The sequence below is a fragment of the Ideonella margarita genome (genome assembly GCF_038066635.1).
Lineage (GTDB): Bacteria > Pseudomonadota > Gammaproteobacteria > Burkholderiales > Burkholderiaceae_C > Ideonella > Ideonella margarita.
This window is the reverse complement of the sequence record NZ_JBBUTI010000004.1, coordinates 57,076-113,953: the sequence shown is the minus strand read 5'-3', so window position 1 is coordinate 113,953 and position 56,878 is coordinate 57,076. Positions and strand designations below refer to the sequence as shown.

Genomic DNA, 56,878 nt, shown 5'->3' with positions numbered 1-56,878 from the left:
TCAAGTGCCTGAATGCCGTGGGTGCCCTCGTGGATCATGTTCAGGCGGTTGTCGCGCCAGTACTGCTCGACCGGGAAGTCTCGGGTGTAGCCGTAGCCACCGTGCACCTGGATGGCCAGGCTGTTGGCCTCCAGGCACCACTCGCTCGGCCAGCTCTTGGCGATCGGCGTCAGCACTTCCAGCAGCAGGCTCGCCTCGGCGGCGGCCTCGGGCGTGCCGGTATGGGCTTCGTCCACCAAGCGGGCGCAATACAGCTCCAGCGCCAGCGCGCCTTCGCAATACGACTTCTGCGCCAGCAGCATGCGCTTCACGTCGGCGTGCTCGATGATCGGCACCTGCGGGCGAGCTGCGTCCTTGGTCACCTTCGGTCCGCTCTCTGCCTGCGCGCCCGCCCCGGCAATCGGCCGGCCCTGCGGGCGCTGGCGGGCATAGGCCAGCGACGCTTCATAACCCGCCATGCCCAGCATGGTGGCCGCGATGCCGACGCCGATGCGGGCCTCGTTCATCATGTGGAACATGTACTTCAGGCCCTGGCCCGGCTCACCCACCAGGTAGCCAATGGCGCCGCCCTGCCCTTGCGGCTTGAACTTGCCTTCGCCGAAGTTCAGCAGCGTGTTGGTGGTGCCGCGCCAGCCGCATTTGTGGTTCAGGCCGGCCAGCACCACGTCGTTGCGTTCGCCCGTCAGCGCGCCGTCGGTGCCCACCATGTGCTTGGGCACGATGAACAGGGAAATGCCCTTGACGCCGGGCACCAGCTTGCCGTCCTCACCCGGAATCTTTGCCAGCACCAGGTGGATGATGTTCTCAGTGAGCTCATGCTCGCCGGCCGAGATCCACATCTTGTTGCCGACCAGACGGAAGCGGGCCCCGAGCGGGTCCTGCTCGAAGCCAGCGCCGTCCGGCGTGGCGCGGGTGGCCACATCCGACAGGCTGGAGCCGGCCTGCGGCTCCGACAGACACATCGTGCCCGAGAAGCGGCCGCTGAACTCGTTCAGCGCAAACACCTGCTGCTGCAGCGGCGAGCCGTGGGCCATCAGCAGGTTCGCATTGCCGGTGGTCAGCATGCCCGCGCCGATGCTCACCGAGGCCTTGCCGAAGAAGCCATTCGCCGCCGCCTCGACCACATACGGCAATTGCATGCCGCCGATGTCGTAATCCTGGGCGGCGCTCAGCATGCCGGACTCGGCATAGGCCTTCCACGCGTCGTGCGTGGCCTGCGGCAGCGTCACCTTCTCGCCGTCGAAGTGCGGCTCCTGGGTGTCCACCAGCCGGTTGAACGGGGCGTATTTCTCGCGGGCGATGCGTTCGCAGGTGTCCAGCACCTGGGCAAAGGTCTCGGCGCCGTGATCGGCAAAACGGGCACGCTCGGTGAGCGAGGTCACGTTCAGCCAGTCATTCAGGAGGAAGTCAACGATCGGGCGCATGGCAACCGCTTTCGTGCAAATGTGAATGTTCGAACAGGGCGGCGGCAGCGTTACCGGCCACCCGCCCGGAGACGGCTATCTGACGTTCAGGCTGACTGCGCCACCATGGCCATCGTGGCTGACGCCTTCATCACCAGGGTGCGCTGCCCCGTGGCGTCCACCGACCAGACCATGGCCTCGGTGAAGCTCAAGCTGCGGCCGGGCTTGAGCACCACGGCTTCGCAGATCAGCTCCGGCCCGCGGGCCGGACGCAGCAGGCTGGTCTTGAGCTCGGCCGTCACCACCCACAGGCCCTCGGGTGCCATGGTTTGCGCTGCCGCGCCCATGCTGTGGTCAGCCAGCGTGGCCAGCACGCCGGCATGGGCCTGGCCGGTGTGCTGCAAATGCCGCGGCTGCAGCACCAGGCGGCTTTGAACCTCCCCCGGCGCCACACCCACGGCCTCCACGCCCAGGTCAACCAGGAACGGCGCCAGCGAGAAGAAGTGCCGCAAGGTATCGAGATCGATCTGCATGGCGGCGCTCCTTCAGGCGGCTCAGTCGGGTGTCACAGCACTTCGAAGACGCCCGCAGCGCCCATGCCGCCACCGATGCACATCGTCACGCAGACGCGCTTGGCGCCGCGGCGCTTGCCTTCGATCAGCGCATGGCCGGTCAGGCGCTGGCCCGACACGCCGTAGGGGTGGCCCACGGCAATCGCGCCGCCGTTCACGTTCAGGCGATCCATCGGAATGCCCAGCGTGTCGGCGCAGTACAGCACCTGCACGGCGAACGCTTCGTTCAGCTCCCACAGGTCGATGTCGTCCACCGTCAGGCCCAGGCGCTTGAGCACCTTGGGCACGGCGAACACCGGGCCGATGCCCATTTCGTCAGGCTCGCAACCAGCCACGGCAAAGCCCAGGAAGCGGCCCAGCGGGGTCAGGCCCTTCTGCTGCGCATAGGTGTCGCTGACCAGCACGCAGGCACCGCCGCCATCGCTGAACTGGCTGGCGTTGCCGGCGCTCACCACACCACCCGGCATGGCCGTGCGGATGCCGCGCACGGCTTCCACCGTGGTGCCTTCACGCAGGCCTTCGTCGGCCGTCACGGTGACTTCCTTGGTGCGCAGGCCCAGCACCTTGTCGGCCACACCGGCCGTCACGGTGATCGGCACCATCTCGGCGTCGAACAGGCCGGCAGCCTGGGCCGCGCAGGCCTTCTGCTGGCTGGCGGCGCCGTACTCGTCCATGCGGTCCTTCGAGATGTTGTAGCGCTTGGCCACGTTCTCGGCGGTCTGCAGCATCGACCAGTAGATCTCCGGCTTGTTGGCCTTCAGCCAGCTCTCCTGCAGCATGTGGGTGTTCATTTCCTGCTGCACGCAGGAGATGCTTTCCACGCCACCGGCGACATAGGCGTCGCCCTCGCCGGCGATGATGCGCTGGGCCGCCATCGCGATGGTTTGCAGGCCGCTGGAGCAGAAGCGGTTCACCGTGACGCCGCTGGCCGTGACCGGCAAGCCGGCGCGCAGGGCCACCTGGCGGGCGATGTTGGCGCCGGTCGCGCCTTCCGGCGTGGCGCAGCCCATCAGCACGTCTTCGATGACGGCCGGGTCAATCCCGGCGCGCTCGACGGCGGCCTTGACGACGTGGCCACCCAGCGTGGCGCCGTGGGTCATGTTGAAGGCGCCCTTCCAGCTCTTGGCCAGAGGCGTGCGTGCGGTCGAAACAATGACGGCGTTGGTCATGACTATTCCTGGATTCGGGTGTTGCGAGGTGCGGCGATCAGCTGAAGGACTTGCCTTCGGCGACCAGCTTGGCCAGCAGGGGCGCGGGCTGCCAGAACTCGGCGTCGTCATGCGGGTTGGCCGCAAAACGATGCATGGTCTGCACCACGTTGTAGAGGCCCACGGTGTCGGCGTAGCACATCGGGCCGCCACGGTGCAGCGGGAAGCCGTAACCCGTCAGGTACACCATGTCGACGTCGGAGGCGCGCTGGGCGATGCCCTCTTCCAGCAGGCGCGCGGCTTCGTTCACCAGCGCATAGACCAGGCGGTGCACGATCTCGTCATCGCTGATCTTGCGCGGCGTGATGCCCACTTCCTTGCGGTAGTCGGCAATCATCTGGTCGACCACCGGTGAAGGAATGGCGTCGCGCTTGCCGACGGCGTAGTCGTACCAGCCGGCCTGCGTCTTCTGGCCGAAGCGGCCCATCTCGCAGAGCAGGTCCGCGGTCTTGCTGTAACGCAGATCCGGCTTTTCCACATAGCGGCGCTTGCGGATGTACCAGCCCACGTCATTGCCGGCCAGGTCACCCATGCGGAACGGGCCCATCGCGAAGCCGAACTTCTCGACCGCCTTGTCGACCTGTGCCGGCGTGCAGCCTTCTTCCAGCAGGAAACCGGCCTGGCGGCTGTACTGCTCGATCATGCGGTTGCCGATGAAGCCGTCGCACACGCCCGAAACCACGCAGGTCTTCTTGATCTTCTTGCCCAGCTGCATCACCGTGGCCAGCACGTCCTTGGCGGTGGCCGCGCCACGCACCACTTCCAGCAGCTTCATCACGTTGGCGGGGCTGAAGAAGTGCATGCCCACCACGTCCTGCGGACGCTTGGTGAACGAGGCGATCTTGTTCACGTCGAGCGTGGAGGTGTTGGAGGCCAGGATGGCACCCGGCTTCATCACGCGGTCGAGTTCGGTGAACACGGCCTGCTTCACGCCGATGTCCTCGAACACGGCTTCGATCACCAGATCAGCGTCGCCGATGGTGTCGTAGCTCAGCGTGGTGGTCAGCAGGGCCATGCGCTGTTCGTACTTGTCCGCCTTCAGCTTGCCCTTCTTGACCTGGGATTCGTAGTTCTTGCGGATCGTGGCCACGCCGCGGTCCAGCGCTTCCTGCTTCATCTCCAGCATCACCACGGGCGTGCCGGCGTTCAGGAAGTTCATGGCGATGCCGCCACCCATCGTGCCGGCGCCGATCACGGCCACCTTGTTGATGGGGCGCACCGGCGTGTCGTCCGGCACATCGCCGATCTTGCTGGCGGCGCGCTCGGCGAAGAAGGCGTGGCGCAGGGCCTTGCACTCTGGCGTGGTCATCAGGGCGAGGAACAACTCGCGCTCCACCGCCATGCCGTCGTCGAACGACTTCTTGACCGACGCTTCCACGGCGTCCACGCACTTGGCTGGCGCGGGGAAGTTGCGGGCCATCGCCTTCACGGTGTTGCGGGCGAACTGGAAGTAGCCGTCGGCATTGGCGTGGCGAGCCTTGATGTCGCGCACCAGCGGCAGCGGACGCACGGCCGCCACCTCCAGCGCGAAGGCGAGGGCGCCTTCCATCAGGTCGCCGTCGATCATGCGGTCGAACAGCTTCTGGCCCGGCAGGCCGGCCAGCACCTCGCTCTTCACGGCGTCACCGCTGACGATCATGTTCAGCGCGGTTTCAACGCCCAGCACGCGCGGCAGGCGCTGCGTGCCACCGGCGCCCGGCAGCAGGCCGATCTTCACTTCCGGCAACGCAATCTGCGCACCCGGCAGGGCGACGCGGTAATGGCAGCCCAGCGCCAGCTCCAGGCCACCACCCATGGCCACGCTGTGCACGGCGGCGATCACGGGCTTGGTGCACAGCTCCAGCAGGCGGATCAGCGACAGCAGGTTGGGCTCGGCCAGCGCCTTGGGCGAGCCAAACTCACGGATGTCAGCGCCACCCGAAAAGGCCTTGCCGGCACCGGTGATGATGATCGCCTGAACCGCGGCGTCAGCCTGCGCCTGCGCCACGCCCTGGGCCACGGCCAGGCGGGTGGCATGCCCCAGACCATTGACGGGCGGGTTGTTCAGCGTGATGACGGCCACCGGGCCGCGGGTCTCGTAGCTGGCACTCATGTTGGGATGTCCTTTGGGTGAGGCGGGGTTCAAAAAAGAACGACCGTTCGATTCTAGAAAGCTTTCCCCGGCGATTGATGTCTCAGCGGCGACAACACAGGGTCAGGGAAAACACGGTACTGCTGCACTTGATGCTGAAAAAAATGGGGCGGCCGACCAACGGCACGCCCCTTGCAAACCAGCTTGCCGGAAAAGGCCTCAGACCTCCAGCCATTCCTTGCGCACATAGGCGTCCGCCCGCAGTGCGGTGGGCGTGCCTTCAAACACGATGCGGCCGTGGCCCATCACCAGGCAGCGCTCCGACACTTCAAGCGCGATCGTCAGTTTCTGCTCCACCAGCAGCACCGAAATGCCGCGGCGCTTGAGCTCACGCAGGTACTCGCCCACCAGCTCGACGATCTTCGGCGCCAGGCCTTCGGTGGGCTCGTCGATCATGATCAGATCCGGGTCGCCCATCAAGGTGCGGCACAGCGTCAGCATCTGCTGCTCGCCGCCCGACAGCACGCCTGCCTCGGTGTGCTGGCGCTCCTTCAGGCGCGGGAACATGGTGTACATGTCGTCGAAATCCCAGCGGCCCTTGCGCGCCCCGCTCTTCTGCCCCAGCAGCAGGTTCTGGTGCACCGTCAGCTTGGGGAAGATGTCGCGGTTCTCGGGCACGTAGCCCACGCCGCGGTGGGCAATCTCGAAGGCCTTACGACCCACCAGCTCCTGGCCCTTGAAGCTCACCGAGCCGGTGGCATCGACCAGGCCCATGATGGCTTTCACCGTGGTGGAACGGCCCGAGCCATTGCGGCCCAGCAGGCTGACGATCTCGCCCTCGCCCACACTCATCGACACGCCGTGCAGCACATGACTCTTGCCGTAGTAGGCATGCACATTGGCCAGTTTCAGCAATTCGGTGCTCATGCGTGCGCTCCTTCGGCCGCCTGGGTGTCGGCCAGCACGGAGCCCAGATAGGCCTCCTGCACACGCGGGTTGGCGCGCACGGCCTCCGGCGTGTCAAAGGCGATCACCTCGCCATACACCAGCACCGCGATGCGGTCTGCCAGACCAAACACCACGCCCATGTCGTGCTCCACGGTCAGCAGAGTCTTGCCCTCGGTCACCTCGCGGATGAGCTGGATGAAGCGCTTGGTTTCGCTCTTGCTCATGCCGGCGGTGGGCTCGTCGAGCAGGATGACGCTGGAGCCCCCGGCGATGGTGATGCCGATCTCCAGCGCACGCTGCTCGGCGTAGGTCAGGTTCATCGCCAGCTGGTCGCGGCGCTTGTCCAGGCGGATCATTTCCAGCACCTCTTCGGCGCGGTCATTCACCGCATGCTGGTCAGCCAGGAAGCGCCAGAAGGCGTACTTCTGGCCCATCGACCACAGCACGGCGCAGCGCAGGTTCTCGAATACCGACAGACGGGTGAACAGGTTGCTGACCTGGAAGCTGCGCGACAGGCCGCGGCGATTGATCTCGTAGGGCTTGAGGCCGTCGATGCGCTCGCCGTGCAGGCGGATCTCGCCGCTGCTCAGGCCGAAGCGGCCGGAGATCAGGTTGAACAGCGTGGACTTGCCGGCGCCGTTGGGGCCGATGATGGCCACGCGCTCACCGGGTTTGACCTGCAGCTGGGCCCCCCGAATGATCTGTGTCTTGCCGAATGACTTGTGGGCGCCCAGCAATTCGAGCGCGTAGGGTGAAGACGAAGTCATGGTCACAGGGTCTCCCGGCGCTTGATTTCTTTTTCAATCTCTTCCTGCACATCGCCCCATTCATGGGCGAAGTGACGTCGTGACAGCTCGAACATGCCCACGCCCGTGAGCAGCACAAGGGCAGCACCGGTCCAGCTGTCAGCACCTTGTGCATTCAGCGTGGCGCCGAGGTAGCTCATCTCAGGCCCCAAGGCTGCGTTGAGCTGCAGGTGATAGAGCATCTCGATCATCGCGGAGCCGCCCAGCAGGGCCACCAGGCCCGAGCCGCCCAGGGCCAGGTAAGCCGTCCAGAGCTTGCGCAGCTTGCCGAACATGGCCACCCGCAGGTTCATCATGATCAGGCTGGCGAAACCGCCGGGCGCGAACATCACCATGAACAGGAAGATCAGGCCCAGGTACAGCAGCCAGGCCTTGGTCAGCTCGGACAGCAGCACCAGCGCCACCACCATCAGCACGGCGCCGATGATCGGGCCGAAGAAGAAGGTGGCGCCGCCGAGGAAGACGAACAGCAGGTAAGCGCCCGAGCGCGCAGCCCCCACCACCTCGGCGGTGACGATCTCGAAGTTCAGGGCACTCAAGCCACCGGCGATGCCGGCGAAGAAGCCCGACAGCATGAAGGCGAAGTAGCGCACATGCTGGGTGGAGTAGCCGATGAACTCGACCCGCTCCGGGTTGTCGCGCACGGCATTCAGCATGCGGCCGAGCGGGGTGCGCGTCAGCGCGTACATCGCAACAGTGCTGATGAAGCAGTAGATCGCGATCAGGTAGTACACCTGGATCTGCGGGCCGAAGCTGATGCCCAGCACCTTGTCGCCAAACACCCGGTTGCCCGAAATGCCGCCCTCACCACCGAAGAACTCCGGCAGCATCAGCGACATTGACCACACCAGCTCACCGATGCCCAAGGTGATCATGGCGAAGGTCGTGCCCGACTTCTTGGTCGTCACATAGCCCAGCAGCGCCGCAAACAGCAGGCCACCCAAGCCACCGGCCACAGGCACCAGGCTGACGGGAATGGGCAGCGCGCCGGAAGACGCCAGGTTCAGCGTGTGGATGGCCAGAAAGCCACCCAGCCCGCTGTACACCGCGTGGCCGAAGCTCAGCATGCCGCCCTGCCCCAGCAACATGTTGTAGGCCAGGCAGGCAATGATGGCGATGCCGATCTGGCACAGCATGGTCTGCGCAAAGCTGCTGGTCCAAAGCAGCGGCGCCACCACCAACACCAGGGCAAACAGGCCCCAGATCAGGAAGCGGCCCACGTTCCACGGCTTGAAGTGGAAATGGGGGCGGGTCTCACGCGTGTGTCGCATTGATTTCATGGGTTCATTCCTCCCGCGTGCCCAGCAGGCCCTTGGGGCGGAAGATGAGGATCAGCACCAGCAGGAGGTAAGGCAGGATCGGAGCCGCCTGGGCCAGCGTGATGCGCAGCACGGGCCAGCCGGGCGTGCCCGCACCCACTTGCCCGCCAAATCGGTTGATCAGGTCAGCGAGCGATGCATCAACGGTCAGCGGCAGCGTCTGCAGCAGGCCGATGACGATGGAGCCGACGAAGGCACCCGCCAGTGAGCCCATGCCGCCCACCACCACCACCACGAAGATGATGGAACCGACCACCGCCGCCATGGCGGGCTCAGTGACGAAGGTGATGCCGCCGATCACGCCGGCCAGGCCAGCCAGCGCGCAGCCACTGCCAAACACCAGCATGAAGACACGCGGTACGTTGTGGCCCAGCGCCTCGGCCATGTCAGGGTGGGTCAGCGCGGCCTGGATGACCAGACCGATGCGGGTGCGGGTCAGCAGCAGCCACAAGGCCACCAGCATGCCCAGCGCCACCACCATCATGAAGGCCCGGGTCATCGGGAAGCGCGAGCATTGCGCCGCTGCCTCGCCGGCCACCTGGCACATCTCGGGCGGCGCCATGCCGGCCACGATCGACAAGCCGTCGCGCGCCGACTGCACCACCGTGAAGGCAGAGCCCTGCAGCCATTCCGGCGGCGTGAAATTCAAAGGGGTGCGGCCCCACACCAGTTGCACCACTTCGAGCACCACATACGACAGGCCGAAGGTGATCAACAACTCAGGCACGTGGCCATATTTGTGCACGCGGCGCAGCGCCGTGCGTTCGAACAGGGCACCGAGGGCGCCGACCGCCAAGGGCGCCACGAACAGCGCGGCGGTGAAGCCGATCACGCCGGTCAGCGCATATGCGATGTAGGCGCCAATCATGTAGAAGCTGGCGTGGGCGAAATTCAGCACGCCCATCATGCTGAAAATCAGCGTCAGCCCGGAGCTGAGCATGAACAGCAGCAAGCCGGAGCTGAGGCCGTTCAGAAGGTTGATCAGGATCTGGTCCACAGGCGTGTCTGGCTTGGATGAAAAAAGGGCCCGTCGGAGGGAGCTCCGGCGGGCCCCGTGGGTACAGACAGGTAGGCCATCAAGGGCCCGCCCGCGCCACTCACGGCCGCTTCATCTGGCAGGACGTCGGCGTGCTCGACACATACGAGTCGTAGGCCTTCACTTCCGCGAAGGTGTAGCCGGTGTTCTCGACGCTGTACTTGTTCTTCGCGTCGGTCTTCTGCCAGACCGAGATGTACAGCGGCTGCTGCATCTGGTGGTCGGTCTTGCGCATTTCAACTTCGCCGTTGAAGCTCTTGACGCGCAGGCCTTCCAGGGCTGCAGCCACCTTCACCGGGTCGGTCGACTTGGCCTTGGCCATCGCCTCGCCCAGCATCGCGTAGATGTGATACGTCGAGCCGGTGTACCAGTCGTCGTTGAACTTGGCCTTGTAGTCGTCAGCCACCTTGCGCGCCACACCCGTCATGTTCGAGTGGTTGTAAGCCACCTGATAGACACGGCCGGCAGCTGCCGCGCCCATGGCGGTCGGCGTGCCGCTCACGCCGGCGTAGTAGGTGTAGAACTTGACGTTCAGGCCGGCGTCGTTCGCCGCCTTGATCAGCAGCGTCAGGTCAGAGCCCCAGTTGCCGGTGATGACCGAATCGGCACCTGCCGCCTTGATCTTGGCGATGTACGGTGCGAAGTCACGCACCTGCGCCAGCGGGTGCAGGTCTTCACCGACGATCTGCACGTCCGGGCGCTTGCGGGCCAGGTTTTCCTTGGCGTACTTGGCCACTTGCTGCCCGTGCGCGTAGTTCTGGTTCAGCAGGTAAACCTTCTGGATGTCCTTCTGGTCCTTCATGAAGGTCGTCAGGGCTTCCATCTTCATGGACGTGTCAGCGTCCAGACGGAAGTGCCAGTAGTTGCACTTGCTGTTGGTCAGGTCGGGGTCCACGGCAGAGTGGTTGAGGTACAGCACCTCCTTGCCCGGGTTGCGCTCGTTGTGCTTGGCCACGGCGTCGATCAGCGCGGCTGCCGCGCCCGAACCATTGCCCTGCGTGACGTAACGAACGCCCTGGTCAATCGCCGACTTCAGCGCATTCAGGGTTTCGGCCGGGCTCAGCTTGTTGTCGATCGGGATGATCTCGAACTTCACGCCGGCCGGGTTGTTCTTGCTGAACTGCTCAGCCAGGAACTGGAAGCTCTTGACCTGGTTCTGGCCCACCGGCGCCATCAGGCCGGTCAACGGGTCGATCCAGGCGATCTTGACCGTCTCGCCCTTCTGGGCGAAGGCCGCACCAGCCGACAGGGCCAGCATGGCGCCGATCGTCAGGGAAGAGAACTTGCGCGTGAAAGTCATCGTTTGTCTCCTGTTGGTATGTCGAGGCGGTGAAACCGACCGAAGCCAACGGTAGCGGATTGGATTGCTCCCCGGTTTGAGGGAATACCTGCAATCCTTGTCGCCAGTGAGACAAAGGCCCCAAGATGCACGGCATCAATGGGGCCTTCGGACGCGAGCTCAGGCAGCCGGCAGCTGGTGATCCTTGAACTGCTCCCGCAGCTTCAGCTTCTGGATCTTGCCGGTGGCGGTGTGCGGAATGTCGGCGGTGAACACCACGTCATCCGGAATCTGCCATTTGGCAATGCGCCCGTCGAAGAAACCAAGGATGTCTTCACGCGTGGCGCTGGCGCCCGGCTTGAGCACCACCACCAGCATCGGCCGCTCGTCCCACTTCGGGTGCTTGCAGGCGATGGCCGCGGCCTCATGAACGGCCGGGTGGGCCATGGCGATGTTCTCGAGGTCGATGGAGCTGATCCATTCGCCGCCCGACTTGATCACGTCCTTGCTGCGGTCGGTGATCTGCATGAAGCCGTCAGGGTCGATGCTGGCCACGTCGCCGGTGGGGAACCAGCCCGGGTCGCCGTCGACGCTGATCAGTGGTGATTCAGCGCGGCCGAAATAGCTGCTGATGACCCAACCGCCCTTGACCACCAGGTTGCCGGTGGCCTGGCCGTCCCAGGGCAAGGCATGGCCGTCGTCGTCGGTGATGGCCATGTCGATGCCGTAAATGACGCGGCCCTGCTTTTCCAGCAAGCGCTGCTGGGCGTCCTTGTCGAGCGTGTCGTGCTTGGACATCAGCTTCGACAGCGTGCCCAGCGGCGAGAGCTCGGTCATGCCCCAGGCATGGATGACCTCGACGCCGAAGTCGTCCTGCAGGGTCTTCATCATCGCTGGTGGGCAGGCGGCACCGCCGATCACCGTGCGCTTGAACGAGCTGAACTTGAGCTGGTTGGCCTTCATGTAGGTCAGCAGACCCAGCCACACGGTGGGCACGCCGGCGGAGAAGGTCACCTTCTCGTTCTCGAACAACTCGAACAGCGACTTGCCGTCCAGGTGCGGCCCTGGGAACACCAGCTTGCAGCCCACCAGCGCCGCCGAATACGGCAGGCCCCAAGCGTTGACATGGAACATCGGCACCACCGGCAGGATCACGTCACGGGTGGAGCAGTTCATCGCGTCCGGCAAGGCCGATGCGTAGGCATGCAGCAGGCTGGAGCGGTGGCTGTAAACGGCGCCCTTCGGGTGGCCCGTCGTGCCCGAGGTGTAGCAGATGCTCGACGCGGTGTTCTCGTCGAACTGCGGCCAGCGGTAGTCGCCGTTTTCAGCTTCCACCAATTCTTCGTAGCACAGCAAGTTGGGCAGCGTGCTGGCGGCCGGCATGTGAGCCCGGTCGGTCATCAGAACGAAATGCTTCACCGTCTTCAGCTCCGGGGCGATCTTCTCGATCAGCGGCAGGAAGTTCAGATCGAACATCAGCACCGTGTCGGCCGCGTCGTTGGCGATCCAGACGATCTGCTCCGGGAACAGGCGCGGGTTGATGGTGTGGCAGACGCGGCCCGAACCGGAGGCGCCGTAATAGATCTCGAGGTGGCGGTAGCCGTTCCAGGCCAGCGTGCCGATGCGGTCACCGGCTGCGCAGCCGAGGCGATCAAAGGCCTGTGCCAGCTGGCGCGAGCGGCGCTCAACCCCCGCCCAGGTGGTGCGGTGAATATCGCCCTCCACGCGCTTGGACACGATCTCCGTGTCGCCCGAGTGGCGGGCAGCGTGCTGCACCAGCGAAGAAATGAGCAGCGGCATCTGCATCATCTGGCCCATCAAGGCGCTCATGTGTGTCTCCTGTGATCGTGAAGGTGTTGCCGTTGATCATAGGGGCGGGCAGCCGCCAAGCAGGCCGGTGTTGCCCTAATGTCCCTGCGTCGCCCGCGTGACACAGCCCTTGCCTACACTCGTGGCATGTCCGCATTGCCTGCAACGCCTGCCACTGCCGCCCCGGCCCATCCGAAGGACCGGGCCTGGCCCAACCGATTCGCCACGCTCGGCCCGGCGTTTTTCACCGAATTGCCCGGCGCCGGCCTGCCCGACCCGCATTGGGTGGCGCGCAGTGACAGCTGCGCTGAGCTGCTGGGCTGGCCGGAGAACTGGTGGCAGCAACACGACGCGCTGCCCGTACTGAGTGGCAACCAAGCCTGGCCCGGCATGCAGCCGCTGGCCAGTGTTTACAGCGGCCACCAGTTTGGCCACTGGGCGGGGCAGCTGGGTGATGGCCGCGCGCTGCTGCTGGGCGAAATCGACAGCTCCGCCGGACCGATGGAAGTGCAACTCAAGGGCGCCGGGCGCACGCCGTACTCGCGCATGGGCGACGGCCGCGCCGTGCTGCGCTCATCCATCCGCGAGTTCCTGTGCTCGGAAGCGATGCACCATCTTGGCGCTCCCACCAGCCGCGCCCTGTGCCTGACCGGCTCTGCCCTGCCGGTGCGGCGAGAGCGTGTGGAAACCGCCGCCGTGGTCACCCGCGTAGCCCCCAGCTTCATCCGCTTCGGCCATTTTGAGCACTTCAGTCAACCGGGCCGAACGGCCGAGTTGCGACAGCTCGCCGACTTCGTCATCAAGCACCATTACCCGGAGTGCGCAGCGGCGCCGCAGCCCGTGCTGGCCCTGCTCGAAGCCGTGACCCGCCGCACCGCCACGATGCTGGCGCACTGGCAGTCGCTGGGGTTTTGCCACGGCGTGATGAACACCGACAACATGTCCATCCTCGGCCTGACGATCGATTACGGACCGTTCGGCTTTCTCGATGTTTTCGACCCGCAGCACATCTGCAACCACTCCGACGAGCAGGGCCGCTATGCCTTCGCGCGGCAGCCGCAGGTGGCCTGGTGGAACCTGCATGCGCTCGCCCAGGCGCTGGTGCCGCTGGTGGGTGACGGGCAGGGCAACGACGACGACGTGGCCGCCATCCGCGCCGCGCTGGAGCCCTTCAGCAGCCAATTCAGCAGCGACATGATGGCCTTGATGCGCGCCAAGCTGGGTTTGAGCGGCAGCCACGACACCGACGGTGCGCTGGTGGACGATTGGTTGCGCCTGCTGGCCGCGAACCGCGCGGACTACACCATCGCGATGCGCTGGCTGTGCGACGTGCCGGGCACAGCGTCGGAGTCACAGCCCCCTCCACGCCTTCGCGACCTGTTCCTCGACCGCGACGCCTTCGACGCCTGGCTGCAACGCTGGCGCGATCGCATCGCCCTGGCGCCCGTCAGCGACACCGAACGGCAAGCCGCCATGCGCGCCGCGAACCCGAAATACATCCTGCGCAATCACCTGGCCCAGAAGGCCATTGACCGCGCCGAGGCCGGCGACTTCAGCGAAGTGCAGCGCCTGCTGCTCGTGCTGTCACGGCCTTTCGACGAACAACCCGAACACGACGCCGACGCCGGCTTTCCGCCCGATTGGGCACAACAACTTGAAGTGAGCTGCTCCTCATGAGTCACGACCACGACGATCCGCGCTACCCCGTCCGGAAGACTGACGCCGAGTGGCGCGAGCAACTCAACCCGACCCAATACGCGATCGCCCGCCAGGCCGCGACCGAGCGCGCCTTCACCGGCCAGTACTGGGACCACTGGGACAGCAACGGTCACTACCGCTGCGTGGGCTGCCAGACCGTGTTGTTCAGCGCCGACAGCAAGTTCGACGCCGGCTGCGGCTGGCCGAGCTACTGGCAGGCCGTCGATGACGGCCGCATCGAGCGCATCGAGGACCGCAGCCACGGCATGGTGCGGGTCGAAGTTCGGTGCGCCAGATGCGGCTCCCACCTCGGTCATGTGTTCGATGACGGCCCTGAGCCGACCGGCGAGCGGTTCTGCATCAATTCGGCAGCGATACACTTCGCGCCGGACGACCAAAACACATGAAACTGCTGCTCGACTTCCTGCCTATCCTGCTGTTCTTCGGCACCTTCAAGTACGCGGAAGGTCACAAGGAGTGGGCGAGTGAATTCGCGACCGCCCATTTCGGGGCGATCGTCTCGGGTGGCAAGGTCGGGCCTGATGAGGCTCCGGTGCTGCTGGCCACGCTCGTGGTCATCCTCGCCACGGTGGCGCAGGTCGTCTTCCTGAAGCTGCGTGGCCGCAAGGTCGACATGATGCTGTGGGTCAGCCTGGTGCTGGTCACGGTGCTGGGCGGGCTGACGGTGTGGCTGCACAACCCGACCTTCATCAAGTGGAAGCCGAGCGGCCTGTACTGGGCGCTGGGCCTGGCCTTCTGGGGCAGCCAGGCGTTTTTCCGCCGCAACCTGCTCAAGCAGATGCTGGGCGAGCAACTGCAGCTGCCCGATTCGGTGTGGCAGCGCCTGAACTTTTCCTGGGTGGCCTTTTTCGGCCTGCTGGGTCTGATCAACCTCTGGGTGGCCTACACCTTCGAGCTGTCCACCTGGGTCAACTTCAAGGTGTTCGGCGTGACCGCGATGATGTTCGTGTTCATGCTGGCACAGGGTCTCTACATCAACCGCCATCTGCCCGAAGAGCCCGTGGCCGATGAACCGCCACCGCCTGCCGCATGAACACGCCCTTCGTGACCGCCTCGGCCGTGGACGCCGCCCTGCGCAGCGCCCTGGCCCCCACCCACCTCGAAGTGCGTGACGACAGCGCCGCCCATGCAGGCCATGCCGGCGCGCGTGAAGGCAGCCACCTGTCGGTGCATATCGTCAGTGCCCGCTTCGCCGGCAGCTCACGGATTACCCGCCATCGGCTTGTGTATGATGCCTTGCGCGAATTGATCCCCCTGGGCATTCACGCGCTGGCCATTGACGCCCGCACCCCTGACGGAACTTGAACCCGGTTTCCCGGTCCTTCATGACACGCCTGCCTCAGGCGCCCGCCCCGGATGCCCGAATTGCGGCCGGCTTCTCCTACGATCATCTTTCCCTGACGCTTCACGCATGAAACTCAAGTCCACTGTCCTGCTGGCCGTCGTGGCCGCGATCCTGCCGCTGGCCGCTTCGGCCCAGAACGTCGCCATCGTCAACGGCAAGGCCGTGCCGAAGTCACGCGTGTCGATGCTGCTGCAGCAGGCCACCCGTGCCGGCCAGCCGGTGTCGCCTGAAATGGAAGCCCGCGCCCGCGATGAAGTCGTGCTGCGCGAGATCTTCGCCCAGGAAGCCGAAAAGCGCGGCATCGCCGCCTCGGCCGACTACAAGGCCCAGATCGAACTGCTGCGCCAGACCGTGCTGATCCGCGAGCTGTTCAACGACTTCCAGAAGAAGAACCCGGCCACCGAAGCTGACGCCCGCGCCGAGTACGACAAGGTCAAGGCTGGCGCCACCGGCACCGAGTTCCGCGCTCGCCACATCCTGGTCGAGAAGGAAGACGAAGCCAAGAAGCTGATCGCCGAGCTGAAGGCTGGCGCCAAGTTCGACGACCTGGCCAAGAAGCATTCGAAGGACCCGGGTTCTGCTGAAAACGGCGGCGACCTCGACTTCGCCAAGCCTGACGCCTACGTGCCGGAATTCGGCAAGGCCATGGCCGCGCTGAAGAAGGGTGAAGTCACCTCCGAGCCGGTGAAGACCCAGTTCGGCTTCCACATCATCAAGCTGGAAGACACCCGCGAAGCCCAGTTCCCTCCGTTTGAAGAGGTGAAGGCGCAGCTGATGCAGCGTATCGGCCAGGCCAAGGTCCAGCAGTTCCAGGAATCCCTGAAGAACAGCGCCAAGACCGACTACAAGTTCCAGTGATCACCGGCCTTCGGGCTGATGAAGAAAGCGCCCCGCGGGGCGCTTTTTTTTGGCCATCGTCAAACCACCAGGCGACCGGCCTCGATGCGCAGTTGCCGGTCGCAGCGAGCGGCGATGGCCGGATCGTGGGTCACCATGACCAGCGTGGTGCCGGCTTCGCGGTTGAGCTCGAACATCAGGGCCATCACGGTGTCACCGGTGGCGTGATCGAGGCTGCCGGTGGGCTCGTCGGCCAGCAGCACCTTGGGCCGCACGACAAACGCGCGCGCCAGCGCCACCCGTTGCTGCTCACCACCCGACAGAAGACGCGGATAGTGGCGCAGGCGCTCACCCAGCCCCACGCGGCGCAGCATCTCGGTGGCCAGGTGGCGCGCATCGCGCACCCCGGCCAACTCCAGCGGCAGCATGACGTTCTCGAGCGCCGTGCGGTTGGCCAGCAGCTGGAAGCTCTGGAACACGAAGCCGAGCTTCTGCGCCCGCACCGCGGCGCGGGCGTCTTCGTCCAGCGCGAAGAGATCAATACCGTCCAGACGCACCGTGCCGGTGGTGGGCACATCGAGGCCGGCCATCAGCGCCAGCAAGGTGCTTTTGCCGGAGCCTGAGGCACCGACGATGGCGGCAGACTCCTGCGCCTGCAGGGAGAAATCAATGTCGTGGAGAATCGTCAGGGTACCGGTCGCGTCGGTCACCGATTTGCTGACGTGTTCAACGGCGATGATGGGATCAGACATGAGCTTGAAGGACCTTGCGCCGCGCACCCGCCGGCAGTTGTTGCTGCAGGGCGCACTGCCCTGCCTTGCCTGGCACTGTAGCGCGCTGGCAGCGCTCACGCCCGCAGCCGTGGCAGCAGCCCCCACAAGCACACGGGTGCTGATCGTGGGCGACAGCCTGTCGGCCGAATACGGGCTGGCGCGCGGCACGGGCTGGGCCGCCTTGCTGGCGGAGCGGCTGCGCAAGGAACGCACGGGGGTCGAGGTGGTGAATGCCAGCATCAGCGGCGACACCACGTCGGGCGGACGGGCCCGCCTGGCACCACTGCTGACGCAACACAAACCGACCGTGGTGGTGATCGAGCTGGGCGGCAACGACGCCCTGCGCGGCATGCCGCTGCAAAGCACGCGCGACAACTTGCGCGCGATGAGCCAGGCCGCCAAGGCTGCCGGGGCCAAGGTGCTGCTGGTGGGCATGCAGGTGCCGCCGAACTACGGCCGCAGCTACACCGAGGAATTCAGCGCGTCATTCGCCCAGGTGGCCAAGGCCGAAGGCGCGGCGCTGGTGCCCTTCATGCTCAAGGGCATCGCCGACCAGGCCGATGCCGAGCGCTGGTTCCAGGCGGACCGCATTCACCCCAAGGCCGAGGCGCATCCGCTGATCCTGGCCAATATCTGGCCCGCGCTGCAGCCCTTGTTGCGCTGAGCACGGGCCACCAGCTCAGTTGCCGCGATCGCCGTTCTCGCGGCGGTTGGTCGGGCCGCGCTGGTTGTCCTTGCGATCACCCTTGTCGCCGCGCTCAGGCGCATCGCCCCGCTCCGCACGATCGCGGCTGGGCATGGGGAAGGACGGCACCACAGGGCGGGCCTGAGGCGCGGGCATCTGGGCCTGGGGCTGGGCCGCTGGTGAAGGCATCTGCGACGGCATTTGAGCCGAGGGCATGGCCGGACGCACCGGCTGCACCTGCCGATCCGGGAAGCCGCGCTCGGTGTTCGGGCGCTCCGGCCGTGGCGCGGCCGAGCCATCACCAAAACCGTCGCGACCACGCCAGGGGGCGGTCGGGGCAGCTTGTACCGGCGCTTGCGGTTGAGGCTGCGGTTGCGCCTGCGGTTGCAACGGGAATTGCGGCTGTGACTGCACCTGCGGCTGCACCGCCGGCATCACCTGCACCGGCCGGCCCGAGTTGCCACGCTCCACCCGATCACCGCGCTCGAAGCGGTCATCACGTTGCTCACCGGCGCCCCGCGACCAAGGCGCCTGCTGTGCGGCCGCTGCGGCGGCTGCGGCTGGCGATGTCGCCGGCACGCCGGGTTGCATGCCCGGCTGCATGCCCGGCTGCATGCCCGGCTGCGACGGCATCTGCCCGGCACCACCACCCTGGAAGCCCGGCGTCACCGGACGAGGACCCGGCTCACGTCCACCACGATCACCACCACGATCTACGCCGCCGGTCGGCTGCGGCGGCACCACGCTGCGCCACTCTTCACGCTCATTCGAGCGCGGCACGGGCACCGGCATGATGGTGCGGCGCTGGCCAAGGGTGTCCGCCCCCACCACCGTCACGCCACCAGGCGCGCCGCGGTTCACGTACTGCACCGGCTGGCCGGGGTCAGGCCGGTAGCGCGGCACGGTGCCCGGGTAGCCATTCAGGTTGTTCTCATAGCGCGGCGACACGCGGTAGTGCGGGTGATAAACCTCCCGCGGGCCCAGCGGCACCCAGCCGATGTTGCCGCCAGGACGGTTGCCGATGGAGATCGACACGCTCACACCGGGCGAGCCCACCCAGCCCACCAGCGCCGGCGCATACACCGGGCGGTGCACATATCGGCCCGGGGTCCAGCACCAGCGGTTGCTCCAGAACACCCAGCGGCCGTAGTGGAACGGCGCAAAGCCCCAGGGCGCATCGTCGATCCAGGTCCAGCCCCACGGACGCACCCAGGCCCAATGGCCGTAGCGATACGGGGCCCAACCCACGGCGACCTGGGCCGGCGACCACACCGGGCCGTATTCCGGGTGCGTCTCCCAGCGGCCCCGGCCGTCGAGGTCTTCCATGCCGGTCATCTCGGGCGAGACATAGCGGCGCTGCTGGGCCATCCGCTGGTCGTCGCGCGCGTCATCGGCGCGCACCCAGCGGTCAAACTCATCGGCGGGCAATCCCACCCAGGTGTAATGCGTGGCGCCATCTTCGGGCGCCGTCCACAGCTCGGCCCGTTGGCCTGCCTTCAGCGGCAAGGCGCTGTCGCGGCCGTCAAACTGCAGCTCGCCCGACAGCACGTTCACGAAAGTGCCGCGGCCCAGCCGGTCAACCCGGTAGTGACCAGGGCTGCGCGGCTGGAAACTGCCATCCTGCGTGCGCAACGAGGTTTCGAACACCACCTCGGGCTGGCGCACCCGCAGTGCGGCACTGCCGGTGTGCAGCAGCAGGTCGATGCGCTCATCGTCCAGGCGCATCACCTCCAGCTCGGAGTTTTCATCCAGGCGCACGGTGGACGAGCCGATGCGCACTTCCACGCGGCCATTGCGGTCAGAGCGCAGGCGGTCGCCGGTGGTCACGGGGCGGTTGCGCAGCAACTCGTCCCACTCGCGACTACCCGGCTCCTGCACCCAGGCGGTGCCGCGCAACTCGGCCACACGCCCCACCCGGCCGGGCGGGTCATCCTCGGCGCGCGCGGGCGCACTGAGGCCCAGCAAGGCGGCCAGCAACAGCAAGAGGCCCCCATGCCAACGCCCGAAGGCCCTGGACATCAGGCCGGCAACAACAGGTAATGCGAAGGTCATGGGTGAGTCTCCTGGATGCACAACGCGCCAGCCCAAGGTTTGGCTGACCGGCGGCTGCAACCAGTGGTGTTCAATCGTCGGAGTTTGGGTCGAGGTCAGGGAAGAGCACGCTGGTGAAGCCCAGTTGCCGGAGGTCCTTCATGCGGGTCGGATACAACCGTCCGATGAGGTGATCGCACTCGTGCTGCACCACCCGCGCATGGAAGCCCTCGGCGATGCGGTCGATCACCTGCCCGAACTGATCGACCCCGGTGTAGTGGATGCGGGCAAATCGCGGCACCACACCACGCAGCCCGGGCACCGACAGACAGCCTTCCCAGCCGTCATCCAGGCGTGGGGCTTGGTCCGCATCGGCCCCTTCAGGCGGCAAGGGCGTGATCACCGGGTTGATCAGCACGGTGCGCGGCACGGCAGGGGCATCGGGGTACCGGTCGTTGCGATCGAACCCGAACAGCACCACCTGCAGATCCACACCGATCTGAGGCGCAGCCAGGCCTGCACCATTGGCGGCGATCATGGTGTCTTGCAAATCGTCCACCAGCGCGTGCAGCGCTGCGGTGTCGAACTCGGTCACTGGCTGGGCCACCTGCAACAGGCGGGCATCGCCCATCTTCAGAATTTCGCGTACGGGCATGTCTTCGCTCCTGGGCTGGCTGTCGCGGTGATTAGGCGACCGAGGCGGCCAGCTGCACACCGGACCAGCGCCATTCACCACACCGGCAAAATAGCCGCCATGCTAACGCTCCGCAAGCCCCTGCCGCACGTCGAACCTGTTGCAGCGCGACGCGCCCTGCCCTCACCGCGCGGCTGGGCAACAGTCGCCTTGATCAGTGCTTGCGCATGTACCCTGCACCTGCCAGCGCTGGGGCAAGAGGCGGTCAGTGCGCCCGGCGCGGAGGCACCTGCCAGTGCCCCGGCCGCAGCCACTGTCTTTGAACTGCCAGCCGAGCGTGCGCTGCCGGTGATGATCACTTTGCTGCCCAGGGGCCTGCGCAGCGGTCGGGACGAGCCCCTGCTGCATCGCTTCCGGCCGCTGGTCCAGTTTTCGGGCGACGCGTCCCCGGTTAGCTGCGTGTTGCTGCTGCCGGACCCTGAGAGCCAGATCGCCCCCGGGCAGACCAGGCCAGCCACGCTGCGCTGCGTCTTGCCCGTGCGCCTGCGCGCGGACCAGCCCGACTTCCAGCTGAAGGAAGGCAGCCGGGTGATCGGTGCAGGCAGCTTGCGGCTGCCCGCCGCACCGGCACCGGCTCAAGTGCCCTGAGGCGATTCGTCAGAGGCCGGTGCCAGCAAAGCCCGCAAACCCGCCTCGTCCAGCACCGGCACGCCCAGGTCTCGGGCCTTGTCGAGCTTGCTGCCGGCTTCCTCGCCGGCCACCACGTAGTGGGTCTTCTTCGACACCGACCCGCTCACCTTGCCGCCGGCCTCTTCAATGAGCGCCTTGGCCTCGTCGCGGCTCAACACCGGCAAGGTGCCGGTCAGCACCAGGGTCTTGCCCAGCAGCGGGCGCGGCGCGTCACTGGCCGTGCCCACCACGTCTGGCCAGTGCACACCGGCCGCACGCAGTTGTTCCACCACCTCGCGGTGGTGCGGCTGGTCAAAGAAGTGGCGCAGGCTGTGCGCCACCACCGGGCCGACATCGTTCACTTCCAGCAGTTCCTCCACCCGGGCGTCCATCAGGCGATCGATGGTGCCGAAATGGCGGGCCAGGTCTTTCGCGGTGGCCTCTCCCACATGCCGGATGCCCAGACTGAACAGGAAGCGCCCCAAGGTGGTGGCCTTGCTCTGCTCGATGGCGCTCAGCAGGTTGTGTGCGCTTTTTTCGCCCATGCGCTCAAGCGTGGCCAGGCTGGCAAAGCCGAGCTTGTAGATGTCGGGCAGCGCCTTGATGACACCGGCGTCCACCATCTGGTCGACGAGCTTGTCGCCCAGGCCTTCGATGTCCATCATGCGGCGGCTGGCGAAGTGCAGCAGGGCCTGCTTGCGCTGCGCCGGGCAGGTCAGCCCACCGGTGCAGCGCCAATCGGCCTCGCCCTCTTCGCGCTCGATCGGACTGGCGCACACGGGGCACTGGCCACCCAGGCGCTTGTACAGATCAAACGGCTCGCCCACGGTGTCGGGGCGGCGCTCCAGCACCACGCCCACCACCTCCGGAATCACGTCACCGGCACGGCGCACGATGACGGTGTCGCCCACGCGCACATCCTTCCGGCGGGCTTCGTCTTCGTTGTGCAGCGTGGCGTTGCTGACCGTGGTGCCGCCCACGAACACCGGGTCCAGCTTGGCCACCGGCGTCAGCTTGCCGGTGCGGCCGACCTGGATGTCGATGTCGAGCAAGGTGGTGGTTTGCTCCTGGGCCGGGTACTTGTGCGCCACCGCCCAGCGGGGTTCGCGGGTCACGAAGCCCAGACGCTCTTGCAGCCCCCGGTCGTCCACCTTGTAGACCACGCCGTCGATGTCAAACGGCAGGCTGTCGCGGCGGGCGCCCATGCGCTCATGGAAGGCTGACAAGCCCGCGGCGCCAGCCACCACGGCGCGGTCATCACACACCGGCAGGCCCCAGGCCTTGAGCGCATCCAGCAAGCCGCTGTGGGTGCCCGGAATGTCCCAGCCTTGCACCTCACCCAGCCCGTAGGCGAAGAAGCTCAAGGGGCGGCGGGCGGCGATGGCCGGGTCCAGTTGCCGCACGGCGCCAGCGGCGGCGTTGCGCGGATTGACGAAGGTCTTTTCGTTCTTCGCGCCTGCGGCAATCAGTTGGCGCTGGCGCTCGTTCAGTGCCTCGAAGTCATCACGCCGCATGTAGACCTCGCCGCGCACTTCCACCACGGGTGGCGCGGCTTCGGTATGCAGGCGCAAGGGGATCTGCCCGATGGTGCGGATGTTCTGGGTCACGTCTTCGCCAGATTCACCATCACCCCGGGTGGCGGCCCGCACGAGCACGCCGTCTTCATAGCGCAGGTTGATGGCCAAACCATCAAACTTCAGCTCGGCGGCGTAGCTGACCGGCGCGTCTGTTTCGGTCAACGCCAGTTCGCGGCGCACGCGCTGGTCGAACGCCTCGGCGCCAGCTGAGGTGGTGTCGGTTTCCGTGCGGATGCTGAGCATGGGCACGGCATGGACCACAGGCGTGAAACCGTCCAGCAGCGTACCCAGCACCCGCTGGGTAGGCGAATCCGGCGTACGCAGCGCCGGGTGCGCGTTTTCCAGGGCCTGCAGCGTCTGGAACAGGCGGTCGTACTCGGCGTCTGGAATGGTGGGCTCATCGAGCACGTAGTACCGGTGCGCATGAAGGTGCAACTCCGTGCGCAACGCCGCTGCCTGCGCGGCAGCTTCATCAAAATTCAGGGGCATGCCTGAAGTGTACGCAGCGCCCAACGCCGAACCAATGAAAAAGGCCACCCGGGGGTGGCCTTGGTGCGGTGGGACTGCAGCCTCGAGGGCCCGAAAGGCCCGCGCTGTCGGCCGCCCCGAGCGCAGATCAGCGCGCCAGGGCAGGCTTCATGCTGCCAGCGAGCGAAGCCGCCGGTGCCGTGCCAGTCCATTGGCCAGCCAGTGCCACGGTGCCGTCATACAACTTCAACTCGTAGGTACCGGTGGCCAGCAGGACCACGTACACCACCGGGATGCCCGAGTCGCCGTAAGCGAGGTTGTAGTCGCTGATCAGGAAAGCAGCGTCGCCGGCAGGCTTGATCTTGCCAACGGCGCCCGAAGCAGCTGCCTTCGACAGGCCGCAGTAGGACTTGGCATCGAGCTCGCCGGTCAGCGCGCCGGTGGCCTTGTCAACCTTGACGCTCTTGAAGTAATCGCAGAAATAACCACCCGTGTCCGGGCTCAGCAGGTAGATGTCCTTCGGAAAGGTGCCCGCATGTGCGGTGGCACCAGCAAGGGAAAGACCAGCCAGAACTGCAGCAAAAATCGAACGCTTCATGCCTAAACTCCGTGTGCTTGTTGACAGATCCACCGCTCTTTCACTTCTCATGGAAGCTGGCGGTGTGAACTGATTCTGTAGCGCACGGTGTTGATTTGTAAGCACTCAAGTCGAACCTAGGGGGTGGGTTCTGGCGGGGTTTGGGGCTGATTTGCGCCCATTTGGCCAGCGTCCCCCTAGGTCGAGGCACCTTGACGCCCAAAGCAGGCAGCGGTGCGCACAGACACCCGGGAAAGACGTCAGGCGGCCGCCTCTGGCACGCGCACGATCATCACCTGGTCGACCCGGTGGCTGTCCACGTCCACCACCTCGAAGCGCCAGCCTTCCAGCATCACCACGTCGGTGCGCTTCGGAATGCGGCGCAGCATCACCATGAGGAAGCCGGCGAGCGTGTCGTACTGGCCGGCTTGCGGCCAGGTGTCGATGCCGAGCGCACGTTGCAGGTCAGGGATCGGCGTGATGCCGTCGGCCAGCCAGGAGCCGTCATCGCGGCGCACGATCTGCTCTTCGTCGTGCGAGGCCACCATGCTGCCCATCACCGTGCTCATCACGTCGTTCAGCGTGATGACACCCACCACCAGGCTGTATTCGTTGACGATGACTGCAAAGTCTTCATGGGCCTGGCGGAACTGGGTCAGCATCTCGGCCAGCGTCAGCCGGTCGGGCACGATCAGCACCTTGTGGATGAGCTGCCCGCCCGAGGTGTCACGCAGCGTCAGCGGCTCTTCACGCAGGAAGCGCTGGAACAGATCGGTCGCGTCCACATAACCCAGCACCTGATCGATACCGCCATCACACACCAGGTAGGTGGAATGCGGGTCTTGCGCCACGCGGGTGCGGATCAGGGCTTCGTCGTCGTCAAGCAGGAGGTACACCACCCGCTCACGCGTGGTCATCGCACTTTCAACCTTGCGGGTATCAAGCTCGAAGACGTTCTCGATGACCTGCTGCTCGGCCGAGGCCACCACGCCAGCCTGCGCACCGGCCTCGGTCAAGGCAAGAATATCGTGGTGGGTGATGCGGTCATCGCGCTGCGCGGGCAGGCCCAGCAACTTCGACAGCGCATCCGTCAGGCCGTTGAAGAGCCACACCAGTGGCTTGAGCAAGGCGGTGAGCCAGAGCATCGGCCCGACCGTGAGCATGGCCAGCCGTTCCGGGTCATTCATGCCCAGTCGGCGCGGCACCAGATCTGCCAGCACGATGAACAGGGCCGTGATGGTCAGGAACGAAGAGGCAAAGCCGAAGGTCTGGGCGCGCTCGGGGGTCATCACCCAGCCGAGTGCCTGCGCAAAAAACGGCGTCAGTGCGCCTTCACCCACGATGCCGCCCAGGATGGCGACCATGTTGAGGCCGATCTGCACGACGGTGAAATAGTGGCCCGGTGCGTCCTGCACGGCCAGCACCTGGGCCGCGCGGGCGTCGCCCTCATCCGCCAGTTGCGTGAGTTTGAGGCGCCGGGCGGCCGCCATGGAAATTTCAGCGGCCGAGAAAAAGGCCGCCGTCGCGATCAGCGAGGCAATCAACAGCAAGCTGGTGCCCAGTTCCACGCCCGCACCGCCTTCAGCTGAACAGGCGGCGCGCCGCCAGGCTGCCCGCCGTCAGATCGCGCGATTCCAGCGCACGGTAAAGGCGCTGCAACTCCTGGCCGATGGCCGCAAAGGCATGCAGCGTGATGGGCTGGCCCTGGTCGTCCACCAGCGTTGCGTCGAGGTCATCCGCCAGGCGACGGGCGCATTCCTGCCATGCGGCGAACGGCTCGGCCGATTCCGGCGTCTGCGGCACGTCCAGGCTCAGCGTCAATTCGCGCAGCGCGGCATGGCCGGGGTCGTCGGCCAATGCGGCCTGGTGGTCAAAGGCCAGCACCAGCATCGGCGGCGCGCCTTCCTCGTTCGAGGTCAGCACCAGGCGGCCCGGCACGGCGCCCGGCACAAAGCCATGGCGACCGGCGCATTGCTGCAGGTAGCCCACGCTCCAGGCGATGGAGTTGGCGCGCAACAGCGACGTCAGCTGCGCGTCGTGCTGGCTCGCAAAGCCGTCCAGTTCACGGGCCCGCGCGACGATGTCGAGCATGTCGGGGAAGTCAGGCGCTGCACCCAGCGCGTCGGCAAAGGCCTGGATCTTCTGGACAAATTCGGAGTATTCGATTTCGTTCAGTGCGCCCAGTCGGTTGGCCATCTGCAGACCGGCCTGGAACTCACCGTAGCGCTGGCCGGCGCGCGGCACTTCCCACTCACCGCTGTCGGTGTTGAGGCCTTCGATGTGGAAGGGCTTGCCACCGGCACGGCGGCTGGGCGGCAGGTGCTGCAGGGCCAGCTCACCACTCACCGGCGCGTCGATGGACAGCGTGGCAATGGCGTCGATCAACGCATCGATGCGGGCCGATCTGCGCACCACGGCAGGGTTGCGAGGCAACTCGGCCGCCGCAGCCACTGCTTCGGCCACATCCGACTGGCCGGCTTCGCCGCCCAGCACGGGCTCGACCCGACCACCCGTTGCGCCCGATTCAACCTGCGCCTGACGTGGCGCCGCCCGGCGCGAAGTCCAGGCGCCATGTACCACCACCACCAGCAGCACCACGCCTGCCAGCATCGCCAATGCCACCGTCAACGTCATCGAGAGCGTCCCATTCCTTGAATTCCTGTTGGAGCCGTTGCCGCGCCAGGTGGCGCGCTCAACCGCCCTCCACCATGCTGACCGCGGCTTCCATGTCGACGGCCACGATGCGCGAGACACCCTGTTCCTGCATGGTCACGCCGATCAGCTGCTGGGCCATTTCCATGGCGATCTTGTTGTGCGAGATGAACAGGAACTGTGTGCCCTTGGACATCTCGGCCACGAGGTTCGCGTAACGCTCGGTGTTGGCGTCGTCCAGCGGCGCGTCCACCTCGTCCAGCAGGCAGAACGGCGCCGGGTTCAGCAGGAAGATCGCGAACACCAGCGCGATGGCGGTCAGCGCCTTTTCGCCGCCCGAGAGCAGGTGGATGGTCGAGTTCTTCTTGCCCGGCGGCTGCGCCATCACCTGCACGCCGGCATCCAGCACCTCGTCGCCCACCATGGTCAAGCGGGCCTGCCCGCCGCCGAACAGCGTCGGGAACATGCGACCGAAGCCTTCGTTGACCTGGTTGAACGTGGTCATCAGCAGGTCGCGGGTTTCCAGGTCGATCTTGTGGATCGCGCCTTCCAGCGTGTTGATGGCGTCGGTCAGGTCGGCATTCTGGGCATCGAGGAACACCTTGCGCTCACGGGCCGAGGTCAGCTCGTCCAGCGCGGCCAGGTTCACCGCGCCCAGCGCAGCGATCTCGCGGTTGATGCGGTCGATCTCACCCTGCAGACCCCAGAGCTTGACGCTGCCTTCTTCGATGCTCTTGCCCAGCGCTTCGAGGTCGACTTCAGCCGCTGTGAGCTGCTCAAGGTATTGCGCACCGCCCAGCGTGGCGGCTTGCTGTTCGAGTTGCAGCTTGGTGATGCGCTCACGCAGGGGCTCGAGGCTGCGCTCGAAGCCCAGCCGTTGCTCATCCGCTGCCCGCAATTGCGCGCTCAGGCCGTCGTAGTGGCTGCGGGTGGCGGCCAGGGCCTGTTCCTTCTCCACCTTCAGCGCCAGCGCATCCTGCAGGCCCGCCTGCGCGGCCTGGTCGTTGAAGGTGCCGAGTTCCAGCTGCAGTTGTTCGCCCACCTGCGCATTGGCGCGCACCTGCTGCGAGGCGGTTTCAATCGCGCGCTGCAACTCACCACGACGGGCGGCCAGCGCACGCGCCTGGAATTGCGATTCCTGGGCCTGGCGCTCCAGCGCGCGCAGCTGCTCGCGGGCACCTGCCAGCTTGCGCTCGGCCTGGATAACGGCCTCTTCCAGGTCGGCGTGGCGCTCCTGGGTGTCGGCCAGCTGAAGGTCGAGTTCTTCAAAACGGGCTTCACCCGTCATGCGGCGCTCGGCCAGCTCTTCCATCTGGCCATCGATTTCAGCCAGTTCATCTTCAAGCTGCCCGCGGCGGCTGGCGGCGGCTTGCGCCTGCTGGCTCAGCTGCAGCAGCTGCACCTGCAGCTGGTGGGCGCGGGTTTGGGCATCGCCGGCCTCGCGCCGGGCCACGGCCAGGCGCTGGGAGGCTTCGGTGTAGGCCGCTTCCAGACGCACCAGCGCCGTGCGGGCCTCGTCGGTCAGCAGCGCCTGGGCCTTCGATTCGCGACCGAGACGCTCGATATCTTGTGCGCGGGCCAGCATGCCTGCCTGCTCGGAATCAGGCGCGTAGAAGCTGACAGCGAACTGGGAGACTGCATGACCTTCGGGGGTCATGATGACCTCGCCGTGCGCCAGCTGCGCGCGTTGCGCCAGGGCTGCTTCGAGATTGGCTGCCGTGTAGACGCCCTCGAGCCAATCCCCCAGCAAGGCATTCAGCCCGCCGTCGGTGATGCGCAGCAAATCAGACAGCCGCGCCAGCGTGTGGTGCGTGCTGGGCGTGGCCGCGCCGGGTGGCGAATAAAACGCCAGCTTGGCGGGTGGTGCATCCGCTGCAAAGGCCCGCACGATGTCCAGGCGGCCCACGGCCAGCGCGTTCATGCGCTCACGCAGCGCTGATTCCAGCGCCACTTCCCAGCCCGCTTCGATGTGGATCTTGGTCCACAGGCCCTGCAGGCCATCGAGGCCGTGCTTGGCCAGCCACGGCTTGAGCTTGCCTTCGGTCTGCACCTTTTCCTGCAGCGCGCGCAGGGCGTCCAGGCGCGCGGTCAGGTCGGCCTGCCGGGCAGATTCGCGGTTGACGGTGTCTTGCTGGGTGCGGCGCTGCTCATCCAGCTGCGGCACCTCTTCGCCCAGGTCTTGCAGGCGCGCTTCGGCTTCGGCATTCGCCTCGTCCGCCATCGCACTTTCTTCGCGCAGCGATTCGAGGCGTTCCGTGTCCGGCGCGCTCAGGTTCTGCCGCTCGGCCGCCAGGCGTTCACGCCGGGTGCGCAGGGCGCGGGTCTGCTCCTCGATGTTGCGGCTCTCGGCCGCCAGCACCTGGATCTGCTGCTGCACCTGCGCCACCAGCGCGCGCTGCGCATTGGCCGTGGCCTGTGCGGCGCGCACGGCGTCTTCATGCTGCGGCCCGGCGCCGGCTTCTTCTTCCGCCTGCGCCGCAAGGATTTCCGCCTGCTCTTCGGCCGCTGCCATCTGCTCGGCGATGGTCTCGAGTTCGGCCTCGGCGCCAAACTGCCGCTCAGCCCATTGCTCGCTCTGCGTCTTCAGCTCGGCGAGGCGCGCTTCGGCGCGCTGCCGGCCTTCCACCACGTAGCGGATGCGCTCTTCCAGGCGGCTCACCTCCAGCGAGGCCTGGGCCAGGTCGCCCTGGCGCAGGTGCAGCGCGTCAGACGCCTCGTAGTGCGCCTGGCGCACGGTTTCAAGCTCGGCCTCCACATGGCGCAGCTCGGCCAGCCGGCCTTCCAGCGCATTGGTGGCTTCGAGGGTGGCCAGGCGAACCCGCTCTTCCTCGGTGGTGGCGTCGCGGTGCTTGAGGAACCACAGCTGGTGCAGCTTCAAGGTGCCGCTGGCCTGCAGGTTCCGGTACTGGCTGGCCACCTCGGCCTGCCGCTCCAGCTTCTCGAGGTTGGCGTTCAGCTCACGCAGGATGTCTTCCACCCGGGTGAGGTTCTCGCGGGTGTCGCGCAGGCGCAGCTCGGTTTCCCGGCGCCGCTCCTTGTACTTCGACACACCCGCCGCTTCTTCCAAAAACAGGCGCAGCTCTTCCGGCTTCGATTCAATGATGCGGCTGATCGTGCCCTGGCCAATGATGGCGTAGGCGCGCGGCCCGAGGCCGGTGCCGAGAAACACGTCCTGCACGTCACGGCGACGCACCGGCTGGTTGTTGATGAAGTAGCTGCTCGTGCCGTCACGCGTCAGCACGCGCTTCACGGCGATCTCGGCGTACTGGTTCCACGAGCCACCTGCGCGGCCGTCTTCATTGCTGAACACCAGTTCGACACTGGCGCGACTGGCCGGCTTGCGGTTGCCGGAGCCATTGAAGATGACGTCCTGCATGGATTCGCCACGCAGCTCACTGGCCTTGGACTCGCCCAGCACCCAGCGCACGGCGTCCATGATGTTGGACTTGCCGCAGCCATTCGGCCCCACCACGCCCACGCGCTGCCCGGGCAGCTGGAAGGTGGTGGGCTCAGCGAAGGACTTGAAGCCGGAAAGCTTGATCTGGTTGAGCCGCATGGAACAAGGCCGGTCACGCGGGAACCGGGCGCCGGGCAAAGCCCCGCGAACGGGCCCTGGAGCCGTCCTAAGTCGTTGATTTATTTGGTTATTTAGACCCCCAGACAGGGGCCCGATCGTGCGCGATGATATCATCGGCCGCTTCGTCGTCGGGCTGGTGCAGCAGCCTGTTCGCCCCATCGACCCCGCAGCAACCCGTCCGGGTTGCGCGAAATCCAATTTCAGCCATGGCCCGCACTCCTGCCGCCCCCAAGACTGTCACCAAGACGACCACCGCCACTGCCAAGAAGGCGCCCGCCAAGCTGGCGCCCAAGCAGCGGGACATGCCGGTGAACCCGCCGAGCGCACCGAGCAAGGAACTGCACGCGTTCCCCAACCCGTCGCCCGACCGTGATTACGTGATCCAGTTCCAGATCCCGGAGTTCACCTGCCATTGCCCGCTGACCGGCCAACCGGACTTCGCGCACTTCACCATCGACATGGTTGCCGACGAGTTCTGCGTCGAGCTGAAGAGCCTGAAGATGTACATGTGGAGCTTCCGTGACGAAGGCGCCTTCCACGAGAAGGTGACCAACGACATCCTGAGCAAGATCGTCGAAGTCACCCGCCCGCGTTATGCCCGCATCACCGCACGCTGGTACGTGCGCGGCGGCATCTACACCAACGTGATCGCCGAGCACCGCAAGAAGGGCTGGAAGGGCGACAGCGTGGTGCCTGCGCCGCAACTGCCGTTCGCCAGCGGCCTGCGCTGACCAGCGACATGGGGGCGCTGTACGTCCGGCCGAGTTACCAGAAGTTCGATGTGGCTGTGCGACGCAGCCCGATCGACGGCTTTGGCGTCTTCGCCCTGGAGCCCGTGCCCCGCTGGCAGAAGATCGGCGAGGTGCGCGGCGAGAGCATCACCATCGCGGAAGCCCGGCGTCGGGCGGCCACGCTGGAGCGCATCATGATCGTGGAGATCTCGTCCAGGAAGGCCATCGATCTGGCGAAATCCACCGACCCGATGCGCTTCACCAACCACAGCTGCAAGCCCAACGGCGAGCTGCGGATCCAGGAAGGCCGCATCGAGTTCTACTCCCTGCGCGCCATCGAACCTGAAGAAGAAATCACCGTGAACTACGGTGAAACCCACCATGAAGGCCGACTCACCTGCCAATGCGGCGCACCCGGCTGCGTCGGCAAACTGTGAAGCCACACCACCCGGCGCGGGCGCGTCTGACGCGCCGCTCAGCCCCTTGAAGCCGCGCTTGTGAGCAGTCGCAACACACCGCACAGCCCCCAGCGCCCCTGAGGCCACTCACCCGATAATCCAGCGCATGAATCCCCTGCTCGGCAAGCTGCACCCCTATCCGTTTGAACGCCTGCGTGAGTTGACCCGCGACGTGGTGCCGAACCCGGCCCTGACGCCGATCAGCCTGGGCATTGGCGAGCCGCGCCATCCGGCGCCGGCCCTGGTGGAAGAAGCCCTGTGCAACGGCTTGTCGGGCCTCTCGAACTACCCGGCCACCGCCGGTGAGCCCGCGCTGCGCGAATCCATCGCAGCCTGGCTGCAGCGCCGCTACGACGTGGCGCTTGACGCGAAGACGCAGATCCTGCCGGTGAACGGCTCCCGCGAGGCCTTGTTCTCGCTGGCGCAGGCCGTGCTCGACCCGGCAGACACCCAGGCCGTGGTGGTCTGCCCGAATCCGTTCTATCAGATCTACGAAGGTGCGGCCCTGCTGGGCGGCGCCACGCCGGTTTTCGCCAACAGCGACCCGGCCCGCAACTTCGCCTGCGACTGGGGGCAGATCGACGAGGCCACCTGGGCCCGCACGCGCCTGGTGTTCGCCTGCTCGCCGGGCAACCCCACGGGCGCCGTGATGCCGCTGTCGGAATGGCAGACGCTGTTCGAGCTGTCTGACCGCCACGGCTTCGTGATCGCCAGCGACGAGTGCTACTCGGAAATCTATTTCCGCGAAGAAGCGCCGCTGGGCGCGCTGCAGGCCGCCAAGGCCCTGGGCCGCAGCGACTTCAAGAACCTCGTGATGCTCTCCAGCCTGTCCAAGCGCAGCAATGTGCCGGGTATGCGCTCGGGCTTCGTGGCTGGCGACGCCGCCGTGATGAAGGCCTTTCTGCTCTACCGCACCTACCACGGCAGCGCCATGAGCAAGACGATCCAGCTGGCCAGCATCGCCGCCTGGAACGACGAGGCCCATGTGGTGGCCAACCGCGCCGAGTACCGCGCCAAGTTCGCGGCCGTCACGCCGCTGCTGGCCGAGGTGCTGGATGTGCAGCTGCCGGACGCCGGCTTCTACCTCTGGGCCGGCGTGCCCGGCGGCGATGACGTCGACTTCGCCCTGAAACTGCTCGCTCAATACAATGTGGCCGTGTTGCCGGGCAGCTTGCTGGCCCGCTCCGCCCATGGCATCAACCCCGGTGCCGGGCGCATCCGCATGGCGCTGGTGGCCCAACAGGCCGAATGCCGCGAAGCGGCCCAGCGCATCGTCGACTTCACGCGCGGCTACCAGCCCGGCGCCCGTTGAGCGCACACCCCTTTTCCACCTGATTTGACCCGCCAGAGATCACCATGACCCAACAACTGCAAACCCTCATCGACGCCGCCTGGGAGCAGCGCACCACCATCAACGCCAGCACCCACGGTGAAGTGCGCGACGCGGTCAACAGCGTGATCGCCGACCTGAACGCCGGCCGTCTGCGCGTCGCCACCCGCGAAGCCGTGGGCCAGTGGACCGTGCACCAGTGGATCAAGAAGGCCGTGCTGCTGAGCTTCCGCCTGAACGACAACAAGGTGATGCGCTCGGGCGACCTGACCTTCTTCGACAAGGTCGACACCAAGTTCTCGCACATGAACGAAGCCGACGTGGCCGCCGCAGGTGTGCGCGTGGTGCCGCCCGCCGTGGCCCGCCGCGGCAGCTACATCGCCAAGGGCGTGGTGCTGATGCCCTCCTACGTGAACATCGGCGCCTATGTCGACGAAGGCACGATGGTCGACACCTGGGCCACCGTCGGCTCTTGCGCCCAGATCGGCAAGCATGTGCACCTGAGCGGTGGCGTGGGCATCGGCGGCGTGCTGGAGCCGCTGCAGGCCAACCCGACCATCATCGAAGACAACTGCTTCATCGGCGCCCGCTCGGAAGTGGTCGAAGGCGTGATCGTTGAAGAGAACTCGGTGCTGGGCATGGGCGTGTACCTCGGCCAGAGCACCCCGATCTTCAACCGCGAAACCGGCGAGATCACCTACGGCCGCGTGCCGAGCGGCTCGGTGGTCGTCAGCGGCAACCTGCCCAAGACCGCGGCCAATGGCCAGGCCTACAGCATGTACGCCGCCATCATCGTGAAGCGCGTCGATGCACAGACGCGCTCGAAGACCAGCATCAACGAGCTGCTGCGCGACTGATGTGCTGAATGCCGGCGCCGCCACCCCTGGCGCCGGCCCCCTTGCTGCCCGGGAGTGAACGCATGACCACGATCAACATGGAACGCCTGCTTCGGCTGATGGCCGACAAGGCCGCGTCCGACCTGTACCTCTCGGCCAATGCACAGGCACAGCTGAAGATCAACGGCCAGCTCGTGCCGGTGACCGACCACGTGCTGTCGCCGGCCGAGCCGCGGGCCATGCTGAGCGAGGTGCTCACGCCCCTGCAGCTGGAAGAGCTGGACCAGAAGGGCGAGTTGAACATCGGCCTGGGCGTGCCCAAGGTTGGCAGCTTCCGCTTGTCGGCGTTCAAGCAGCGCAACACGGTGGCCGCGGTCATCCGCTGCATCCCGGTGCGCATACCGAGCATCGACTCGCTCCAGCTTCCTGCAGGCCTGGCGACGATGGTGCTGGAAAAGCGCGGCCTGATCTTGATGGTGGGCGCCACCGGCACCGGCAAGAGCACCACGATGGCGTCGATGCTGGAGTGGCGCAACCAGCATGTGTCCGGCCACATCCTGACCATCGAAGACCCGATCGAATTCCTGTTCACCAACAAGCGCTCGATCGTCAACCAGCGCGAGGTGGGCCGCGACACCGCGAGCCTGCATGTGGGCCTGCGCAACGCGCTTCGCCAGGCGCCTGACTGCATCATGATCGGCGAAATCCGCGATCGTGAAACCATGACGCAGACGATCTCGTATGCGCTGTCGGGCCACCTGGTGCTGGCCACCCTGCACGCCAACAACAGCTACCACGCGCTCGGCCGGATCCTGTCCTTCTACACGCCGGAAGCCCGCCCAGCCCTGCTGGCCGACTTGTCTGCTGCACTCAAGGCCGTGGTGTCGCAGCGCCTGCTGCGTGCCAACGCGGGCGGCCGCATCCCGGCGGTGGAAGTGCTGATGAACACCAAGCTGGTGTCCGAGATGATCGAGAGCGGTGATTTCTCCAGCGTGCGTGAAGCCATGGAGCGCTCCCTGGCCGAAGGCTCGCAGACCTTCGAGCAGGAAATCGCCCGGATGATCAACGAAGGCCTGGTTACCCGCGAAGAGGGCCTAACCCATGCCGACTCGCCAACCAACCTGCTGTGGCGCCTGCAGAACGACACCGCGCCGATGTCGCGCGTGACGCCGCCGAAGCCGGAGCCCGACAGCCCGTCGTTCACCGAAATCACGCTCGACGTGATGCCCGAAACGCCCCGCCCCGCGTCCATCATCAGCGCCCGCACGCGCTGACCTTGCCGGCATACCGCCCCTGTCCGTTGAATTGCCCGCATGTCTGAAACGATTCGCCTGCTCGAAGACCTGATCGCCCGCCCGTCGGTCACCCCCGACGACCGCGGCTGCCAGGCCCTGATCGCCGACCGCCTCGCGGCCCACGGCTTCGCCATTGAGCACATGCCTTTCGGGCCGGACACCTTCCGGGTCAGCAACCTGTGGGCCGTGCACACCGGCAGCCGCCCGGGCCCGACGATGGTGTTTGCCGGCCACACCGATGTGGTGCCTACCGGCCCATTGGCACAGTGGGCCAGCGACCCCTTCGTGCCCAGCTACCGCGACGGCAAGCTGTTCGGTCGCGGTGCGGCAGACATGAAGACCTCGGTGGCGGCCATGGTGGTGGCGGCTGAAGAATTCGTGCAGGCCCATCCTGACCACGCCGGCCGCGTCGCGTTCCTGCTGACCAGCGACGAGGAAGGCCCGTCGGTGGACGGCACCGTGAAGGTGGTGCAGGCCTTGCAGGCCCGCGGCGAAGCGCTGGATTGCTGCATCGTCGGCGAACCCACCTCGGTCGACCACCTCGGCGACATGATCAAGAACGGTCGGCGCGGCTCGCTCTCGGGCAAGCTCACCATCACCGGTGTGCAGGGTCATGTGGCCTATCCGCAGCTGGCACGCAACCCCATCCACCTGGCCGCACCGGCCATGGCGGAGCTGGCCGCTGAAACCTGGGACGAGGGCAACGAGTACTTCCCGCCCACCACCTGGCAGATGTCGAACATCCACGCCGGCACGGGCGCAACCAACGTCATCCCGGGCGAGCTGGTGGTGGACTTCAACTTCCGCTTCTCCACGGCGTCGAAGCCGGCCGAGCTGAAGACCCGCGTGGCCCGCGTGCTGGACCGCCATCAACTGCAGTGGCGCATCGACTGGACGCTGGGCGGCGAGCCCTTCCTGACCCCGGTGGGCACGCTGGTGAATGCGGTGCAAGCCGCCATCCAGGCCGAGACCGGCCTGACGACCCAGCTGTCGACCACGGGCGGCACGTCGGACGGACGCTTCATCGCCAAGGCCTGTGCGCAGGTGGTCGAGTTCGGCCCGGTCAACGCCACCATCCACAAGATCGACGAACACGTGGCCGTCAGTGCCATCGAACCGTTGAAGAACATCTACCGACGCACCCTGGAACAACTCCTCGCATGACGGTCATTGAACTCATCGAGCGCAGCAGCGCCCGCCTGACCGAGGCGGGCGTTTCGTTTGGGCACGGCACGCTCAACGCTTTTGACGAAGCCGCGTGGCTGGTGCTGTGGGCGCTCGGCCATCCGCTGGACGCCATCGACGACGTGGCCGAGCTGGATGTGCCCGCTGCCGATCTGCAGTGCGCCGAAGCGCTGGTGTCAGAGCGCATCAGCAGCCGCCGGCCCGCCGCTTACCTGACGGGCGAAGCCTGGCTGCAGGGCGTGCCCTTCACGGTCGATGAGCGCGTGATCGTGCCGCGCTCGCTGATTGCCGAATGCCTGGCGGAAGGTACCATCGACACCTGGCTGGGCCCGCACACCACCGAGGTGCTGGACCTGTGCACCGGCAACGGCAGCCTGGCCGTGCTGAGCGCGATGGCCTGGCCAGATGTGGCCGTGACCGGTGCTGACTTGAGCGCCGATGCACTGGCCGTGGCACAACTGAACGTGACGCGCCACGCGCTGCAAGGGCGTGTGCAGCTGTGCCAGGGCGATGGTCTGTCGGCCGTGGCCGGCCGGCAGTTCGACCTGATCCTCTGCAACCCGCCCTATGTGAACGCCACCTCGATGGCCGAGCTGCCACCGGAGTTCAAGGCCGAGCCTGAACTGGCACTCAGTGGCAACTTCGCCGGCGGCAGTGACGGCATGGATTTCATTCGCCCGATGCTCAGGCAAGCACCGGCCTTCATGCGCGAGCATGCGGTGCTGGTCCTGGAGATCGGCCATGAACGTGAATTTTTCGAGGCCGCCTTCCCTGGCCTCGACGTGGTGTGGCTGCCCACCAGCGCGGGTGACGATCAGGTGCTTCTGATCGCCCGCGACGCCCTGAACGCCTGGTTGGCCAGCAGCTCCTTCTGACGGATTTCTGATGATTACTCTTCGCAATGTGACGCTGCGCCGCGGCGTCAAAGTGGTGCTGGACAACGCGTCCGTCACCCTGAATCCCGGTGAAAAGATTGGTCTGGTGGGCCGCAACGGTGCGGGCAAATCCAGCCTCTTCGCCTTGCTGGCTGGCCGCCTGGGCGCCGATGCCGGCGACTTCGAAATCCCGGCGCGCTGGCGCATGGGCGAAGTGGCCCAGCACATGCCCGAAACCGACGACCCGGCCACCGAATTCGTGCTGCAGGGCGACCTGCCTTTGATGGAAGCCGAAGCTGCCCTGCGCGCTGCCGAAGCCGCCGATGACGGCGAGGCCATGGCCCACGCCTACATGCAGCTGGAAGAAGCTGGCGCTTTTGACGCCCGCGCCCGTGCGCAGACCCTGCTGATGGGCCTGGGCTTCCGGACCGACCAGCTCGACGCGCCGGTGAACAGCTTCTCGGGCGGCTGGCGCATGCGCCTGCAGCTGGCCCGCGCGCTGATGTGCCCGTCTGATTTGATGCTGCTCGACGAGCCGACCAACCACTTGGACCTGGACGCGCTGGTGTGGCTGGAAGGCTGGCTCAAGCGTTACGCGGGCACCTTGCTGATGATCAGCCACGACCGCGAATTCCTGGACGCCATCACCACTGTCACGCTCCACCTAGAAGAAGCGAAGCTGACGCGCTACGGCGGCAACTACACGACCTTCGAAGAGATGCGCGCGGAGCGCATGTCGCAGCAGACGGCAGCGTTCAACAAGCAGCAGGAACGCGTGGCGCACCTGCAGAAATTCATTGACCGCTTCAAGGCCAAGGCCAGCAAGGCCAAGCAGGCGCAGAGCCGCGTCAAGGCGCTGGAGCGCATGGAGAAGCTGGCCCCGGTGCTCACCGCGGCCGACTTCAGCTTCGAGTTCCGCGAGCCGCTGAACCTGCCCGACCCGATGCTGGCGATGACCGACGTGGTCTGCGGCTATGTGGGCGGCAACGCCGACGGCAGCGACAAGGCCATCGTGCACGACATCAACCGCACCGTACTGGCTGGCCAGCGCATCGGCGTGCTGGGTGCCAACGGCCAGGGCAAGTCCACGGTCGTCAAGACGATCGCCCATGCCCACCCGGCGCTGGCGGGTCAGATGGTGGAAGGCAAGGGCCTGGCCATCGGCTACTTCGCGCAGCAGGAAATGGACGTGCTGCACGCCGACGACACGCCGCTGCAGCACATGGTGCGCATGGCCAAGACGCTGGGCATCAATGCGCGCGAGCAGGAACTGCGCGATTTCCTCGGCCAGTTCCGTTTCGTGGGTGACATGGTCCACCAGACCATCGGCACGCTGTCGGGCGGCGAAAAGGCCCGCCTGGTGCTGGGCACGCTGGTGTGGCAACGCCCCAACCTGCTGCTGCTGGACGAACCTACCAACCACCTGGATCTGCAGACCCGCGAGGCGCTGTCGATGGCGCTGAACGAGTTTGAAGGCACCGTGATGCTCGTCAGCCATGACCGCGCCCTGCTGCGTGAGGTGTGCGATGAGTTCTGGATGGTGGCCGACGGCGTGGTGAAGCCCTTTGACGGCGACCTCGACGACTACCAGCGCTGGCTGCTGGAGCGCAGCCGCGAGGCCCAGCGCGCGATGTCGGGCAAGGGTGCCAAGGCGACGGCTCCGGCCCCTGCGCCCGAGGCAGCGGCGCCAACTGCAAACACGGCGCCGGCTGTGGCTGCGCCCGCCGCACCCATCGTCAAGCGCGAAGACCGCAAGGCTTCGTCACAGGCGCGCCAGCAACTCTCGGCCCGCACCCGTCCGATGCGCAACGAGGTGGCGCAGATCGACCAGCGCGTGGCCAAGCTGAATGCAGAAAAGGCCGAGCTGGAGGCCAGCATCGTGCAAGGTGGGCTGAGCGGACCGCAGATGGCAGAAACCGGCCGCCGGCTGAACCACATCGCTGCTGAAGTGAGCATGAACGAGGAACGCTGGCTGGAGCTGACGACCGAGATCGAACAGATCGAAGCCAACGGCTGACGCCACAAAGGGCCACCCGGTGGCCCTTTCAAAGACCATATAAATTGTGTGCAATTGAATTGCGCGCAATAATTCAGCTCATGCCTCGCCGCTCAGCCACCACCGCAACCCTGCCCACAGCCTCGTGGCTGGCGCTGGACCACCAGTTGTGCTTTGCGCTGTACTCCACCTCGCTGGCGATGACCAAGCTGTACAAGCCCCTGCTGGCACCGCTGGGCCTGACGTATTCCCAGTACCTCGTGATGCTGGCCCTGTGGGAAACCGACGGCCTGGGCGTGTCTGACCTCGGCGAGCGCCTCTGGCTGGACAGCGGCACCCTCACGCCCCTGCTCAAGCGGCTTGAGCAGCAAGGGCTGGTGCGCCGCGAGCGCCAGGCCGGCGACGAGCGCCGCGTCGGCATCTGGCTGACGACCGCAGGCACCGCATTGCAGGCCGATGCGGTCAACATTCCGAAGTCGATCGCCTGCGCCACGCAGTGCGATCTCGATGAAATTTCTGTCCTCACGCAACGTCTGAAAACGCTGCGTGGGCATATTCGCCAGGCCACTTCGGCCTGATCACCCTGCCCTCAAAGGAGCTTTCCATGGCCATCGATCAAGCAATCTACACCGCCACCGCCACCGCCACCGGTGGCCGCGCAGGCACCGCCAAGTCCAGCGACGGCAACCTGTCGGTTGATCTGAGCACGCCGCGTGAACTGGGCGGCGCTGGCGGCGCCGGCACCAACCCGGAACAGCTCTTCGCTGCCGGCTACTCGGCCTGCTTCATCGGCGCGATGAAGGCCGTGTCGGCTCGCCAGAAGATCGCACTGCCAGCTGAAGTGTCGATCACCAGCGACGTGGCCATCGGCCCGATGACCGGCAAGGCTGGCGCCTTCGGTATCTCGGTGGCCATGCAGATCTCGGTGCCGGGCATGGACCGCGCCGCGCTGGAAGCCCTGGTGGCCACGGCCCACGAGGTGTGCCCGTACTCGAACGCCACCCGCGGCAACATCGACGTCACGCTGACCGTCGTTTAAGCGCGCGCAGCAGCAACTCGACCCGCGCCTTGCCCGGGCCGAGTTCACCCGCCGACGGCAAGGCCCCGGCGGGTGCGCCCACCACGCTGCCACCCTGGCAGCGACTGGTGCGCAAGACCTCGCATCCGGCCGCCTTCAGGGCGGCCGCTGCGTTTTCAATGGCCACATGCAAGGTGCCATTGCCGGTGCCCTCGAACACCACCCCCGCCAGCCCCAGCGCTTGCCAGGCAGCCAGCTGCGCCTGCAGCAGCTCAGCATCCAGACCCGCATGGCTGGTCACCACGGCCACCTTGGGCCAGTGGGCGACATCACCTTGAAGCACGTCCACCCCGAGCGCCATGCCGGTCGGCCACGGACGAAGCGGCAGCAACTGCCCTTCCACCAGGCGCGCCACCGGGCCGTCATCACCGCCACTGAACGCGTCGATGCGGTAAGGGTGCCACTTGCGCACACCGGCAGCGTCATACACGGCGCCCGCCAGCATCGCCAGCACACCCTGCACGCCCGGTTGAGCAGCCAGGGTGACGGCGTCGAGCAGGTTCTGCGGGCCATCCGGCTGCAGTGAGGTCGCCGGGCGCATGGCCGCGGTCAGCACGACCGGCTTGGTGGGCATCAACACCCGGTGCAGCAGCCAGGCCGTTTCCTCCAGCGTGTCGGTGCCGTGGGTGATGACGACGCCCGCCACCTCCGGGTCATCCAGATGCGCCTGCACCCGCTGGGCGAGTTGTTGCCAGACAGCGTGGCTCATGTCCTTGCTGTCGAGCTGGGCGACCTGCTCCAGCTGCAGCGGCCAATCTTTCAAGGCCGGCACGCTGGTAAGCAGATCGGCCACGGTGAGCTGCCCGGCCGTGTAGCCCACGTTGTCGCCTGCCTGCGCCGCCTTGCCGGCGATGGTGCCGCCGGTGCCGAGGATGACGATGCGACCTGAATTCTTTTGCATTTTGTGAAAGTCTGGATAAAAATACAGATACTGGATACAACCTCAGGCCCACCCATGATGGACAGCCCCAAGCTCACGGCACGCCAACAGCAGATCCTCGATCTGGTTCAAACCACGATCGAGCGAACCGGCTCCCCGCCCACACGGGCTGAAATCGCCACCGAGCTGGGGTTCAAGTCACCCAACGCCGCGGAAGAGCATCTTCAGGCTTTGGCCCGCAAGGGCGTGATCGAGCTGGTGGGCGGAACCTCCCGGGGCATTCGCCTGCAGTCCAGTACTTTACGCGCGGTCAATGAGGCCCGAGGCAAGCAGTTCAGCCTGCCGTTGGCCAGCCTGGCCCAGCTCAGTCTGCCGCTGATCGGCCGCGTGGCTGCCGGCAACCCGATCCTCGCCCAGGAAAACGTGGAGCAGACCTACGTGCTGGAGGCCTCACTGTTCCAGCGCAAGCCGGACTACCTGCTCCGGGTCAAGGGCCTGAGCATGCGCGACGTCGGCATCATGGACGGCGACCTGCTCGCGGTGCAGAAGGCCTCGGAAGCCCGCAACGGCCAGATCGTGGTGGCGCGCCTGAACGACGAAGTGACCGTCAAGCGCTTCCAGCGTGGTCGCGACGGCATCGAGCTGCTGCCGGAAAACCCGGACTTCCAGCCCATCGTCGTCAGCCCTGACATCGAAGATTTTTCGATCGAAGGTATCGCCGTGGGCCTGGTGCGTCAGAACCTGCTGTTCTGAAGTTTCAAGCACGGCCCGGCCATGACGACGCTTGACCAGGCAGCACGCAGGCGCGTCGCCATCAAGAGCCCCAAGGCCGCCAGCGCCAGCGCCTGTGAAGCGCTGGAGCAACTGCCCAATGTGGGGCCGGCGATGGCCGGTGATCTTCGGCAGCTGGGTGTGCACACGCCCCAGCACCTGATCGGCCAGGACGCCTGGCAGCTGTACCGCGCGCTGGAGCAAGCCACCGGCAAGCGACAAGACCCGTGCGTGCTCGACACCCTGATGGCGGTGATCGACTTCATGCAGGGCGCCGAGCCCAAGCCGTGGTGGGCCTACACCGCCGAGCGCAAACGGCAACACGGGCAGTGCCTGGGGCTGCCGCCCGCCTGACCCCGAGGCCGCCTGACGCCCGAGGTCAAGCGACCTTGTGGGCGGCCGGCTGCAGCCGATCTCGCGTGGCCAGCGCCGGGAACAACTTCACCCAGGCCGCCACCACCACCAGCGTGCCCGCACCGCCCAGCAGCACCGAGCCGACCGGCCCGAGCCATGCGGCAGTCGCCCCTGACTCAAACTCACCCAGCTGGTTGCTGGCGCCAATGAACACCGAATTGACGGCGCCCACACGGCCGCGCATGTCGTCGGGTGTTTCGAGCTGAACCAGTGACTGGCGAATCACCACGCTGAACATGTCGGCCGCACCCGACACCGCCAGCATCAGGAATGCAAGGCCAAAGCTGCGCGCCAGCCCAAAGCCCAGCGTGGCCAGGCCAAACACCGCCACAGCAGCAAGCAGCCATCGGCCTGCATGCCGCTCGATCGGCCGGCGCGCCAGGGCCACGCCCACCGCCACGGCCCCCAGCGCAGGCGCTGATCGCAGCAAGCCCAGGCCTTCAGGGCCGGTATGAAGAATGTCGCGGGCGAAGATGGGCAACAGCGCCGTGGCCCCGCCCAGCAGCACCGCAAACAAGTCCAGTGAAATGGCGCCCAGGACCACCGGATTGCCAGCGATGAAGCGCACCCCCGCCGTCAGGCTGTCCCAGCCTGGTGCGCCGGTGCCCGCGGGCCGGGCGCGATGGCGAATGGCCAGCACGGCCACGGTGGCGAACCCCAGCAGAACCAGCGACACGGCGTAGACCAGCGCGGCGCCCCAGTGGGCGGCGTCAGTGCCCTGCGACAAGCCACCCAGACGCGTCAGCAGCCAGGGGCCGGTGGCATACAACACGCCGCCCAGTGCAGGGCCGGCCACGATGGCGGCCTGCATCGTCGAGCTGCTGGCCGCCACGGCCCGCGGCAGCAAGGCAGCCGGAACGAGAGAAGGCGTGAGCGCCTGCAGCGACGGCATCTGGATGGCACGCGCCACACCGAGCAAGGCCGAGAGCCAGAGAATCCACTGCGGGCCGATCCAGTGGCCAGCGCTGGCCGTCATCAGCAAGCCTGCCACCACGGCCTGCAGACAGAAGCTCAGTGACAACAGATGCCGGCGGTCGTGTTGGTCAACCAGGTGCCCGGCTGGCAGCGTCAGCAACAAGGCGGGCAGGAACTGCACCAGCCCCACCAGGCCCAGCTCCCAGGCGCTGCCGGTCAGGTCGTACATCTGCCAGCCCAGGGCCACCATCAGCATCTGGTTGGCCGAGGTGCCCCCCACGCGGGCCAGCAGCAGACGCAGGTAGTCGTGCTGGTCAAGCAATCGGAGGGAGGGGACAGGGCCGGCGGGTTGCAAGGTGGCAGATTCATCACTCATGCCGCCAGCGTATCTCAGACGCCCGTCAATGCGCTGTCTTCAGGGCCAGCAAGGCCTGGTTCCGCAGTGCACGCAGCAGGCTCAACTCGGCATGTTCGAGCTGCAGGGTGTGGTCGCATTCGATGAGCAGAAAGCCCACCGGCGCGGCCTTGAGCATCAAGGGCAACAGCGCAAACGACACCGGCACCTGATCGCGGTACCAGGCCGGCAACCGGGGTCGCAAGTCAGGCGCGCGGGCGTCCGTGATGAGCGTGTCCAGGCCCTTGATGCAGGCGGCGGCAAACACGTCAGCCGGCACCTTGGCGGTCACGTCCACCGTGCAACGCCGGCTCAGCGCCTCGGCGCCCTCGCCCATCGCTAGCCGACCTCCGAGCTGCCCGGTGCGGGCATCGCGCAGGGCCAGCAACACACGCTGCGCCTTCAGCGCCCTGAGCAGCGACTCCAGCAAGGCCCGCAGCACGTCGTTGAGCTTGGGGCTGTCAGCCAGCAGGGCCTGTGTCACTTCGGCCAGCCCGGCCGACAGCAGATCCGCCATGCGGGCGGGCGGCGGTGGCATCACCATCGTGGTGTCACCCGCCGGGTCTTCGCCCAGCAGCCGGCGCGCCTGTGAATGGGGCGACGGCTCGATCTGCAGATCGCTCGCCAGGCCTGACAACTGCACGCGGGTGAGTTGCACGGCCTCGATCACCGCATCAATGCCCAGGCCGAGTGCAGGCGCCACCGACGCCACGTACTGGCGCAGGGCGGTCTCGGAGTGAACGGGCTCGTGGTTGAGCAGCAGTTGCACCATTTCACCGGCGGCTCTCACGCGCCAGCGCAGGCGCTCGTCGGCTTCCGGCACCAGGCGTCGCGGCCAGTCACCTTCGGGTCGGTGCATGGCCAGTCGCAGGCTGTCAGGCAGCCCCCAGGAGCGCGCCACACCCTGGCCGAGCTGATCCAGGCTCAGGCCCAGCACCTGCACGGCAGCCCGTGTTTCGCTGCGCAGATCGGTGCCGTCAGAGCGCTCGCGAATGGCCTGTGCTTCATCCGGGAAGAGGTAGGCAACCAGCAGGCGACCGAGGTGGCTCAGCATGCCGGCCAGGAAGGCGGTTTCGCGCTCAGCCGACGGCGGTGTGAGCTGGTCGGTGAGCATGGCCGTCAGCAGGGCCTGCAGGAACAGCTCTTTCATGCGCCGGGCCCGCGACTGGTCGCGCATGTGCTCCAGCAGCATCACCGACATCGCCAGATTGCGGATGCCCGAGAAGCCGATCAAGGCGGCGGCGCGCGACACGGTCGACACCTCACCCGCGCCCGAGTGCAGGAAGCCGGCGGTGTTCACCAAGCGCAGCAGCTTGTTCGTGAGCGCCACGTCCTTCAGGATTTCCGCGGCCAGCACATGCACGCTGTCGCTCTCGGACGCCGTGATGCGCTGGATGCGCACGACTGAATCAGACAGGGCCGGGAAGTCGCCGGTCTGGCGCATGCGGCGCAGCAGGAAGGCCAGCGTATCGGCCCCCGGCCCCTGGCTGCCATCACCGGGCAGCTCCAGCTGAGCCTGCGACAAGGGCTGCCACCACGCCTGCAATGCGGCCTCGAAGGCGCTGACGCTGGCGAAGCGCTGGGCCGGGTCGTGCGCAACGGCGCGCAGCACCACGTGCCGCAGGCGGTCGTCCACGTCCTGCCCGCAGTTGGCGGGCCAGGTCACGGGCACTTCACGGGCGCGCGCCATCGCCAGCTCAGGCAACACCGCCATGCGCATCGGCTGGCCGCACAGCATTTCGCCCAGCAGCAGGCCCACGGCGAACAGGTCCATGGCGGGCTCAGGCGCGGCGCCGGCCGCCGCTTCCGGGGAGATATAGCCCGCGCTGCCCACCAGCACGCCTTCATGGCCCGCCTGCGAACGCGCAGCCACGCCGAAGTCAGCCACATGGGCATGGCCCTGGCTGTCGAGCAGGATGTTCGATGGTTTGATGTCGCGGTGCACGATGCCCGCAGCATGGGCGCAGCCCAGCGCCGAGAGCACCTCGCTGCACAGGCGCACCGCCTGCTGGGCCGGCAACGCACCACCGCGCAGGCGTTCGGCCAGCGTGCAGCCGTCGATGGCGGTCATCACGAGCCAGGCCAGGCCGGGCTCCACATGCGCTTCGTGCACGGGCACGATGTGGGGATGGCGCAAGGCGCCCATGGCCCGCGCCTCTTGCAGGGCATGGTCGAGCTGTTCTTCCGGCAGCATGACCTTGATGGCCACCTCGCGCTGCAGCATGTCGTCCCAGGCCAACCAGACCGAGGCCTGGGCACCCTGGCCGATCTGGCGTCGCAGCTCGAAGCGCCCGAGTTGTCCACCGGGCCGCAAGGCAGCAGGCACGGCGCCCGTCACGATGCGCGCGCCGAGTTTCCAGTCCGCCCCGTGGCGCCAGCGGCATGCCCGGGCGGCATCACGCCCGCAGCCTGCTGCACCGTCTGGCTGGAGGCCGACTGCAATTCGATCTGCAGCGCTTCCTGCATTTCCCGCGGGCTGATGGCCAAGGGGCGCGCATAACGCTGCGCCACGTTCTTCAAGGCCGCCGGCACCCGGCGGGCGGGTTGGGTCAAGGCATCGACGAGGTCGTTGGCGCAACTCGCCGTTGCGCGGAGGATGTCGTTGTCGCCTTCGGGCTGGCGCACGGGCGAATCAGGCGGAATGCGGCGGATCAGGTGCTGCACGCTGTCGTCCAGACCCCAGTGCTGCGCCACCGCCAGACCCAACACTTCGACGTCCACACCCAGCACTGCAAAAGAAGCCGCTTCGGCGCTCATGCCGGGGTCGTCAGCCGTGCCGGCCTGCAGGCTTTCAGCAGGCATCATCAGTCGCCGGATCTGTGCCGATTCTTCCGGGAAGTGGTACTGCACCACCAGCCGCCCCAGGTTCTGCAGCATGGTGACCAGGGAGATCACCTCGCCGTCGTATCCCGCCGGGGCCAGACGCACGGCGATGCGCGCGGCACGCTGAACTCGGCGGATCAGGGTTTCCATTTCGACCGCAGCGGCCTCATTCATCGGGCCGGGCCAGGGGCGCAGTGACAGCGCCGCGCGCCGCACACCGTCCACACCCAGCATGGCGATCGCCCGACGCAGCATCAGCACAGGCCCGTCGGTGCTGGCCACCTGGTCGCCGTGCACCTGCGCCGTGTTGACCATGCGCAACAACTCAAAGGTCAAGGCCAGGTCACCCAGCACCACTTCAGCCAGCTCGGACGTGCGGCAGCGTTCCATCAGCGCCAGACGGGCCGCCCGATCGGCACCACCGAGCTGGGCGGGCAGCACGCCCACCGAGCGCAGGCGGTCCAGCAACAGGGCGAGCGGGCCGCCACTTTGCGCTTCACAGGTCTTGAGCCAGCCTTCCAGCGCGCGCTGCAGGGTGCGGGCGTTGCGGTAACGCTGCCGCTGCTGGTGGTCACTGGCCCGGTTGACGATGGCCCGCAAGGGTTCAGGGATCGGGCGTGGCACGGTCCAGGGCAGTCGAACGATGTCTTGCCCTTGTGGCGGCATGCGCGCCACCACCTTGCTCACATCAGCCTCATCCAGCGCAGGCTGCCCCACCAGGCCGTGGTGCATCACCAGGCCCAGGGCCAGCACGTCGATCTCGGCGGCGTCGCGCACCGCCCGCAATTCATCCATGGCACCGTCGCGGCTGGCCAGCAGGCGGCGCCCGGCGACCTCCAGCCCCATGACGGCCACCTTCTGATCTTCATCCACCAGCAGCATCCAGGGCTGCAGGTCGTGGTGCGCCAGGCCGGCTTCATGCACGAAGGCCAGGCCTTGGGCCGCCTGGGCCGCCCATAACGCCACATCAGCGCCCGGTACACCCTGACGGGAAAACCTTTCTGCCCAGGTCACGAAAGTGCCGCGGTCGTAGGCCACATAGGGCCAGCGCTCATGCTCGCCGATGTCAGCCACCCGGGCCAGACACGGGTGGTTGAGTCGACCCGCACGCTTGACCGACAACTGCCAGGCCTGCAGGGCTTCGGCCTGCGGCGCCTTGCGCGGCATCGTCAGCATGTATTCCTGCTGGTCCTGGGTGTTCATCACCAGCCAGGCCATCGTGTGATCGCTCTTGCCCAGCAAACGCATCAATTGATAGCGGCCGAACATGCGCACGGCCCCTGCCGGCTTTGCAGCCGGTGCATTGCCATCCAGTGGCATCGGGGTGGTGAGACTGACCATGGGGAGCGCGCGAAGTGGACAACAGATGCGGACAAGCGATTGAAGCGCAGCCGACCGGGTCTCGATTTCGGGAAGAACATGCCAATCCAGATGCAATTCCGGCCAGCCACGCAGCGAACGGCTTTGTGTCAAAATTGAGTTCACACCGACTCCGGCGTCTCCAGCAACGTGCTGGCGGGGCCTTCTGGAGGCGGCTGCGCTGGACCGATACGGTCACCCCCCTTAGGAATTTTCATGAGCAGCGAACTGATCAAGCACATTTCCGACGCGTCGTTCGAAGCGGACGTCCTGCAATCCGACAAGCCCGTGCTGGTCGATTACTGGGCGGAGTGGTGCGGCCCTTGCAAGATGATCGCCCCGATCCTGGACGACACAGCCAAGGAATACGGCGAGCGCCTGCAGATCGCCAAGATGAACGTCGACGAGAACCGCGACGTGCCGGCCAAGTTCGGCATCCGTGGCATCCCGACGCTGATGCTGTTCAAGGGTGGCCAGCTGGCCGCCACCAAGGTTGGCGCCCTCAACAAGGCCCAGCTGACCCAATTCATCGACGCTCATCTATAATCTGCCTCGTTGTACCGGTTGAGTGCGTGGCGACACGCCTCAACCGCTGCTACACCCAAGGCGACAGGCCCCTCACGCCCGGATCCTCCCGGATCCCCGGCGCGTGAAGTTCACGGCCCCCAGCTCCCACCAACAAGTTTGTTGTTCCACACTGTCTCGGCACTCCAGCCTGCAGACGGTCTGTGACGCCAGGTCCGGCCTTCGCCGTACCCGACACCCGAGGGTGATCAGATGCATCTTTCAGAACTGAAAGCGCTTCATGTCTCCGAGCTCATTCGCATGGGCGAAGAGCTGGAAATCGACAACGTCGCTCGCCTGCGCAAGCAGGAGCTGATGTTCGCGATCATGAAAAAGCGCGCCAAGGCCGGCGAACAAGTGTTCGGCGACGGCGTGCTTGAAGTGCTGCCAGACGGCTTCGGTTTCCTGCGCTCGATCGACAGCAGCTACATGGCGTCGACCGACGACATCTACCTGTCGCCGAGCCAGATCCGCCGCTTCAACCTGCACACCGGCGACATGATCGAAGGTGAAGTACGGGTGCCCAAGGACGGTGAACGCTACTTCGCGCTGGTCAAGGTTGACCGCGTGAACGGCCTGTCGCCCGAGGAGAGCAAGCACAAGATCATGTTCGAGAACTTGACGCCGCTCTTCCCGAAGGAAGCGTTCAAGCTCGAGCGTGATGGTCTGCGCAGCGAAGACAACATCACCGGCCGGATCATTGACCTGATCGCACCGATCGGCAAGGGCCAGCGCGCCCTGCTGGTGGCACAGCCGAAGACCGGCAAGACCGTGATGATGCAGAAGCTGGCGCATGCGCTGGTGGCCAATCACCCGGACGTGCACCTCATCGTGCTGCTGGTCGACGAGCGCCCGGAAGAAGTGACCGAGATGGTCCGAACGGTTCGCGGCGAAGTCATTTCCTCCACCTTCGACGAGCCGGCGGCCCGTCACGTGCAGGTGGCCGAAATGGTCATCGAACGTGCCAAGCGTCTGGTCGAGCTGAAGAAGGACGTGGTCATCCTGCTGGACTCGATCACCCGTCTGGCCCGCGCCTACAACAACGTGCTGCCGTCGTCCGGCAAGGTGCTGACGGGTGGCGTTGACGCCAACGCCCTGCAGCGCCCGAAGCGCTTCTTCGGTGCTGCACGCAATGTCGAGGAAGGCGGCTCGCTGACCATCATCGGCACGGCCCTGATCGACACCGGCTCGAAGATGGACGAAGTCATCTACGAGGAATTCAAGGGCACCGGCAATTGCGAAATCCACCTGGATCGCCGCATGGCCGAGAAGCGCGTGTATCCGTCCATCCAGATCAACCGCTCCGGCACGCGCCGTGAAGAGTTGCTGCTGAAGCCGGAAATCCTGCAGAAGGCCTGGATCCTTCGCAAGCTGCTCTACCCGATGGACGAGATCGAGGCGATGGAGTTCATCCTCGACAAGATGAAGTCCTCCAAGAACAACCACGACTTCTTCGACATGATGCGTCGGGGTGGTTGAGCAAGGCAGGCACCGCCCATGAACAATTCATGGGCACCGGCGCAGTTCGCTGCGCTATAATCCACGTTTTTCCGCTGTCGGAAAGTGCGCTGTGCATGGGGCCGGCGTGGCTACTGGCTCATTCAGCGATGAAGGAAGGCGCTCAGCGCCAAAGAAAGCCATGAAAGAAGGCATCCACCCGAACTACCGCGACGTTGTGTTCGTGGACCAGTCCAACGGTTTCCAGTTCGTGACGCGTTCGTGCGCCCCGACCCGTGAAACCATCACGCTGGAAGGCCGCGAGCTGCCGCTGTTCAAGCTGGAAACCTCCAGCGAGTCGCACCCGTTCTACACCGGCCAACAAAAGAGCGTGGACACCCTGGGTGGCCGCGTCGAAAAGTTCCGCAACAAGTTTGCGCGCGTCGGCATCAAGAAGTAATGGCGGTGCCGGCTGCCCTCACGGGCGTTCGCCGGTCCTCCCGTACTCCGCAGAAGGCAGCCATCCGGCTGCCTTTTTTATTGCCCGCTCACCTCTGCGCGGCAAGGAAGTCACGCCTGTCTTTGGCATCATCCTGACGTGAACCAGCCTACCCCCGCCCTCGTCACCCAACGCGCCGCCGGGCGACTGCCTCGCCTGGCCCTGCTGCTGTTCTGCGCTGCCTATGTGTTGCCCGGTCTCTTCGGCCGCGACCCCTGGCGCAATGCCGACCTCACCGCCTTCGCCACCATGCAGGCGATCGCCGAAGGCCGCACGCCGTGGTTGGCCCCGGCTCTCGGTGGGGTGGGGGTCGACAGCGCGCTGCTGCCGCACTGGCTCGGCGCTTTGGCCATCCAGTTGTTCGGCTCCTTCATCGACCCTGCACTGGCAGCCCGCCTGCCTTTCGGCGCCCTGCTGATCCTGACGCTGGCCCTGGTCTGGTATGCCACCTTTCACCTGGCTCGCACTGAAGCTGCGCAGCCCGTCGCCTTTGCCTTTGGCGGCGAAGCGGACCCCGTTGACTACGCCCGCGCACTGGCGGATGGCGCCCTGCTGGCCACCATCGCAACACTGGGCCTGCTGCAACTGGGCCACGAAACAACGCCGGAGCTGGTGCAGCTCAGCGAAGTGAGCCTGTTGATGTGGGGGCTGGCTGCAGCTCCGCACCGCGCCTGGGCCGCGCGCATCGCCATGCTGGCGGCGATCATCGGCCTGGCAGCGAGTGGCGCGCCCAGCCTGGCGCTTGCGCTCGGCGTGTGCGCCATGGTGATCACCGCCAGGTCGAGCTTTGCCGGCGTGCGGCAGATGCTGCCGTGGTTGATGGCCGCCACCGGCCTGGCCGCCCTGCTCAGCACGCTGACCCAAGCCTGGCACTGGCGTGTCGATCTGCAAGCCCACGCAGACGATGTGTTTGGCCAGCTCCGACTGCTGCTGTGGTTCACCTGGCCCACCTGGCCCCTGGCCATGTGGACGCTGTGGCGCTGGCGTCGCCATTGGGGCCGGCGCCATATCGCCGTGCCCGCCACGATGGCGGCGATCGCCCTGCTCGCCTCGATCATCATGGGCGGCTCTGACCGCGCCCTGATGCTGGCCACGCCAGCACTCGCGGTGCTGGCAGCCTTCGCCCTGCCCACGCTGCAACGCAGCGCCAGCGCCGCAGTCGACTGGTTCTCGGTATTTTTCTTCAGCGTGTCCAGCCTGGCCATCTGGATCATCTACGCCTCGATGCACTGGCAGGTGCCTGCCAAGCCGCTGGCCAACATCCAGCGCCTGGCGCCGGGGTTTCAACCGTCGTTTTCGCTGCTCGCGCTAATCTTGGCCGCTGCTGCAACCGTGGCCTGGATGTGGCTGGTGCGCTGGCGCACCTCGCGCCACCGCCACCCTTTGTGGAAGTCGATGGTGCTGCCCGCCAGCGGCGTGGCGTTGTCATGGCTGTTGACGATGACCTTGCTGCTGCCGGTGCTGGATTACGCACGCAGCCCGCGGCCTTTGGTGGCCCAGCTCACGCGTTTGGTGCCGGCCGGCAGTTGCGTGCGCGCACCCGGCCAGTCGCGGCCGCAAGTGGCTGCCTTGGAGGTGTTTGGTGACTACGACGTGCGCCTGCGCGCGGACGCACAGACCAAGCTGGATGGCTGCCCTTGGCTGTTGCTGCAAGGAAAGAGCCTGAGCCCACCAGCGACGCCGGAAGGCTGGACCTTGCTGGGTCGCCTGCGCCGCCCGACCGACCGCGCAGAGACCACGTCGGTCTACCAGCAAGCGCTCTGAAGGCAGGAGGCGCTTGCGGCTCTCAGCCGTCAGGCGCTCGCCGGGTCAGCCGGCTGCCAGCGCTGCCGATTCCGCTGTCACCCGCACCCGGCTGCTCGGCAGCAGCAAGGCGAAGCAGGAGCCTCGGCCCACCTCGCTGGTGATCAGCAACTCGCCCCCATGGCGCTGTGCCACGTGCTTCACGATGGCCAGGCCCAGGCCCGTACCGCCGGTGTCGCGTGAGCGGCTGCCGTCGACCCGGTAGAAGCGCTCGGTCAGGCGTGGCAGGTGTTCGGCTGCAATGCCCGGCCCGGTATCTCGCACGCTCACAAGCAGCGCACCGTCCTCACGGACATGTGTATTCACCGACACGGCACCGCCCTCGGGCGTGTAGCGCACAGCGTTGTTGACAAGGTTGGAGACGGCGCTTTGCCACTCCGCCTCGATCACGGCCAGGTCACACTGCCCGTTCCAGTCGAAGCTCAGCTGGTGACGGCCGGCCGACAACTGACGCGCTTCCGCTTCCACGCCGTGGCCGATACCTTGCCACGCCACCCATTGATCAAGCGGTGGCCGCGGGTTGCCTTCGAGGCGCGCCAAGGCCAGCAAGTCGCCCACCAGCGCCTGCATGCGGCGGGTCTGCTGGTTCATCAGGGTCAGCACGCGCTGGCGCTCTGACTCTGACAGCGGCAACTGCGTCATCGTCTCGACAAAGCCCGACAGCACGGTCAGAGGTGTGCGAATCTCATGCGACACGTTCGCCACAAAATCGCGGCGCGTCGCCTCGGCACGCTCACGCGCCGTCACGTCCTGGGTCAGCAAGAGCCGCAGGCCGTCACCGTACATGCGCACAGTGACCGACAACAAGCCCTGGCCCGCCGGACGCGGAATCAGCACAGGATGGTCGAACTGGTTGGCATGCAGGTGGGTAACGAACCCCGGTGCACGAACCAGGTTCGTGATGCGCTGCATCAGGTCGCGCTGCAGGTTCAGGCCGAGGTGCTCGGCGCCCATCGCGCTGCACCAGGTGATCTGCTCCTGGGCATTCAGCAGCACGATGCCGTTGGGCGACGCCTCGATCGCCGACAGGAACTCGGCAAGACGCTCCTGCTCCTGACGCATGTGCTTCTCGCGGGAGCGCAAGGCGCGTTCCGTTCGCAGCGACAGATCGCCCCAGAAGCCCTTGAGGTTCGGACTGGCCTCGTCAGGCTCGCTGCTCAGCCAGCCCAGCACCAGGCCGCCGCGCCAGCCGTCCAGGGCCGCCAGCAGCAGCGCCGCGATGGCGGCACCCAGAACGGCACCCAGTTCAGGCAGACGCCATTGCAAACCAATGCGCTCGCCCAGCCAGGCGCCCAGGCCGGCCATCACGGCCGCCAACAGCACCCTCGGCCAGAACCAGAACATGGTGGCCTTCTCGCGACCTGACGACGGCATCAGGCAGCAGAGGCGGTGAGTTGCTGGGTCAGGCGATAGCCCGCACCACGAACGGTTTCGATCATGTGCGAGCACTGGGCAGGCAGCAGGGCCTCGCGCAGGCGCTTCACATGCACATCCACCGTGCGCTCTTCAATGAAGACATGGTCGCCCCAGACGCGGTCCAGCAACTGGGCACGGCTGTGCACGCGCTCGGGGTGCGTCATGAAGAAATGCAGCAGGCGGAACTCGGTCGGGCCCAGCTTGATGTCGACGCCAGCGCGGCTGACGCGGCGGGTCGACGGATCAAGGCGCAGGCCGCCCACTTCCACTGCCGAGTCCAGGGCCTCCGGCAGGCGGCGGCGCAGCACCGCACGGATGCGGGCCAGCAGCTCCTGGGTGGAGAACGGCTTGGTCAGGTAGTCATCGGCGCCGGCATCCAGGCCAGCCACCTTGTCAGCCTCGTCAGCTCGGGCGGTCAGCATGATGATCGGCAGCTCGCGGGTGCGCGATTCACCGCGCCACCGCCGGGCCAGCGCCACGCCGGACTGACCCGGGAGCATCCAGTCGAGCAGCGCCAGATCAGGCAGCACGGCGTCGATGGCGGCCTGAGCCTGGTCCGCCGTTTCAGCCAGCGTCACCTCGAAACCGGCGTGACGCAGGTTGATGGCGATCAGCTCGGCAATGGCCGACTCATCTTCCACCACAAGCACATTGGGCATCGTGAACTCCGGGGTTGGCGATCAGTTGCGCTGCAGAGCAACCTGCTCGACAGCCTCAACCGGGTTGTGGCGGACGTCGGTGCCCTTGACGATGTAGATGATCTGCTCAGCCAGGTTCTTGGCATGGTCACCGACGCGCTCGATGGCCTTGGCCACGAACACGAGGTCGATGCTGGCGGAGATGGTGCGCGGGTCTTCCATCATGTAGGTGATCAGCTTGCGCATCAGACCGTCGAATTCCTGGTCGATCTGGTTGTCGCCCTTGATGACGTCGAGGGCCTGCACCGTGTCCAGACGTGCGAAGGCGTCCAGGGCCTTGCGCAGCGAAGCGGTGGCCAGGTCGGCCTCGAAGGACACGTCGGCCACCGGCAGACGCAGGCGGCTGAAGACACCCGTGTTGATCAGGCGCTGCACGGTGCGTGCGATGCGGGCAGCTTCGTCGCCCACGCGCTCGAGGTTGCCGATCGTCTTGGAGATGGCGATCAGCAGGCGCAGGTCACGCGCCGTCGGCTGGCGGCGGGCGATGATGGTGGACAGGTCGGCATCGATCTCGACCTCCAGCTGGTTCACTCGCTCCTCGATCTGCAGGACCTGGGTCGCGGTCTCAGCGCTGAAGTTGGTCAGCGCGTAGATCGCCTGGGCCACCTGGGACTCCACCAGGCCGCCCATTTCCAGGACGCGGGTGGAAACGCCGCTGAGTTCGGCGTCGAACTGCGTGGACAAATGCTTGTCGCTCATTGATCTGCTCCCTGGCTCAGCCGAAACGGCCGGTGATGTAGTCTTCGGTTTCTTTCTTCTGCGGCTTCATGAAGAGGTCGCGCGTCGGGCCGAACTCGATCAGGTCGCCCAGGTACATGTAGGCGGTGTAGTCGGAGACCCGAGCTGCCTGCTGCATGTTGTGGGTGACGATGGCCACGGTGTAGTCGCTCTTCAGTTCCTGGATCAGCTCTTCGACCTTGCCGGTCGAGATCGGGTCCAGCGCCGAGCACGGCTCGTCGAGCAGCAGCACTTCAGGCTTGATGGCGATGCCACGGGCGATGCACAGGCGCTGCTGCTGACCACCCGACAGGCCGGAGCCGCTCTGGTTGAGCTTGTCCTTGACCTCGTTCCACAGCGCAGCCTTCTTCAAGGCCCATTCAACGCGCTCGTCCATCTCGACGCGCGAGAGGTTCTCGAACAGCTTCACGCCGAAGGCGATGTTGTCGTAGATCGACATCGGGAACGGCGTCGGCTTCTGGAACACCATGCCGACCTTGGCACGGATCAGCGACACGTCCAGGCCGCGGTCCAGCACGTTGGTGCCGTCCACCAGGATCTGGCCTTCAGCGCGCTGCTCGGGGTAGAGCTCGAACATGCGGTTGAAGGTGCGCAGCAGCGTCGACTTGCCACAACCCGACGGGCCGATGAAGGCGGTGACCTTCTTGTCGGGGATGTCGAGGTTGATGTGCTTCAGCGCGTGAAAGCTGCCGTAATAGAAGTTCAGGTCGCGCACCGTGATTTTGGATTTCTCGGTCACGGGGAGGTTCACTTTGGCGTCCATGGCTCAGGATTCCTTGATATTTCAGTTCTGCTTGCGGAACATGACCCGCGCGAGGATATTCAGTGCGAGCACACCCATGGTGATCAGGAACACGCCTGCCCAGGCGAGCTTCTGCCAGTTTTCATAGGGGCTCATCGCAAACTTGAAGATGGTGACCGGCAGGCTCGACATCGGCTCCGACAGGTTGGTCGACCAGAACTGGTTGGACAGCGCGGTGAACAGCAGCGGCGCCGTTTCGCCAGCGATGCGGGCCACGGCCAGCAACACACCCGTCACCACACCCGAGCGTGCCGACTTCAGCGTGATCGACAGGATCACCTTCCACTTCGGGGTGCCCAGCGCATAGGCCGCTTCACGCAGGGCGTTCGGCACCAGCGCCAGCATGTTCTCGGTGGTGCGGATGACCACCGGAATGACGATCAGCGCCAGGGCCAGCACACCAGCCCAGCCGGAGAACGACTTGAAGCGCGACACCACCACGGCGTAGACGAACAGGCCGACCACGATCGAAGGCGCCGACAGCAGGATGTCATTGATGAACTGGGTCACGCGGCCCAGCCAGGTGCGCTGGCCGTACTCAGCCAGATACACACCGGCCATGATGCCGATCGGCGTGCCGATGAAGGTGGCCAGAGACACCATGATCAGCGAGCCGTAGATGGCATTGGCCAAGCCACCGACCTCTTCCTGTGGCGGCGGGGTCATCTCGGTGAAGACCTGCCAGCTCAGGCCACCCACGCCGAGGCGGAAGGTTTCCCAGAGGATCCACAGCAGCCAGAACACCCCGAAGGCCATGGCGGCCAGGGACAGCACCAGAGCGACGGCGTTGACACGCTTGCGGCGTGCGTGCATGGCCAGGCGGCCAGCATCCATCGTGACAAGACTCATGACCGGGCTCCTTCACTCTTCTTCAGGCGGCTCAGCAGCAGCTTGGAGAAGGACAGCACCACGAAGGTGATGAAAAACAGGATCAGGCCGAGGTAGATCAGCGAGGCCTGATGCAGGCCGTCGCCCGCCTCGGCGAACTCATTGGCCAGCGCAGACGTGATGCTGTTGGCCGGCTCGAACAGGGAGAGCGAATACAACTGGTTGGTGTTGCCGATCACGAAGGTGACGGCCATGGTTTCACCCAGCGCGCGACCCAGACCCAGCATCACACCGCCCACCACACCGGTCTTGGTGAAGGGCAGCACCACGCGCCACATGACTTCCGTGGTGGTGGCACCCAGGCCGTAGGCGGATTCCTTCAGCATCGGCGGGGTCACCTCGAACACGTCGCGCATCACCGAGGCGATGTACGGAATGATCATGATGGCCAGGATGATGCCGGCCGACAGCAGGCCAATGCCCACCGGCGGACCCGACACCAGGGCACCCAGCACCGGCACGCCCTTGAGCGCAGCCTGCAGCGGCTGCTGCACATAGGTGGCCAGGATCGGACCGAACACCATCAGGCCCCACATGCCGTAGACGATGGAGGGCACCGCAGCCAGCAGCTCGACGGCCACGCCCAGCGGGCGCTTCAGCCAGTTCGGCGAAAGCTCGGTGAGGAAGAAGGCGATGCCGAAACTCACCGGAACAGCGATCACGAGCGCGATCAGCGAGGTGATCAGCGTGCCGTAGAT

Annotated in this window: 51 protein-coding genes (2 of these 51 running past the window's edge); 23 read left to right on the top strand and 28 right to left on the bottom strand. The window is 66.3% G+C overall.

Translation table 11 applies throughout. The features are described from left to right. The 10 genes from AACH00_RS05875 to AACH00_RS05830 form a co-directional block, all read right to left on the bottom strand. Positions 1–1,424: the 5' portion of an acyl-CoA dehydrogenase family protein gene (locus tag AACH00_RS05875; RefSeq protein WP_341398156.1), read on the bottom strand. It extends 439 nt beyond the left edge of the window; 1,424 of the gene's 1,863 nt are visible here — the first part of the coding sequence; it begins with the start codon at positions 1,422–1,424; the stop codon falls past the left edge of the window. 86 nt (positions 1,425–1,510) lie between these two features. Then, the gene (locus AACH00_RS05870) at positions 1,511–1,936 is read right to left on the bottom strand and encodes a PaaI family thioesterase (RefSeq protein WP_341398155.1); all 426 of its coding nucleotides are present in this window, start codon (positions 1,934–1,936) and stop codon (positions 1,511–1,513) included. A gap of 32 nt (positions 1,937–1,968) precedes the next feature. Further along, the gene (locus AACH00_RS05865) at positions 1,969–3,144 is read right to left on the bottom strand and encodes an acetyl-CoA C-acyltransferase (RefSeq protein WP_341398154.1); all 1,176 of its coding nucleotides are present in this window, start codon (positions 3,142–3,144) and stop codon (positions 1,969–1,971) included. 37 nt (positions 3,145–3,181) lie between these two features. Next, a complete protein-coding gene (locus tag AACH00_RS05860; RefSeq protein WP_341398153.1) occupies positions 3,182–5,275 on the bottom strand; it encodes a 3-hydroxyacyl-CoA dehydrogenase NAD-binding domain-containing protein in 2,094 nt (697 codons plus the stop codon). A 198-nt stretch (positions 5,276–5,473) separates the two neighbouring features. Continuing rightward, a complete protein-coding gene (locus tag AACH00_RS05855) occupies positions 5,474–6,169 on the bottom strand; it encodes an ABC transporter ATP-binding protein (protein ID WP_341398464.1) in 696 nt (231 codons plus the stop codon). A gap of 8 nt (positions 6,170–6,177) precedes the next feature. Further along, the gene (locus tag AACH00_RS05850) at positions 6,178–6,969 is read right to left on the bottom strand and encodes an ABC transporter ATP-binding protein (RefSeq protein ID WP_341398152.1); all 792 of its coding nucleotides are present in this window, start codon (positions 6,967–6,969) and stop codon (positions 6,178–6,180) included. 2 nt (positions 6,970–6,971) lie between these two features. Beyond that, positions 6,972–8,288: a branched-chain amino acid ABC transporter permease gene (locus tag AACH00_RS05845; RefSeq protein WP_423221901.1), complete on the bottom strand. Its 1,317-nt coding sequence runs from the start codon at positions 8,286–8,288 to the stop codon at positions 6,972–6,974. A 4-nt stretch (positions 8,289–8,292) separates the two neighbouring features. Continuing rightward, a complete protein-coding gene (locus tag AACH00_RS05840) occupies positions 8,293–9,267 on the bottom strand; it encodes a branched-chain amino acid ABC transporter permease (RefSeq protein ID WP_423221909.1) in 975 nt (324 codons plus the stop codon). Positions 9,268–9,424: 157 nt separating this feature from the next. Beyond that, positions 9,425–10,663 carry a branched-chain amino acid ABC transporter substrate-binding protein gene (locus AACH00_RS05835; RefSeq protein WP_341398150.1) on the bottom strand — a complete coding sequence of 413 codons (1,239 nt, stop codon included), beginning with the start codon at positions 10,661–10,663 and terminating at the stop codon, positions 9,425–9,427. Between the two features lie 159 nt (positions 10,664–10,822). Further along, entirely contained in the window at positions 10,823–12,472 is a 1,650-nt protein-coding gene (locus AACH00_RS05830) for a 3-(methylthio)propionyl-CoA ligase (protein WP_341398149.1), read from the bottom strand. Between the two features lie 126 nt (positions 12,473–12,598). Between AACH00_RS05830 and AACH00_RS05825 the strand changes: the two genes are divergently transcribed. The 5 genes from AACH00_RS05825 (at position 12,599) to AACH00_RS05805 (ending at position 16,373) form a co-directional block, all read left to right on the top strand. Next, positions 12,599–14,128, top strand: a complete 1,530-nt coding sequence (locus tag AACH00_RS05825; protein ID WP_341398148.1) for a protein adenylyltransferase SelO — start codon at positions 12,599–12,601, stop codon at positions 14,126–14,128. After that, positions 14,125–14,556, top strand: a complete 432-nt coding sequence (gene msrB, locus AACH00_RS05820) for a peptide-methionine (R)-S-oxide reductase MsrB (RefSeq protein WP_341398147.1) — start codon at positions 14,125–14,127, stop codon at positions 14,554–14,556. The genes AACH00_RS05825 and msrB overlap by 4 nt, the downstream gene beginning before the upstream one ends. Continuing rightward, positions 14,553–15,203 carry a septation protein A gene (locus tag AACH00_RS05815; RefSeq protein ID WP_341398146.1) on the top strand — a complete coding sequence of 217 codons (651 nt, stop codon included), beginning with the start codon at positions 14,553–14,555 and terminating at the stop codon, positions 15,201–15,203. Before msrB ends, AACH00_RS05815 begins: the two co-directional genes overlap by 4 nt. Further along, entirely contained in the window at positions 15,200–15,475 is a 276-nt protein-coding gene (locus AACH00_RS05810) for a BolA family protein (protein WP_341398145.1), read from the top strand. The genes AACH00_RS05815 and AACH00_RS05810 overlap by 4 nt, the downstream gene beginning before the upstream one ends. Before the next feature lie 106 nt (positions 15,476–15,581). Further along, positions 15,582–16,373 (top strand): peptidylprolyl isomerase, encoded by a 792-nt coding sequence (locus AACH00_RS05805; RefSeq protein WP_341398144.1) that lies wholly within the window; start codon positions 15,582–15,584, stop codon positions 16,371–16,373. Between the two features lie 59 nt (positions 16,374–16,432). On the opposite strand, the gene AACH00_RS05800 is transcribed toward AACH00_RS05805, so the two are convergent. Further along, complete coding sequence (locus tag AACH00_RS05800; RefSeq protein WP_341398143.1) at positions 16,433–17,104, bottom strand: ABC transporter ATP-binding protein; 672 nt, start codon at positions 17,102–17,104, stop codon at positions 16,433–16,435. On the opposite strand from AACH00_RS05800, the gene AACH00_RS05795 reads away from it, so the two are divergent. After that, positions 17,103–17,789: an arylesterase gene (locus AACH00_RS05795; RefSeq protein ID WP_341398142.1), complete on the top strand. Its 687-nt coding sequence runs from the start codon at positions 17,103–17,105 to the stop codon at positions 17,787–17,789. The two genes, AACH00_RS05800 and AACH00_RS05795, sit on opposite strands and share 2 nt — an antisense overlap. A 15-nt stretch (positions 17,790–17,804) precedes the next feature. Here the strand turns inward: AACH00_RS05795 and AACH00_RS05790 are convergent, their stop codons facing one another. Continuing rightward, positions 17,805–19,862, bottom strand: coding sequence for a DUF6600 domain-containing protein (locus AACH00_RS05790; protein WP_341398141.1), 2,058 nt, complete (start codon positions 19,860–19,862; stop codon positions 17,805–17,807). A gap of 70 nt (positions 19,863–19,932) precedes the next feature. Beyond that, a complete protein-coding gene (def, locus tag AACH00_RS05785) occupies positions 19,933–20,496 on the bottom strand; it encodes a peptide deformylase (RefSeq protein ID WP_341398140.1) in 564 nt (187 codons plus the stop codon). Between the two features lie 330 nt (positions 20,497–20,826). Here def and AACH00_RS05780 point away from each other — a divergent pair, with 330 nt between their 5' ends. Beyond that, positions 20,827–21,123, top strand: a complete 297-nt coding sequence (locus tag AACH00_RS05780) for a hypothetical protein (protein ID WP_341398139.1) — start codon at positions 20,827–20,829, stop codon at positions 21,121–21,123. On the opposite strand, the gene ligA is transcribed toward AACH00_RS05780, so the two are convergent. The 5 genes from ligA to smc all read right to left on the bottom strand — a co-directional run bounded on the left by ligA (position 21,111) and on the right by smc (position 29,974). Continuing rightward, positions 21,111–23,210 carry an NAD-dependent DNA ligase LigA gene (gene ligA, locus AACH00_RS05775; protein ID WP_341398138.1) on the bottom strand — a complete coding sequence of 700 codons (2,100 nt, stop codon included), beginning with the start codon at positions 23,208–23,210 and terminating at the stop codon, positions 21,111–21,113. The two genes, AACH00_RS05780 and ligA, sit on opposite strands and share 13 nt — an antisense overlap. Positions 23,211–23,337: 127 nt before the next feature. Beyond that, positions 23,338–23,787 (bottom strand): hypothetical protein, encoded by a 450-nt coding sequence (locus AACH00_RS05770; protein WP_341398137.1) that lies wholly within the window; start codon positions 23,785–23,787, stop codon positions 23,338–23,340. Positions 23,788–24,026: 239 nt separating this feature from the next. Then, positions 24,027–25,334: a polyamine export protein PaeA gene (paeA, locus tag AACH00_RS05765; RefSeq protein WP_341398136.1), complete on the bottom strand. Its 1,308-nt coding sequence runs from the start codon at positions 25,332–25,334 to the stop codon at positions 24,027–24,029. Between the two features lie 13 nt (positions 25,335–25,347). After that, positions 25,348–26,400: a cell division protein ZipA C-terminal FtsZ-binding domain-containing protein gene (locus tag AACH00_RS05760; RefSeq protein ID WP_341398135.1), complete on the bottom strand. Its 1,053-nt coding sequence runs from the start codon at positions 26,398–26,400 to the stop codon at positions 25,348–25,350. Positions 26,401–26,458: 58 nt separating this feature from the next. Continuing rightward, positions 26,459–29,974: a chromosome segregation protein SMC gene (smc, locus tag AACH00_RS05755; protein WP_341398134.1), complete on the bottom strand. Its 3,516-nt coding sequence runs from the start codon at positions 29,972–29,974 to the stop codon at positions 26,459–26,461. A 323-nt stretch (positions 29,975–30,297) separates the two neighbouring features. Between smc and queF the strand changes: the two genes are divergently transcribed. From queF to AACH00_RS05705, 10 genes are all read left to right on the top strand, one after another. Continuing rightward, a complete protein-coding gene (gene queF / locus AACH00_RS05750; protein ID WP_341398462.1) occupies positions 30,298–30,726 on the top strand; it encodes a preQ(1) synthase in 429 nt (142 codons plus the stop codon). Between the two features lie 8 nt (positions 30,727–30,734). Beyond that, positions 30,735–31,163, top strand: coding sequence for an SET domain-containing protein (locus AACH00_RS05745; RefSeq protein WP_341398133.1), 429 nt, complete (start codon positions 30,735–30,737; stop codon positions 31,161–31,163). A gap of 127 nt (positions 31,164–31,290) precedes the next feature. Beyond that, positions 31,291–32,496, top strand: coding sequence for a succinyldiaminopimelate transaminase (gene dapC, locus AACH00_RS05740; protein ID WP_341398132.1), 1,206 nt, complete (start codon positions 31,291–31,293; stop codon positions 32,494–32,496). A 44-nt stretch (positions 32,497–32,540) separates the two neighbouring features. Further along, positions 32,541–33,371 (top strand): 2,3,4,5-tetrahydropyridine-2,6-dicarboxylate N-succinyltransferase, encoded by an 831-nt coding sequence (gene dapD, locus AACH00_RS05735; RefSeq protein WP_341398131.1) that lies wholly within the window; start codon positions 32,541–32,543, stop codon positions 33,369–33,371. Between the two features lie 62 nt (positions 33,372–33,433). Then, complete coding sequence (locus AACH00_RS05730) at positions 33,434–34,624, top strand: PilT/PilU family type 4a pilus ATPase (protein ID WP_341398130.1); 1,191 nt, start codon at positions 33,434–33,436, stop codon at positions 34,622–34,624. Between the two features lie 39 nt (positions 34,625–34,663). Beyond that, positions 34,664–35,809: a succinyl-diaminopimelate desuccinylase gene (gene dapE / locus AACH00_RS05725; protein WP_341398129.1), complete on the top strand. Its 1,146-nt coding sequence runs from the start codon at positions 34,664–34,666 to the stop codon at positions 35,807–35,809. Next, positions 35,806–36,705, top strand: a complete 900-nt coding sequence (prmB, locus tag AACH00_RS05720; protein ID WP_341398128.1) for a 50S ribosomal protein L3 N(5)-glutamine methyltransferase — start codon at positions 35,806–35,808, stop codon at positions 36,703–36,705. The genes dapE and prmB overlap by 4 nt, the downstream gene beginning before the upstream one ends. Before the next feature lie 10 nt (positions 36,706–36,715). Continuing rightward, positions 36,716–38,722 (top strand): ABC-F family ATP-binding cassette domain-containing protein, encoded by a 2,007-nt coding sequence (locus AACH00_RS05715; protein ID WP_341398127.1) that lies wholly within the window; start codon positions 36,716–36,718, stop codon positions 38,720–38,722. A gap of 80 nt (positions 38,723–38,802) precedes the next feature. Then, entirely contained in the window at positions 38,803–39,279 is a 477-nt protein-coding gene (locus tag AACH00_RS05710; RefSeq protein ID WP_341398126.1) for a MarR family winged helix-turn-helix transcriptional regulator, read from the top strand. Between the two features lie 26 nt (positions 39,280–39,305). Further along, entirely contained in the window at positions 39,306–39,740 is a 435-nt protein-coding gene (locus AACH00_RS05705; protein ID WP_341398125.1) for an organic hydroperoxide resistance protein, read from the top strand. On the opposite strand, the gene AACH00_RS05700 is transcribed toward AACH00_RS05705, so the two are convergent. Further along, complete coding sequence (locus AACH00_RS05700; RefSeq protein ID WP_341398124.1) at positions 39,721–40,680, bottom strand: asparaginase; 960 nt, start codon at positions 40,678–40,680, stop codon at positions 39,721–39,723. The two genes, AACH00_RS05705 and AACH00_RS05700, sit on opposite strands and share 20 nt — an antisense overlap. A 54-nt stretch (positions 40,681–40,734) precedes the next feature. Between AACH00_RS05700 and lexA the strand changes: the two genes are divergently transcribed. Then, the gene (gene lexA, locus AACH00_RS05695) at positions 40,735–41,412 is read left to right on the top strand and encodes a transcriptional repressor LexA (RefSeq protein WP_341398123.1); all 678 of its coding nucleotides are present in this window, start codon (positions 40,735–40,737) and stop codon (positions 41,410–41,412) included. A 21-nt stretch (positions 41,413–41,433) separates the two neighbouring features. Then, the gene (locus tag AACH00_RS05690) at positions 41,434–41,784 is read left to right on the top strand and encodes a helix-hairpin-helix domain-containing protein (protein ID WP_341398122.1); all 351 of its coding nucleotides are present in this window, start codon (positions 41,434–41,436) and stop codon (positions 41,782–41,784) included. Between the two features lie 25 nt (positions 41,785–41,809). Here AACH00_RS05690 and AACH00_RS05685 read toward each other — a convergent pair whose 3' ends face one another. Genes AACH00_RS05685 through AACH00_RS05675 form a run of 3 tightly spaced genes read right to left on the bottom strand, consistent with a single transcriptional unit; the run spans position 41,810 to position 47,317 of the window. Continuing rightward, positions 41,810–43,135, bottom strand: a complete 1,326-nt coding sequence (locus AACH00_RS05685) for an MFS transporter (protein ID WP_341398121.1) — start codon at positions 43,133–43,135, stop codon at positions 41,810–41,812. Positions 43,136–43,160: 25 nt separating this feature from the next. Beyond that, positions 43,161–45,479 (bottom strand): protein kinase domain-containing protein, encoded by a 2,319-nt coding sequence (locus AACH00_RS05680; protein ID WP_341398120.1) that lies wholly within the window; start codon positions 45,477–45,479, stop codon positions 43,161–43,163. An 8-nt stretch (positions 45,480–45,487) separates the two neighbouring features. Beyond that, positions 45,488–47,317, bottom strand: a complete 1,830-nt coding sequence (locus AACH00_RS05675; RefSeq protein ID WP_341398119.1) for an HDOD domain-containing protein — start codon at positions 47,315–47,317, stop codon at positions 45,488–45,490. Positions 47,318–47,551: 234 nt separating this feature from the next. Between AACH00_RS05675 and trxA the strand changes: the two genes are divergently transcribed. The 4 genes from trxA to AACH00_RS05655 all read left to right on the top strand — a co-directional run bounded on the left by trxA (position 47,552) and on the right by AACH00_RS05655 (position 51,599). Continuing rightward, positions 47,552–47,881, top strand: coding sequence for a thioredoxin TrxA (trxA, locus tag AACH00_RS05670; RefSeq protein ID WP_341398118.1), 330 nt, complete (start codon positions 47,552–47,554; stop codon positions 47,879–47,881). A 231-nt stretch (positions 47,882–48,112) separates the two neighbouring features. Further along, a complete protein-coding gene (rho, locus tag AACH00_RS05665; RefSeq protein WP_341398117.1) occupies positions 48,113–49,378 on the top strand; it encodes a transcription termination factor Rho in 1,266 nt (421 codons plus the stop codon). Between the two features lie 160 nt (positions 49,379–49,538). Beyond that, positions 49,539–49,796, top strand: a complete 258-nt coding sequence (locus AACH00_RS05660) for a type B 50S ribosomal protein L31 (protein WP_341398116.1) — start codon at positions 49,539–49,541, stop codon at positions 49,794–49,796. Positions 49,797–49,934: 138 nt separating this feature from the next. Further along, positions 49,935–51,599, top strand: a complete 1,665-nt coding sequence (locus AACH00_RS05655; RefSeq protein ID WP_341398115.1) for a hypothetical protein — start codon at positions 49,935–49,937, stop codon at positions 51,597–51,599. A 45-nt stretch (positions 51,600–51,644) separates the two neighbouring features. On the opposite strand, the gene phoR is transcribed toward AACH00_RS05655, so the two are convergent. The 6 genes in view from phoR to pstC are tightly spaced (at most 21 nt apart) and all read right to left on the bottom strand, a layout consistent with a single transcriptional unit that may run on beyond the window. Next, complete coding sequence (gene phoR, locus AACH00_RS05650) at positions 51,645–53,012, bottom strand: phosphate regulon sensor histidine kinase PhoR (protein ID WP_341398114.1); 1,368 nt, start codon at positions 53,010–53,012, stop codon at positions 51,645–51,647. Continuing rightward, a complete protein-coding gene (gene phoB / locus AACH00_RS05645; protein ID WP_341398113.1) occupies positions 53,012–53,713 on the bottom strand; it encodes a phosphate regulon transcriptional regulator PhoB in 702 nt (233 codons plus the stop codon). Before phoB ends, phoR begins: the two co-directional genes overlap by 1 nt. Before the next feature lie 21 nt (positions 53,714–53,734). Continuing rightward, the gene (gene phoU / locus AACH00_RS05640) at positions 53,735–54,451 is read right to left on the bottom strand and encodes a phosphate signaling complex protein PhoU (RefSeq protein ID WP_341398112.1); all 717 of its coding nucleotides are present in this window, start codon (positions 54,449–54,451) and stop codon (positions 53,735–53,737) included. 16 nt (positions 54,452–54,467) lie between these two features. Further along, positions 54,468–55,253: a phosphate ABC transporter ATP-binding protein PstB gene (gene pstB, locus AACH00_RS05635; protein WP_341398111.1), complete on the bottom strand. Its 786-nt coding sequence runs from the start codon at positions 55,251–55,253 to the stop codon at positions 54,468–54,470. Between the two features lie 21 nt (positions 55,254–55,274). Beyond that, positions 55,275–56,141, bottom strand: a complete 867-nt coding sequence (pstA, locus tag AACH00_RS05630) for a phosphate ABC transporter permease PstA (RefSeq protein ID WP_341398110.1) — start codon at positions 56,139–56,141, stop codon at positions 55,275–55,277. Beyond that, positions 56,138–56,878 carry the 3' portion of a phosphate ABC transporter permease PstC gene (gene pstC / locus AACH00_RS05625; RefSeq protein WP_341398109.1) on the bottom strand. 270 nt of this gene lie beyond the right edge of the window, so 741 of the gene's 1,011 nt are visible here — the last part of the coding sequence; its start codon lies off the right edge, out of view; its stop codon occupies positions 56,138–56,140. The genes pstA and pstC overlap by 4 nt, the downstream gene beginning before the upstream one ends.

Excerpts from the sequence above, each read along its gene's own strand:
- ligA (WP_341398138.1), bottom strand. The coding sequence starts at position 23,210 with ATGCCCCTGAATTTTGATGAAGCTGCCGCGCAGGCAGCGGCGTTGCGC.
- AACH00_RS05830 (WP_341398149.1), bottom strand. The coding sequence starts at position 12,472 with ATGAGCGCCTTGATGGGCCAGATGATGCAGATGCCGCTGCTCATTTCT.
- prmB (WP_341398128.1), top strand. The coding sequence starts at position 35,806 with ATGACGGTCATTGAACTCATCGAGCGCAGCAGCGCCCGCCTGACCGAG.
- lexA (WP_341398123.1), top strand. The coding sequence starts at position 40,735 with ATGATGGACAGCCCCAAGCTCACGGCACGCCAACAGCAGATCCTCGAT.
- AACH00_RS05690 (WP_341398122.1), top strand. The coding sequence starts at position 41,434 with ATGACGACGCTTGACCAGGCAGCACGCAGGCGCGTCGCCATCAAGAGC.
- queF (WP_341398462.1), top strand. The coding sequence starts at position 30,298 with ATGCCGGTGAACCCGCCGAGCGCACCGAGCAAGGAACTGCACGCGTTC.
- AACH00_RS05790 (WP_341398141.1), bottom strand. The coding sequence starts at position 19,862 with ATGACCTTCGCATTACCTGTTGTTGCCGGCCTGATGTCCAGGGCCTTC.
- AACH00_RS05825 (WP_341398148.1), top strand. The coding sequence starts at position 12,599 with ATGTCCGCATTGCCTGCAACGCCTGCCACTGCCGCCCCGGCCCATCCG.
- AACH00_RS05865 (WP_341398154.1), bottom strand. The coding sequence starts at position 3,144 with ATGACCAACGCCGTCATTGTTTCGACCGCACGCACGCCTCTGGCCAAG.
- dapC (WP_341398132.1), top strand. The coding sequence starts at position 31,291 with ATGAATCCCCTGCTCGGCAAGCTGCACCCCTATCCGTTTGAACGCCTG.
- AACH00_RS05660 (WP_341398116.1), top strand. The coding sequence starts at position 49,539 with ATGAAAGAAGGCATCCACCCGAACTACCGCGACGTTGTGTTCGTGGAC.
- AACH00_RS05860 (WP_341398153.1), bottom strand. The coding sequence starts at position 5,275 with ATGAGTGCCAGCTACGAGACCCGCGGCCCGGTGGCCGTCATCACGCTG.
- AACH00_RS05700 (WP_341398124.1), bottom strand. The coding sequence starts at position 40,680 with ATGCAAAAGAATTCAGGTCGCATCGTCATCCTCGGCACCGGCGGCACC.
- AACH00_RS05715 (WP_341398127.1), top strand. The coding sequence starts at position 36,716 with ATGATTACTCTTCGCAATGTGACGCTGCGCCGCGGCGTCAAAGTGGTG.
- pstA (WP_341398110.1), bottom strand. The coding sequence starts at position 56,141 with ATGAGTCTTGTCACGATGGATGCTGGCCGCCTGGCCATGCACGCACGC.
- AACH00_RS05770 (WP_341398137.1), bottom strand. The coding sequence starts at position 23,787 with ATGAAGCGTTCGATTTTTGCTGCAGTTCTGGCTGGTCTTTCCCTTGCT.
- AACH00_RS05685 (WP_341398121.1), bottom strand. The coding sequence starts at position 43,135 with ATGAGTGATGAATCTGCCACCTTGCAACCCGCCGGCCCTGTCCCCTCC.
- AACH00_RS05730 (WP_341398130.1), top strand. The coding sequence starts at position 33,434 with ATGACCACGATCAACATGGAACGCCTGCTTCGGCTGATGGCCGACAAG.
- AACH00_RS05675 (WP_341398119.1), bottom strand. The coding sequence starts at position 47,317 with ATGGTCAGTCTCACCACCCCGATGCCACTGGATGGCAATGCACCGGCT.
- AACH00_RS05840 (WP_423221909.1), bottom strand. The coding sequence starts at position 9,267 with ATGCTCAGCTCCGGGCTGACGCTGATTTTCAGCATGATGGGCGTGCTG.
- def (WP_341398140.1), bottom strand. The coding sequence starts at position 20,496 with ATGCCCGTACGCGAAATTCTGAAGATGGGCGATGCCCGCCTGTTGCAG.
- AACH00_RS05805 (WP_341398144.1), top strand. The coding sequence starts at position 15,582 with ATGAAACTCAAGTCCACTGTCCTGCTGGCCGTCGTGGCCGCGATCCTG.
- AACH00_RS05845 (WP_423221901.1), bottom strand. The coding sequence starts at position 8,288 with ATGAAATCAATGCGACACACGCGTGAGACCCGCCCCCATTTCCACTTC.
- AACH00_RS05760 (WP_341398135.1), bottom strand. The coding sequence starts at position 26,400 with ATGACGTTGACGGTGGCATTGGCGATGCTGGCAGGCGTGGTGCTGCTG.
- AACH00_RS05795 (WP_341398142.1), top strand. The coding sequence starts at position 17,103 with ATGAGCTTGAAGGACCTTGCGCCGCGCACCCGCCGGCAGTTGTTGCTG.
- AACH00_RS05810 (WP_341398145.1), top strand. The coding sequence starts at position 15,200 with ATGAACACGCCCTTCGTGACCGCCTCGGCCGTGGACGCCGCCCTGCGC.
- AACH00_RS05835 (WP_341398150.1), bottom strand. The coding sequence starts at position 10,663 with ATGACTTTCACGCGCAAGTTCTCTTCCCTGACGATCGGCGCCATGCTG.
- AACH00_RS05705 (WP_341398125.1), top strand. The coding sequence starts at position 39,306 with ATGGCCATCGATCAAGCAATCTACACCGCCACCGCCACCGCCACCGGT.
- AACH00_RS05780 (WP_341398139.1), top strand. The coding sequence starts at position 20,827 with ATGATCACTTTGCTGCCCAGGGGCCTGCGCAGCGGTCGGGACGAGCCC.
- smc (WP_341398134.1), bottom strand. The coding sequence starts at position 29,974 with ATGCGGCTCAACCAGATCAAGCTTTCCGGCTTCAAGTCCTTCGCTGAG.
- AACH00_RS05800 (WP_341398143.1), bottom strand. The coding sequence starts at position 17,104 with ATGTCTGATCCCATCATCGCCGTTGAACACGTCAGCAAATCGGTGACC.
- phoR (WP_341398114.1), bottom strand. The coding sequence starts at position 53,012 with ATGCCGTCGTCAGGTCGCGAGAAGGCCACCATGTTCTGGTTCTGGCCG.
- AACH00_RS05870 (WP_341398155.1), bottom strand. The coding sequence starts at position 1,936 with ATGCAGATCGATCTCGATACCTTGCGGCACTTCTTCTCGCTGGCGCCG.
- dapD (WP_341398131.1), top strand. The coding sequence starts at position 32,541 with ATGACCCAACAACTGCAAACCCTCATCGACGCCGCCTGGGAGCAGCGC.
- AACH00_RS05850 (WP_341398152.1), bottom strand. The coding sequence starts at position 6,969 with ATGACTTCGTCTTCACCCTACGCGCTCGAATTGCTGGGCGCCCACAAG.
- AACH00_RS05710 (WP_341398126.1), top strand. The coding sequence starts at position 38,803 with ATGCCTCGCCGCTCAGCCACCACCGCAACCCTGCCCACAGCCTCGTGG.
- trxA (WP_341398118.1), top strand. The coding sequence starts at position 47,552 with ATGAGCAGCGAACTGATCAAGCACATTTCCGACGCGTCGTTCGAAGCG.
- dapE (WP_341398129.1), top strand. The coding sequence starts at position 34,664 with ATGTCTGAAACGATTCGCCTGCTCGAAGACCTGATCGCCCGCCCGTCG.
- msrB (WP_341398147.1), top strand. The coding sequence starts at position 14,125 with ATGAGTCACGACCACGACGATCCGCGCTACCCCGTCCGGAAGACTGAC.
- AACH00_RS05815 (WP_341398146.1), top strand. The coding sequence starts at position 14,553 with ATGAAACTGCTGCTCGACTTCCTGCCTATCCTGCTGTTCTTCGGCACC.
- rho (WP_341398117.1), top strand. The coding sequence starts at position 48,113 with ATGCATCTTTCAGAACTGAAAGCGCTTCATGTCTCCGAGCTCATTCGC.
- phoB (WP_341398113.1), bottom strand. The coding sequence starts at position 53,713 with ATGCCCAATGTGCTTGTGGTGGAAGATGAGTCGGCCATTGCCGAGCTG.
- phoU (WP_341398112.1), bottom strand. The coding sequence starts at position 54,451 with ATGAGCGACAAGCATTTGTCCACGCAGTTCGACGCCGAACTCAGCGGC.
- pstB (WP_341398111.1), bottom strand. The coding sequence starts at position 55,253 with ATGGACGCCAAAGTGAACCTCCCCGTGACCGAGAAATCCAAAATCACG.
- AACH00_RS05745 (WP_341398133.1), top strand. The coding sequence starts at position 30,735 with ATGGGGGCGCTGTACGTCCGGCCGAGTTACCAGAAGTTCGATGTGGCT.